This is a genomic window from Afipia sp. GW821-FHT04G03, assembly GCF_059419985.1.
Map to the genome: position 1 here is coordinate 167,990 of NZ_JBWKSV010000001.1, position 52,873 is coordinate 220,862.

The 52,873-nt window shown below is 62.6% G+C and carries 63 protein-coding genes, 2 tRNA genes and 1 other RNA gene (2 of these 66 cut by a window edge); 35 read left to right on the plus strand and 31 right to left on the minus strand.

What is annotated here, in order from left to right:
• Window positions 1–548 carry the 3' portion of an NADPH-dependent curcumin/dihydrocurcumin reductase gene (curA, locus tag AC07UB_RS00845; RefSeq protein WP_494652504.1) on the plus strand. Its footprint begins 487 nt before the window's first position, so the window shows 548 of its 1,035 coding nt (coding positions 488–1,035); its start codon lies beyond the left edge, outside the window; its stop codon occupies window positions 546–548.
• Window positions 549–696: 148 nt separating this feature from the next.
• Here the strand turns inward: curA and AC07UB_RS00850 are convergent, their stop codons facing one another.
• Entirely contained in the window at window positions 697–1,386 is a 690-nt protein-coding gene (locus AC07UB_RS00850; RefSeq protein WP_492789517.1) for a hypothetical protein, read from the minus strand.
• A 162-nt stretch (window positions 1,387–1,548) separates the two neighbouring features.
• Here AC07UB_RS00850 and AC07UB_RS00855 point away from each other — a divergent pair, with 162 nt between their 5' ends.
• Together AC07UB_RS00855 and AC07UB_RS00860 are read left to right on the plus strand one after the other, a co-directional pair.
• Entirely contained in the window at window positions 1,549–1,971 is a 423-nt protein-coding gene (locus AC07UB_RS00855; RefSeq protein WP_494652501.1) for an MAPEG family protein, read from the plus strand.
• 26 nt (window positions 1,972–1,997) lie between these two features.
• On the plus strand, window positions 1,998–3,299 hold the full coding sequence (locus tag AC07UB_RS00860) for an RsmB/NOP family class I SAM-dependent RNA methyltransferase (RefSeq protein ID WP_494652499.1): 1,302 nt from the start codon (window positions 1,998–2,000) through the stop codon (window positions 3,297–3,299).
• Window positions 3,300–3,305: 6 nt separating this feature from the next.
• Here the strand turns inward: AC07UB_RS00860 and AC07UB_RS00865 are convergent, their stop codons facing one another.
• The gene (locus AC07UB_RS00865) at window positions 3,306–3,680 is read right to left on the minus strand and encodes a nuclear transport factor 2 family protein (RefSeq protein ID WP_494652497.1); all 375 of its coding nucleotides are present in this window, start codon (window positions 3,678–3,680) and stop codon (window positions 3,306–3,308) included.
• 143 nt (window positions 3,681–3,823) lie between these two features.
• Between AC07UB_RS00865 and guaA the strand changes: the two genes are divergently transcribed.
• Together guaA and AC07UB_RS00875 are read left to right on the plus strand one after the other, a co-directional pair.
• Complete coding sequence (guaA, locus tag AC07UB_RS00870) at window positions 3,824–5,419, plus strand: glutamine-hydrolyzing GMP synthase (protein WP_494652495.1); 1,596 nt, start codon at window positions 3,824–3,826, stop codon at window positions 5,417–5,419.
• A 9-nt stretch (window positions 5,420–5,428) separates the two neighbouring features.
• Complete coding sequence (locus tag AC07UB_RS00875) at window positions 5,429–6,028, plus strand: YdeI/OmpD-associated family protein (protein WP_494652493.1); 600 nt, start codon at window positions 5,429–5,431, stop codon at window positions 6,026–6,028.
• A gap of 38 nt (window positions 6,029–6,066) precedes the next feature.
• Here AC07UB_RS00875 and AC07UB_RS00880 read toward each other — a convergent pair whose 3' ends face one another.
• Together AC07UB_RS00880 and AC07UB_RS00885 are read right to left on the minus strand one after the other, a co-directional pair.
• The gene (locus AC07UB_RS00880) at window positions 6,067–6,717 is read right to left on the minus strand and encodes a Vgb family protein (RefSeq protein ID WP_492789507.1); all 651 of its coding nucleotides are present in this window, start codon (window positions 6,715–6,717) and stop codon (window positions 6,067–6,069) included.
• Between the two features lie 30 nt (window positions 6,718–6,747).
• A complete protein-coding gene (locus AC07UB_RS00885) occupies window positions 6,748–7,968 on the minus strand; it encodes a helix-turn-helix domain-containing protein (protein WP_494652490.1) in 1,221 nt (406 codons plus the stop codon).
• Window positions 7,969–8,094: 126 nt separating this feature from the next.
• Between AC07UB_RS00885 and AC07UB_RS00890 the strand changes: the two genes are divergently transcribed.
• Window positions 8,095–8,877, plus strand: coding sequence for a DUF899 domain-containing protein (locus AC07UB_RS00890; protein WP_494652488.1), 783 nt, complete (start codon window positions 8,095–8,097; stop codon window positions 8,875–8,877).
• Window positions 8,874–9,164, plus strand: coding sequence for a hypothetical protein (locus AC07UB_RS00895; protein ID WP_494652486.1), 291 nt, complete (start codon window positions 8,874–8,876; stop codon window positions 9,162–9,164). The genes AC07UB_RS00890 and AC07UB_RS00895 overlap by 4 nt, the downstream gene beginning before the upstream one ends.
• Here AC07UB_RS00895 and AC07UB_RS00900 read toward each other — a convergent pair.
• From AC07UB_RS00900 to AC07UB_RS00915, 4 genes are all read right to left on the minus strand, one after another.
• Entirely contained in the window at window positions 9,154–9,705 is a 552-nt protein-coding gene (locus AC07UB_RS00900; RefSeq protein ID WP_494652484.1) for a disulfide bond formation protein B, read from the minus strand. The two genes, AC07UB_RS00895 and AC07UB_RS00900, sit on opposite strands and share 11 nt — an antisense overlap.
• Window positions 9,706–9,713: 8 nt before the next feature.
• The gene (locus tag AC07UB_RS00905) at window positions 9,714–9,872 is read right to left on the minus strand and encodes a DUF5993 family protein (protein WP_494652482.1); all 159 of its coding nucleotides are present in this window, start codon (window positions 9,870–9,872) and stop codon (window positions 9,714–9,716) included.
• A 125-nt stretch (window positions 9,873–9,997) separates the two neighbouring features.
• A complete protein-coding gene (locus AC07UB_RS00910; RefSeq protein WP_492789501.1) occupies window positions 9,998–10,480 on the minus strand; it encodes an SRPBCC family protein in 483 nt (160 codons plus the stop codon).
• Window positions 10,477–10,815, minus strand: a complete 339-nt coding sequence (locus tag AC07UB_RS00915) for an ArsR/SmtB family transcription factor (protein ID WP_492789500.1) — start codon at window positions 10,813–10,815, stop codon at window positions 10,477–10,479. The genes AC07UB_RS00910 and AC07UB_RS00915 overlap by 4 nt, the downstream gene beginning before the upstream one ends.
• 148 nt (window positions 10,816–10,963) lie before the next feature.
• Here AC07UB_RS00915 and AC07UB_RS00920 point away from each other — a divergent pair, with 148 nt between their 5' ends.
• The 3 genes from AC07UB_RS00920 (at window position 10,964) to AC07UB_RS00930 (ending at window position 13,425) form a co-directional block, all read left to right on the plus strand.
• On the plus strand, window positions 10,964–11,548 hold the full coding sequence (locus AC07UB_RS00920) for a 2'-5' RNA ligase family protein (protein ID WP_494652479.1): 585 nt from the start codon (window positions 10,964–10,966) through the stop codon (window positions 11,546–11,548).
• A gap of 33 nt (window positions 11,549–11,581) precedes the next feature.
• Window positions 11,582–11,932, plus strand: coding sequence for an ArsC family reductase (locus AC07UB_RS00925; RefSeq protein ID WP_494652477.1), 351 nt, complete (start codon window positions 11,582–11,584; stop codon window positions 11,930–11,932).
• A 161-nt stretch (window positions 11,933–12,093) separates the two neighbouring features.
• On the plus strand, window positions 12,094–13,425 hold the full coding sequence (locus tag AC07UB_RS00930) for a dicarboxylate/amino acid:cation symporter (protein WP_494652475.1): 1,332 nt from the start codon (window positions 12,094–12,096) through the stop codon (window positions 13,423–13,425).
• 24 nt (window positions 13,426–13,449) lie between these two features.
• Here the strand turns inward: AC07UB_RS00930 and AC07UB_RS00935 are convergent, their stop codons facing one another.
• Complete coding sequence (locus tag AC07UB_RS00935; protein ID WP_494652473.1) at window positions 13,450–14,052, minus strand: PAS domain-containing protein; 603 nt, start codon at window positions 14,050–14,052, stop codon at window positions 13,450–13,452.
• A gap of 350 nt (window positions 14,053–14,402) precedes the next feature.
• On the opposite strand from AC07UB_RS00935, the gene AC07UB_RS00940 reads away from it, so the two are divergent.
• From AC07UB_RS00940 to AC07UB_RS00970, 7 genes are all read left to right on the plus strand, one after another.
• On the plus strand, window positions 14,403–15,158 hold the full coding sequence (locus AC07UB_RS00940) for an ABC transporter ATP-binding protein (protein ID WP_492789495.1): 756 nt from the start codon (window positions 14,403–14,405) through the stop codon (window positions 15,156–15,158).
• A 28-nt stretch (window positions 15,159–15,186) separates the two neighbouring features.
• Window positions 15,187–15,903, plus strand: a complete 717-nt coding sequence (locus AC07UB_RS00945) for an ABC transporter ATP-binding protein (protein ID WP_494652713.1) — start codon at window positions 15,187–15,189, stop codon at window positions 15,901–15,903.
• Window positions 15,904–15,971: 68 nt separating this feature from the next.
• Window positions 15,972–17,192 (plus strand): ABC transporter substrate-binding protein, encoded by a 1,221-nt coding sequence (locus AC07UB_RS00950; RefSeq protein WP_494652471.1) that lies wholly within the window; start codon window positions 15,972–15,974, stop codon window positions 17,190–17,192.
• A 71-nt stretch (window positions 17,193–17,263) separates the two neighbouring features.
• Entirely contained in the window at window positions 17,264–18,127 is an 864-nt protein-coding gene (locus tag AC07UB_RS00955) for a branched-chain amino acid ABC transporter permease (protein WP_492789491.1), read from the plus strand.
• Window position 18,128: 1 nt separating this feature from the next.
• Window positions 18,129–19,094, plus strand: a complete 966-nt coding sequence (locus tag AC07UB_RS00960; RefSeq protein WP_492789489.1) for a branched-chain amino acid ABC transporter permease — start codon at window positions 18,129–18,131, stop codon at window positions 19,092–19,094.
• A gap of 135 nt (window positions 19,095–19,229) precedes the next feature.
• Window positions 19,230–19,874: a DUF47 domain-containing protein gene (locus AC07UB_RS00965; RefSeq protein ID WP_494652468.1), complete on the plus strand. Its 645-nt coding sequence runs from the start codon at window positions 19,230–19,232 to the stop codon at window positions 19,872–19,874.
• A 15-nt stretch (window positions 19,875–19,889) separates the two neighbouring features.
• Complete coding sequence (locus AC07UB_RS00970) at window positions 19,890–20,900, plus strand: inorganic phosphate transporter (protein WP_494652466.1); 1,011 nt, start codon at window positions 19,890–19,892, stop codon at window positions 20,898–20,900.
• A gap of 13 nt (window positions 20,901–20,913) precedes the next feature.
• Here the strand turns inward: AC07UB_RS00970 and sugE are convergent, their stop codons facing one another.
• Entirely contained in the window at window positions 20,914–21,228 is a 315-nt protein-coding gene (sugE, locus tag AC07UB_RS00975; protein ID WP_494652464.1) for a quaternary ammonium compound efflux SMR transporter SugE, read from the minus strand.
• A 160-nt stretch (window positions 21,229–21,388) separates the two neighbouring features.
• On the opposite strand from sugE, the gene AC07UB_RS00980 reads away from it, so the two are divergent.
• The gene (locus AC07UB_RS00980) at window positions 21,389–23,008 is read left to right on the plus strand and encodes a peptide chain release factor 3 (RefSeq protein WP_494652462.1); all 1,620 of its coding nucleotides are present in this window, start codon (window positions 21,389–21,391) and stop codon (window positions 23,006–23,008) included.
• A gap of 241 nt (window positions 23,009–23,249) precedes the next feature.
• The gene (locus AC07UB_RS00985) at window positions 23,250–23,651 is read left to right on the plus strand and encodes a UCP034077 family protein (protein ID WP_494652460.1); all 402 of its coding nucleotides are present in this window, start codon (window positions 23,250–23,252) and stop codon (window positions 23,649–23,651) included.
• 55 nt (window positions 23,652–23,706) lie between these two features.
• Here the strand turns inward: AC07UB_RS00985 and AC07UB_RS00990 are convergent, their stop codons facing one another.
• Complete coding sequence (locus AC07UB_RS00990; RefSeq protein ID WP_494652459.1) at window positions 23,707–24,180, minus strand: SRPBCC family protein; 474 nt, start codon at window positions 24,178–24,180, stop codon at window positions 23,707–23,709.
• A gap of 22 nt (window positions 24,181–24,202) precedes the next feature.
• Window positions 24,203–25,180, minus strand: a complete 978-nt coding sequence (locus AC07UB_RS00995; RefSeq protein ID WP_494652457.1) for a Bug family tripartite tricarboxylate transporter substrate binding protein — start codon at window positions 25,178–25,180, stop codon at window positions 24,203–24,205.
• A 167-nt stretch (window positions 25,181–25,347) separates the two neighbouring features.
• Here AC07UB_RS00995 and AC07UB_RS01000 point away from each other — a divergent pair, with 167 nt between their 5' ends.
• Both AC07UB_RS01000 and panB read left to right on the plus strand, forming a co-directional pair.
• Window positions 25,348–25,932 (plus strand): NnrU family protein, encoded by a 585-nt coding sequence (locus AC07UB_RS01000; protein WP_494652455.1) that lies wholly within the window; start codon window positions 25,348–25,350, stop codon window positions 25,930–25,932.
• 3 nt (window positions 25,933–25,935) lie between these two features.
• Complete coding sequence (gene panB / locus AC07UB_RS01005; protein ID WP_492789470.1) at window positions 25,936–26,784, plus strand: 3-methyl-2-oxobutanoate hydroxymethyltransferase; 849 nt, start codon at window positions 25,936–25,938, stop codon at window positions 26,782–26,784.
• An 84-nt stretch (window positions 26,785–26,868) separates the two neighbouring features.
• Here panB and AC07UB_RS01010 read toward each other — a convergent pair whose 3' ends face one another.
• Window positions 26,869–27,135, minus strand: coding sequence for a hypothetical protein (locus AC07UB_RS01010; RefSeq protein WP_492789468.1), 267 nt, complete (start codon window positions 27,133–27,135; stop codon window positions 26,869–26,871).
• A 200-nt stretch (window positions 27,136–27,335) separates the two neighbouring features.
• Here AC07UB_RS01010 and AC07UB_RS01015 point away from each other — a divergent pair, with 200 nt between their 5' ends.
• The 4 genes from AC07UB_RS01015 to der all read left to right on the plus strand — a co-directional run bounded on the left by AC07UB_RS01015 (window position 27,336) and on the right by der (window position 30,539).
• Entirely contained in the window at window positions 27,336–27,779 is a 444-nt protein-coding gene (locus AC07UB_RS01015; protein WP_494652453.1) for a helix-turn-helix transcriptional regulator, read from the plus strand.
• Window positions 27,780–27,916: 137 nt separating this feature from the next.
• Window positions 27,917–28,570 (plus strand): tetratricopeptide repeat protein, encoded by a 654-nt coding sequence (locus tag AC07UB_RS01020; protein WP_494652451.1) that lies wholly within the window; start codon window positions 27,917–27,919, stop codon window positions 28,568–28,570.
• An 11-nt stretch (window positions 28,571–28,581) separates the two neighbouring features.
• Window positions 28,582–29,124, plus strand: a complete 543-nt coding sequence (locus AC07UB_RS01025; protein ID WP_494652449.1) for a hypothetical protein — start codon at window positions 28,582–28,584, stop codon at window positions 29,122–29,124.
• 17 nt (window positions 29,125–29,141) lie between these two features.
• Window positions 29,142–30,539, plus strand: a complete 1,398-nt coding sequence (gene der / locus AC07UB_RS01030; protein ID WP_494652447.1) for a ribosome biogenesis GTPase Der — start codon at window positions 29,142–29,144, stop codon at window positions 30,537–30,539.
• A gap of 178 nt (window positions 30,540–30,717) precedes the next feature.
• Here the strand turns inward: der and AC07UB_RS01035 are convergent, their stop codons facing one another.
• Together AC07UB_RS01035 and AC07UB_RS01040 are read right to left on the minus strand one after the other, a co-directional pair.
• On the minus strand, window positions 30,718–31,116 hold the full coding sequence (locus AC07UB_RS01035) for a DUF2147 domain-containing protein (RefSeq protein WP_492789459.1): 399 nt from the start codon (window positions 31,114–31,116) through the stop codon (window positions 30,718–30,720).
• 260 nt (window positions 31,117–31,376) lie between these two features.
• Complete coding sequence (locus tag AC07UB_RS01040) at window positions 31,377–32,120, minus strand: SDR family NAD(P)-dependent oxidoreductase (protein WP_494652445.1); 744 nt, start codon at window positions 32,118–32,120, stop codon at window positions 31,377–31,379.
• A gap of 332 nt (window positions 32,121–32,452) precedes the next feature.
• Here AC07UB_RS01040 and AC07UB_RS01045 point away from each other — a divergent pair, with 332 nt between their 5' ends.
• A complete protein-coding gene (locus AC07UB_RS01045) occupies window positions 32,453–33,103 on the plus strand; it encodes a PilZ domain-containing protein (RefSeq protein WP_492789455.1) in 651 nt (216 codons plus the stop codon).
• A 149-nt stretch (window positions 33,104–33,252) separates the two neighbouring features.
• Window positions 33,253–33,765: a GNAT family N-acetyltransferase gene (locus tag AC07UB_RS01050; protein WP_492789454.1), complete on the plus strand. Its 513-nt coding sequence runs from the start codon at window positions 33,253–33,255 to the stop codon at window positions 33,763–33,765.
• 113 nt (window positions 33,766–33,878) lie between these two features.
• Here the strand turns inward: AC07UB_RS01050 and purF are convergent, their stop codons facing one another.
• The 3 genes from purF to radA form a co-directional block, all read right to left on the minus strand.
• A complete protein-coding gene (gene purF, locus AC07UB_RS01055) occupies window positions 33,879–35,396 on the minus strand; it encodes an amidophosphoribosyltransferase (protein WP_492789453.1) in 1,518 nt (505 codons plus the stop codon).
• 43 nt (window positions 35,397–35,439) lie between these two features.
• The gene (locus AC07UB_RS01060; protein WP_492789452.1) at window positions 35,440–36,084 is read right to left on the minus strand and encodes a CvpA family protein; all 645 of its coding nucleotides are present in this window, start codon (window positions 36,082–36,084) and stop codon (window positions 35,440–35,442) included.
• 254 nt (window positions 36,085–36,338) lie between these two features.
• Window positions 36,339–37,784 carry a DNA repair protein RadA gene (gene radA, locus AC07UB_RS01065; protein ID WP_492789451.1) on the minus strand — a complete coding sequence of 482 codons (1,446 nt, stop codon included), beginning with the start codon at window positions 37,782–37,784 and terminating at the stop codon, window positions 36,339–36,341.
• Between the two features lie 238 nt (window positions 37,785–38,022).
• Between radA and AC07UB_RS01070 the strand changes: the two genes are divergently transcribed.
• Window positions 38,023–39,129: an NHL repeat-containing protein gene (locus tag AC07UB_RS01070; RefSeq protein WP_492789450.1), complete on the plus strand. Its 1,107-nt coding sequence runs from the start codon at window positions 38,023–38,025 to the stop codon at window positions 39,127–39,129.
• Window positions 39,130–39,180: 51 nt separating this feature from the next.
• Here AC07UB_RS01070 and cnbZ read toward each other — a convergent pair whose 3' ends face one another.
• The 5 genes from cnbZ to AC07UB_RS01095 all read right to left on the minus strand — a co-directional run bounded on the left by cnbZ (window position 39,181) and on the right by AC07UB_RS01095 (window position 43,245).
• Window positions 39,181–39,924 (minus strand): 2-amino-5-chloromuconate deaminase CnbZ, encoded by a 744-nt coding sequence (gene cnbZ / locus AC07UB_RS01075; protein ID WP_492789449.1) that lies wholly within the window; start codon window positions 39,922–39,924, stop codon window positions 39,181–39,183.
• A gap of 45 nt (window positions 39,925–39,969) precedes the next feature.
• Window positions 39,970–41,130, minus strand: coding sequence for an alanine racemase (alr, locus tag AC07UB_RS01080; protein WP_494652440.1), 1,161 nt, complete (start codon window positions 41,128–41,130; stop codon window positions 39,970–39,972).
• A gap of 147 nt (window positions 41,131–41,277) precedes the next feature.
• Window positions 41,278–42,780 (minus strand): replicative DNA helicase, encoded by a 1,503-nt coding sequence (locus AC07UB_RS01085; protein ID WP_494652438.1) that lies wholly within the window; start codon window positions 42,778–42,780, stop codon window positions 41,278–41,280.
• A gap of 289 nt (window positions 42,781–43,069) precedes the next feature.
• Window positions 43,070–43,155: transfer RNA gene (locus AC07UB_RS01090), tRNA-OTHER, on the minus strand.
• A gap of 15 nt (window positions 43,156–43,170) precedes the next feature.
• Window positions 43,171–43,245 (minus strand) — tRNA-Cys (locus AC07UB_RS01095).
• A 182-nt stretch (window positions 43,246–43,427) separates the two neighbouring features.
• Between AC07UB_RS01095 and AC07UB_RS01100 the strand changes: the two genes are divergently transcribed.
• Window positions 43,428–43,811 (plus strand): rhodanese-like domain-containing protein, encoded by a 384-nt coding sequence (locus AC07UB_RS01100; RefSeq protein WP_492789446.1) that lies wholly within the window; start codon window positions 43,428–43,430, stop codon window positions 43,809–43,811.
• 79 nt (window positions 43,812–43,890) lie between these two features.
• On the opposite strand, the gene AC07UB_RS01105 is transcribed toward AC07UB_RS01100, so the two are convergent.
• A complete protein-coding gene (locus AC07UB_RS01105) occupies window positions 43,891–45,150 on the minus strand; it encodes a cyclopropane fatty acid synthase (RefSeq protein ID WP_494652435.1) in 1,260 nt (419 codons plus the stop codon).
• 288 nt (window positions 45,151–45,438) lie between these two features.
• On the opposite strand from AC07UB_RS01105, the gene AC07UB_RS01110 reads away from it, so the two are divergent.
• The 3 genes from AC07UB_RS01110 to AC07UB_RS01120 all read left to right on the plus strand — a co-directional run bounded on the left by AC07UB_RS01110 (window position 45,439) and on the right by AC07UB_RS01120 (window position 47,534).
• Complete coding sequence (locus tag AC07UB_RS01110) at window positions 45,439–46,377, plus strand: hypothetical protein (RefSeq protein WP_494652434.1); 939 nt, start codon at window positions 45,439–45,441, stop codon at window positions 46,375–46,377.
• Between the two features lie 117 nt (window positions 46,378–46,494).
• Window positions 46,495–47,079 (plus strand): TetR/AcrR family transcriptional regulator, encoded by a 585-nt coding sequence (locus tag AC07UB_RS01115; RefSeq protein ID WP_492789443.1) that lies wholly within the window; start codon window positions 46,495–46,497, stop codon window positions 47,077–47,079.
• Window positions 47,076–47,534: a PaaI family thioesterase gene (locus AC07UB_RS01120; protein WP_492789442.1), complete on the plus strand. Its 459-nt coding sequence runs from the start codon at window positions 47,076–47,078 to the stop codon at window positions 47,532–47,534. Before AC07UB_RS01115 ends, AC07UB_RS01120 begins: the two co-directional genes overlap by 4 nt.
• A gap of 59 nt (window positions 47,535–47,593) precedes the next feature.
• Here the strand turns inward: AC07UB_RS01120 and rplI are convergent, their stop codons facing one another.
• The 6 genes from rplI to AC07UB_RS01150 form a co-directional block, all read right to left on the minus strand.
• A complete protein-coding gene (gene rplI, locus AC07UB_RS01125) occupies window positions 47,594–48,196 on the minus strand; it encodes a 50S ribosomal protein L9 (RefSeq protein ID WP_492789441.1) in 603 nt (200 codons plus the stop codon).
• A gap of 57 nt (window positions 48,197–48,253) precedes the next feature.
• Window positions 48,254–49,222 carry a DUF2232 domain-containing protein gene (locus AC07UB_RS01130; protein WP_494652431.1) on the minus strand — a complete coding sequence of 323 codons (969 nt, stop codon included), beginning with the start codon at window positions 49,220–49,222 and terminating at the stop codon, window positions 48,254–48,256.
• 121 nt (window positions 49,223–49,343) lie between these two features.
• Complete coding sequence (gene rpsR, locus AC07UB_RS01135; RefSeq protein ID WP_492789439.1) at window positions 49,344–49,583, minus strand: 30S ribosomal protein S18; 240 nt, start codon at window positions 49,581–49,583, stop codon at window positions 49,344–49,346.
• Between the two features lie 5 nt (window positions 49,584–49,588).
• Window positions 49,589–50,065: a 30S ribosomal protein S6 gene (gene rpsF / locus AC07UB_RS01140; protein WP_492789438.1), complete on the minus strand. Its 477-nt coding sequence runs from the start codon at window positions 50,063–50,065 to the stop codon at window positions 49,589–49,591.
• A 291-nt stretch (window positions 50,066–50,356) separates the two neighbouring features.
• A complete protein-coding gene (locus tag AC07UB_RS01145) occupies window positions 50,357–50,551 on the minus strand; it encodes a hypothetical protein (protein WP_494652429.1) in 195 nt (64 codons plus the stop codon).
• A gap of 2 nt (window positions 50,552–50,553) precedes the next feature.
• On the minus strand, window positions 50,554–50,751 hold the full coding sequence (locus AC07UB_RS01150; RefSeq protein WP_492789436.1) for a hypothetical protein: 198 nt from the start codon (window positions 50,749–50,751) through the stop codon (window positions 50,554–50,556).
• A 194-nt stretch (window positions 50,752–50,945) separates the two neighbouring features.
• On the opposite strand from AC07UB_RS01150, the gene fabD reads away from it, so the two are divergent.
• The 3 genes from fabD to AC07UB_RS01165 all read left to right on the plus strand — a co-directional run bounded on the left by fabD (window position 50,946) and on the right by AC07UB_RS01165 (window position 52,639).
• Complete coding sequence (gene fabD, locus AC07UB_RS01155) at window positions 50,946–51,899, plus strand: ACP S-malonyltransferase (RefSeq protein ID WP_492789435.1); 954 nt, start codon at window positions 50,946–50,948, stop codon at window positions 51,897–51,899.
• 50 nt (window positions 51,900–51,949) lie between these two features.
• Window positions 51,950–52,271, plus strand: a transfer-messenger RNA (tmRNA) gene (ssrA, locus tag AC07UB_RS01160).
• Between the two features lie 125 nt (window positions 52,272–52,396).
• A complete protein-coding gene (locus AC07UB_RS01165; protein WP_492789434.1) occupies window positions 52,397–52,639 on the plus strand; it encodes a toxin-antitoxin system YwqK family antitoxin in 243 nt (80 codons plus the stop codon).
• A gap of 6 nt (window positions 52,640–52,645) precedes the next feature.
• On the opposite strand, the gene eutC is transcribed toward AC07UB_RS01165, so the two are convergent.
• A protein-coding gene (gene eutC / locus AC07UB_RS01170) for an ethanolamine ammonia-lyase subunit EutC (RefSeq protein WP_494652427.1) crosses the window boundary here: on the minus strand, window positions 52,646–52,873 show its final stretch. The gene runs 567 nt beyond the window's last position; the window shows 228 of its 795 coding nt (coding positions 568–795); the start codon falls outside the window, past its right edge; the stop codon is at window positions 52,646–52,648.

A 52,873-nucleotide genomic window follows, 5' to 3' on the forward strand; every position in this document is an offset into this window, starting at 1 on the left:
TCGGACAGATCGCGAAGATCAAGGGCGCGCGCGCCGTGGGCATCGCGGGCGGCAGGGACAAGTGCGATTACGTCAAGAAAGAACTCGGCTTCGACGAGTGTCTCGACCATCGCGATCCGAACCTCGCGGCCAAGCTCAAGGACGCGTGTCCGAAGGGCATCGATGTTTATTTCGAGAACGTCGGCGGCAAGGTGTTCGACGCGGTGTTTCCGCTGCTCAATCCGTTCGCGCGGATTCCGGTGTGCGGTCTGATCGCCGACTACAACACGATCTTCGGCAAGGACACGCCGACACCGCCCTGGGCCAATTCGATCATGCGCGCGATCCTTGTGAAGCGTCTGAACTTCCGCGGCTTCATCGTCAGCGATTTCGCGGACAAGTTTTCCGACTTCATTCGCGACATGCCGCAGTGGGTCCGCGAGGGCAAGGTCAAGCACCGCGAGTTCGTCACCGAGGGTATCGAGAGTGCGCCGGAGGCGTTCATGGGCCTGCTCAAGGGCGCGAACTTCGGCAAGCAGCTTGTGCGCGTTGCGCCGGACAAGGCGTAAGTTTTACGGCGGGCCTGCCGTCGCGTGATTTGCAGGATGACGACCGCGCAATTGCGGCCGCCATCCTGCAACACCAGATGAAAATTGTTTGGTGATTTAAATCAGTCGCAGACAAATGGTTCGGTCATGAAATTCCTGGACGCGTGCTTCACAGCACGCGGTAACGGATGGCGAAGCTGTCGTCCGGCGCGCCGCGTGAGGTCCCGGTGCGTCCGTTGGGGACAACGCGATCGACCATGTGCCACGGCCCGAAGTCGTCGGACGGGCTTGGGTTGGGCGGCAGGCGCAATTTGAAGGCGCGCTGCGCCTGACCCGGCAGGCTAAGAACCACCATACGATCCGATGTCCTGAACTTCAGCGGTACGGAACCGCGCAGCACCGTGCGGCCGTCTTCCGTCGCGGCCAGATGGTCGTCGAGTTGCGCCAGCGTCTGATTGAGGTCGGTGAGCAGTTCGACCTGCGCTTCGCGCTTCAGGTCGCTGATGGCCGCCGCCTGCGGCAGCCGGATTTCAAACGCGACGGCGGGTGCCTTGGTCATGAGGCCGAGATGCGCGAGCGCCGCGCTGCGCAGGCTGTAAGCGCCCGCCGCCAATGCGCCGGTCATGAGAACGACGCCGAGGCTGCGAACAGCAAGGCCGCGCACCGTCCTGACGTCGCCCTTGATAGTCAGTGTGAGCACCACGGCCGTCAAGAATCCGGCGACCGCAGCGAGCGGGCCGATGACAATGAATGCATCGAGGTTCTCCGGACCGCCAAGGGATGCTGCGATTGTCGCGGCAGCGGCCGCGCTTCCGAGGGCTCCCAGCACGCCGGACAAAATCGAGACGATATAAAGCATCGCGGCACCCGTTGCGGCCCAGCCAACGGCCGGACGCTTATCCTTTCCATGCGTTGGTCGCGCCAGTCTGTGAGGAGGTTCACAGTTCTCCTGAGCCGATTGTCAGGGCGGGAGGGGGCGGCTATAGCGGAACGGCGTATATTCTGGCATTGGGGGGCTCAAATGACACTTCAGATGGTTCTGTTGCCGGTCTTCGTTCTCGTGCTGCTGACATTCATTCTGATGTTCAGGATGTTCTCGGTGCGCACCGGCGCGCTCAAAAACCGCGAAGTCCGAATGTCCGACATCGCCGTCGGCCAGAAGGCATGGCCAACCAAGGCGGCTCAGGTCAGCAATGCCTATTCCAACCAGTTCGAACTGCCGGTGCTGTTTTTTGTGCTGATCGCCATTGCATTGCCGCTGCGGCAGGCCGATCTCATCACCGTGCTGTTGTCATGGGTGTTCGTGGTGACGCGCTACGTTCATGCGGGCATTTACGCCACCTCGAACAACCTGAAACTGCGTTTCTCGGCTTTCGCGGCCGGAGCGCTTGTTCTTCTCATCATGTGGGTCTACTTCGCGCTCAAGATATTGCTCGCGATCTGACGACCGGCCACTTCTGAAAGACCATCATGACGCCTGCCGCGCGGCTGTCCGCAGCCATCGAGATTCTTGGAGCCATCGACGCGCAGCGCGTTCCCGCGCCGAATGCGTTGAAGGACTGGGGCACCGCGCATCGCTTTGCCGGATCCGGCGACCGTGCCGCGATCGCGGGGCTGGTGTTCGACGTGCTGCGCCGCCGGGCGTCGTCGGCGTGGCTGATGGACGCGGATACGCCGCGCGCGCGGTTGCTCGGGATGCTCAAGCTCGAACGCGGGCTGGATGCTGACGCGGTCGCGGCCTTGTGCGACGGCGGACGTTTCGCGCCCGAGCCGCTGACCGATGCCGAGCGCGCGGCTCTGACCTCAAGGACACTCATTGATGCCCCCGCGCATATCGCGGGCGATTATCCCGAATGGCTCGATCCGCAGCTTGCCGCCGTGTTCGGCGATGCGCGGGTGGCGGAGGCCACTGCGATGGCCAGCCGCGCGCCGCTCGACCTGCGCGTCAATACGCTGAAGGCGAAGCGCGAGAAGGTGCTGGGTTCGATGAAGCATCTGGGCGCGAAGGCCACGCCGTGGTCGCCGATCGGATTGCGGATCGATCTCGGCGCCGACGCGCGCAATCCCGGTATCCATTCGGAGGAAGACTTCATCAAGGGCGGCGTCGAGGTGCAGGACGAAGGTTCGCAACTCGCCGCCCTTCTCAGCGGCGCGAAGCCCGGCGAGCAGGTGATCGACATGTGCGCCGGCGCGGGCGGCAAGACGCTGGCGCTCGCCGCGATGATGCAGGGCAAAGGAAGACTGATCGCGACCGACCACGACAAGCGCCAGCTTGCACCGATCCACGAGCGGCTGTCGCGCGCGGGCGTTCACAATGCCGATGTGCGCACCCCGAAGGGGCCGGACGATACATTGAGCGACATCAAGGCGTCGGCCGATCTTGTGGTGATCGACGCGCCCTGTACCGGCACCGGGACATGGCGTCGCAACCCGGACGCGAAATGGCGGATGCGCCCCGGCGCGCTCGAGGTTCGCGTCAAGGACCAGATCGCGGTGCTGGATCGCGCGGCGTCGCTCGCCAAGCCCGGCGGGCGGATCGCCTACATTACGTGTTCGGTGCTGCCGCAGGAGAACAACGAGCAGGTCCGCGGTTTTGTGAGCCGTCATCCTGAATTCGCGGTGGTGCCGCCGTCGCAGGTGGCTTCGGTGCTGTGGGACAAGGCGGACGATTTCACCGCCGCCACGCTGCAATCGGACGAGGGGCTGCTGATGACCCCGCGCCGGACCGGCACCGACGGGTTTTTTGTGTCGGTTCTGACGCGCCGGATCTAAAATGTATCAGCCGTGAATATGGTTGGCTGATCCCTGTACGATCTTGCCGTCGGCATTTAAGCGCAGATACTCGCAGATCTCGTGTCCGAGTTCATCGCGATAGAACACCACAAGGCTGTCCGGACTGACGAAGGCATTGATCAACGTGAAATGGAGCTTCGGGCGCAGGGGCAGGGCGCGGCCCCAATAGGCGCGAAGGTTGTCCTTGCCGCGCAGCCGTCCGTTCGGATCGAAACCCAGCTTGATGATCTTGTCCGAGACCATTTCGCTGTCGTCGGCATAGAGCGCCAGGACCCCGTCGAGATCGCGTCTGTTCCAGGCGCCAATCCAGGTGTCCGCGAAGGCGGTCCTTTGTTCGAGCGTCCTCTCCAGAGCTTGCATGTTTCTCTCCTATCTTATAATTAGGTCAGTATTATTGACCTAATTTAAGGCAAGTCAACCGGGAGCTCTTTGATGGGTGGATTGCGTCGGCGTGCATGCTTTGCCGGGTTGCGACTCCGCCCCCCGTCGCGTATTTCCTCTCCATGACAGCACACAGCCAGACTGCCTCCGCGACGCCCGATGTGGCGGCCGCGCACGAGAAGATTCTCATCGTCGATTTCGGCTCCCAGGTGACGCAGCTCATCGCGCGGCGCGTCCGCGAGGAGGGTGTTTATTCGGAGATCGTTCCGTTCCAGAAGGCCGAAGCGGCCTTCCGCGAGATGAAGCCGAAAGCGGTCATCCTCTCCGGCGGGCCGGCCTCGGTGCTCGATGCCGATGCGCCGTCCGCGCCGATGTCGATCCTGACCGCAGGCGTGCCGGTGCTCGGCATCTGCTACGGCGAGCAGACCATGGCGCAGCAACTCGGCGGGACCGTCGAGGCCGGGCACCATCGCGAATTCGGCCGCGCGCTGATCGAAGTGACCGATAACTGCGCGTTGTTTGAGGATGTCTGGAAGGTCGGCGAGAAGCATTACGTCTGGATGAGCCACGGCGACCGCGTCACCAAGCTGCCCGACGGATTTCGCGGTGTGGCGAAAGCGCCGGGCTCGCCGATCTCCGTGATCGCCGACGACAAGCGCAAGTTCTATGCGATGCAGTTTCACCCCGAGGTGGTGCACACCCCGGACGGCGCGAAGCTGATCAAGAATTTCGTCCGCAAGGTCGCGGGGCTGACCGGCGACTGGACAATGCGCGCCTTCCGCGAGGAAGCGGTCGAGAAGATCCGCGCGCAGGTAGGCAAGGGCAGGGTGATCTGCGGCCTGTCGGGCGGCGTCGATTCATCTGTCGCGGCGATCCTGATTCACGAAGCCATCGGTGAGCAGCTGACCTGCGTGTTCGTCGATCACGGCATGTTGCGCAAGGATGAAGCCAAGACCGTCGTCGACTTGTTCCGGCACCACTACAACATCCCGCTGGTGCATGTTGACGCGTCGAAGACATTCCTCGGTGAGCTTGAAGGCGTCACCGATCCGGAAGTGAAGCGCAAGACCATCGGGCGATTGTTCATCGATGTGTTCGATGACGAAGCCAAGAAGATCGGTGGCGCGGATTTTCTGGCGCAAGGCACGCTCTATCCCGACGTGATCGAAAGCGTGTCGTTTACCGGCGGTCCGTCCGTCACGATCAAGTCGCATCACAATGTCGGCGGCTTGCCCGCGCGCATGAACATGAAGCTGGTCGAACCCTTACGCGAACTCTTCAAGGACGAGGTGCGCGCGTTGGGTCGCGAACTCGGCCTGCCGGATGTGTTCGTTGGCCGGCATCCGTTTCCGGGACCGGGGCTTGCGATCCGCTGTCCGGGCGAGATCACCCGCGAGAAGCTCGACATCCTGCGCGAAGCGGACGCGGTCTATATCGACCAGATCCGCAAGGCGGGTCTCTACGACACCATCTGGCAGGCCTTCGCCGTGCTGCTGCCGGTGAAGACCGTGGGCGTGATGGGCGATGGCCGGACCTATGAGTACGTCGTCGGCCTGCGCGCGGTGACGTCCACCGACGGCATGACCGCGGACTTCTATCCGTTCGACATGAAGTTTCTCGGCGAGACCGCGACGCGCATCATCAACGAGGTGAAGGGCGTCAACCGCGTGGTCTACGACGTGACGTCGAAGCCGCCGGGAACGATCGAGTGGGAGTGAGACGGCGAGATGGCGCCAGTCATCGTCGATCCCGAAAAAATTCGCGCGTTCAAGGACGCCGCGAGCTTTTACAAGTGGCTCGCCAAGAACCACGATAAAGCCGGCGAAGTCTGGATCAAGATCCACAAAGTGGATTCGGGCCTCAAGTCGATCACGCCCAAGGAAGCCATCGATGTCGTGCTGTGCTGGGGCTGGATCGACGGCCAGCGCAAGGGGTTCGACGACCGGAGCTTCCTGCAGCGCTATTCGCCGCGCACCAGGAAAGGTACCTGGAGCCAGATCAACGTCGATAACGTCGCGCGGCTCGTTAAAGAAGGCAGGATGACCGTGCACGGCCTGACGCATGTCGATGCCGCCAAGGCCGACGGGCGCTGGGACCGCGCCTACAAGAGCGGCAAGGACATGAAAATCCCCGCCGATCTGCAAGCGGCCATCGACGCCGAGCCAAAAGCCAAGGCCATGCTTGCGAAACTCAGCGCGCAGAATCGTTTCGCGCTGGCATTCCGTACCCACAACATGAAGACGGAAGCCGGGCGGTCGAAGAAGATCGAGACCTTCGTCGCCATGCTCAAGCGTGGCGAAACGATCTATCCGCAACGCAAGAAATGAGCGCAGCGCGATCTGCTCGCGGGAGTTTGCATAAGCGCTTAGACAGTCTTGGAGGCTCGCTTCGGCCGGCGCACGGCTCTTATTTTTCCGCTCGGCCCGCCGCCGCAAAAAAGCCGATCGCCGCCGTCGGACTCGAGTCCCGAAATGCCCATTCCCGGAGGCATGGCGAGTTCCTCGATGACGTCGCCGGTTTGAGGATCGATGCGCCGCAATTCGCTGTTGTCGCCCTCCCATGTGCCGTGCCAGAGCTCGCCATCGACCCAGGTGACGCCGGTGACAAAACGGCTCGATTCAATGGTGCGCAGGATCGCTCCCGTCTCGGGATCGACCTGATGGATTTTCTTGTCCCGATACTGCCCGACCCAGAGCGAGCCTTCGGCCCACGCCATGCCTGAATCGCCGCCGTTGCCGGGCGCCGGGATCGTCGCAAGCACGCGGCCGGATTTCGGATCGACCTTCTGGATGTTCTTTTCAAAAAGCTGAAACACATAGCGTCCGTCGAACGCCGTTCCGGCATGCGCGGGGACGTCGAGCGTCCGCACCGTTTTGCCGCTTTCGGGATCGAGGACATTCAGCCGGTCGCCGGACGCAAACCAGATGCTCTGGCCGTCAAACGTGACGCCATGCACGGCCTCGACGCCGGGAAACGGTCCGTACTCGCGAAGAATTTCGGCTGCTGCTCGTTTCATGTTTCCGTCTCCATTGTTGATGGCTCCAGCCTAGCCACCCGGCAGAGCAGCCGGGAGTAACAATGCCGTCGTGAATCCCGCCACGGGCGGTGTCATCCAGCGGCGCGCGCGTGCACGGCCGAACGATTGGACCTTGCCTGCATCGCCAAGCTCATCGAGCGCCCGCTGCACGGTCCGCTGGCTGGCGCCGAGCGCCAGGGCGAGCGCCGAACTCGACCACGACTCGCCGTCGGCGAGGAATGCGAGCACCGACGCGTGCTCTTCTTCGACGGGCGTTGCCAATACGACGACATCGCGCGCGCGAAGCGGCGCAAGCGCGAACCCGTCTTTGGTCGCGGTCACGTCGACCACCGGCCGCAACGCCTTGCGAAGCCGTCCGATCTCGACGCGCAGCCGCGCGCGATGCGATTCATCGGCGTGCTTTGCGCGGAATGTTCGCGCGAGCAGCGCGCTCCGCGACACATCTTTCGGCCACGCTTCGGCGAGCGCGCGGGCAAGCGTGAACAACACCGGCCGCCGTGCGAGCGAGATCGTCGTGCCCGCGTAACGCACGGCATAACGGCACGCATCCACCACCAGCGCTTTCGATGCCAGCAATGCTTCGACCTCTTCAAGCAGGAGCGTGCGCTCCTCGCCGTGTGCAATGAGCCGTGCCGCGGGCGTGCTCAGGACACGTGAGGCGCTTTCGACCTCCGCCAGAAGCGACGGGATACGGGCGTCGCGCGCCGCGCGTCCGGCGCGTGCGAGCGAGGCGTACGCGTCCTTGGTCCGAAGTCGCCGCATCGCGATCCCGGCCACGACCAGTTCGTGCGCGGCCCGCCATGCGGGCGGAAAGGGCGCCGGATCGAGCTTGGCGAGCGCGCGCTCCGCCTCGTCGAGGCGTCCGATCAGGAGAAGGCGCCTGACTTCAAGATGCCGCGCATGGGCGGCATTCACCCAGTCGTTGTGTTTCTCGAGGGCCATGCGGGCCGCTTCGAGCGGCTTGGTGGGCCAGCCGAGATCCCGCGAGACCAGCGCAATCTCTGCCTCGGCGACGACGCACCTCGCGCGGGCCACGGCTTCCTTTGGCCCGAAGGCACGCGCGGCCTTTTGCAGGAGGGTTCGTGCCCGGACGAGATCGCCGAGTTGCGCCATCGCGATGCCGCGAAGCGCGAGGGCAGGCGGGTCGTCGCGCAGTGCAACCCTGTTCAATGCGCCGAGAGGATCACCCGACGCGAGCGCGTGGGCCGCTGCCGTGATTAGCGAGTCCATCTGAATCCCGACACACTTGTCACTCCCACTGTCCGGCGGCCCGGCCCTAATCTAACCCACGACCGCCAGCCAGCAAGCCGTATTGGGATCGAACGGCGGGGCGATGACGCCGATGGAGAACAGATCATGACGACAGGCAAGAACGGCAAGAACGAAATGAACACACCACCAATCGTGTCGCCGCAGGAGTGGGAGGCCGCGCGTCAGCAGCTTCTCGTCAAGGAGAAGGCTCAAATGCGCGCGCGTGATGCGCTGGCGGCCGAGCGCCGGCGGATGCCGTGGATGGCGGTGGAAAAGACCTACACGTTCGATGGCCCGAACGGCAAAGTGAGCCTGCTCGATCTGTTTAATGGCCGCCGCCAACTCATCGTCTACCGCGCCTTCTTCGAGCCCGGCGTGCACGGCTGGCCGGAACATGCCTGCATCGGCTGTTCACTGGGGGCCGACCAGGTTTCCAACCCCGTCCATCTGAACGCGCGCGACACGACCCTCGTGTATGCCTCGCGCGCACCGCAGGCCGACATCAAGCGCCTGAAGGCGCGGATGGGCTGGGAGAAAATCCCATGGGTCACCATCACCGACAGTTTCGACGCCGACTTCGGTGTGGACGAGTGGCACGGTCACAACGCCTTCATCCGCGACGGCGAGCGCATTTTCCGCACCTACCTCATCAACAGCCGCGGCGATGAGGCGATGGGCACCGTCTGGAGCTACCTCGACATGACCGCGCTCGGACGTCAGGAGGTGTGGGAGGACTCACCGAAGGGCTATCCGCAGGAGCGGCCATACAAGTGGTGGAACTGGAACGACAGTTACGTCGCCGGCGCGGCGCCTGATCCGAAGTGGGTCGCGGTGTCGGATGCCGGAGAGGAGGCGTTCCGGAAAAAAGACGGGGGTGCGCAGACATGAGCGCCGCCTGTTCAGGCGCACCGGACGGCGGGCCGGTGCCCGGCAACGCAGGCGCGTTCCGCGCGGCCGAGTGGCTGAGTCTCGCGGCAGCGCCGACCTTCGCCATCATGGCGCTGCTGACAGGTGTTCTCGGTGAAGGGATGCCAGCGATGCTGTGCTCGAGCGGACAAGGCGCGTCGCCGCTCGGCGGCATGGCCGCGATGTATGTGCTGATGAGCGCGTTCCATGTGACGCCCTGGCTGAAACTGATCTCGGCCCGGCGGAACGGGGGCCGCGTCAGCGCTTGAGCAACTCATACACAACGGGGTTATCGGCGCACGCGCCGAAGCCGCATTCCAGCAGCGTCGATATCACGTTCAATGCGACAAGCCCGATGACGAGCCAGACTGCGACGCGCGCAAACGCTCCCGCTGAAGCCGCAGGCTCGCTATTGTTTTTGTCGAACTGGCTGTCGAACAGCAGAATGGCTGACAGCATCACGATGGCGGCGATAAATCCCAGCAAGGCCCACGTATAGTAGTGATAGCCGAATATCGCGGAGCCGTAGCCGGAATCCCCCGGCATGATGTGAAGCAGAACCTGTCGGGTCGATACCACCGCGCCGATGACGGCAGCGAACAGCGACAGCGCATAGTGGCTGGGCCGCGGCCCGAAGCGGATGTTCAGGATCGGCCCGATGGCGAGTGCCGCGAACATGACGCGCTGGAGGAGGCACAGCGGGCAGGGCAGTTCATTCAGCAGCAACTGTGCTGCGAATGCCGCCGCAAGGAGGCCCGCCACGGCGTAGAGGCTGAGTGCGTTGAGGCTGATCGCGCGCGCTGGGGTCATGATGTGCCTCAGAACGACAGCTTCAAGGCATCGGTCGCGTGATGCAGAAAGGTGGCCGCGCACGCGATGAGCACGGCGGCGGACAAGGCCAGCGCGAGGGATCGCGAACCGCGCCATGCGACGAGCATCACGATCGCGATCGTCAGAAACAATGCGGTAAATTCCATCCTCACCCCCGGGCAGCCGACCACTTACCCTATGACAGATTCGGTGGTCGGCGAGCGGCGGTTCAGGCAATGACGGCCATTAGCCGGGCGGTGAGCAAGGAGCGCCCACGATTCCGTCGCCAAAACTATCCCTTCACATAGGCCGCCAGCTTTTCGAGCGTTTGCATGCCGAGTTCGACCGCGCCGAATTTCGTAACCGCATTGCGCGCTTCGACCGATGGGAAAATCGAGCGCATCGTCAGGAGCGTCCGGCTTGTGCCCAAAGCCTCAAAAGTGACAGTGACGTCGAAGGCGCGAGGATCGTCGTCGATGTCCGAGTCGTGGCGATAGGCGAGGCGCTCTGCCGGTTTGATCTCACGGTAGGCGATGCGGTTCGGATAGTCCGTGCCGTCCGGTCCGTGCATGGTGAAGCGAAACAGGCCGCCGACGCGAAGGTCCATCGCGTGCACCGTGATGGTGAAGCCGTTCGGGCCGTACCACGTCTTCAAAGCTTCGGTGTCGGTGAAGGCACGGAACAGCGCCGCCGGAGCGGCGTCGAATTCGCGTTCCATCGTGATGGTGGGCTGGTCTTCCGGCGCGCTCGCCTTGACCTTGAGAGTTGTCGTCATGTGTCCGTTTCCTTTGGCTGGATGTCTTTCAGATACAGATCGAGCTTGCCGAAGCTCTCCTCCCAGAACCGCCGATACTGATCGAGCCATTCCGTGACGTCCTTCAGCGCCTTGGGCTCCAGCCGGCAGGGCCGCCACTGGGCGTCGCGGCTGCGCGCGACAAGGCCTGCGCTCTCCAGAACTTTCAGGTGCTGGGAGACGGCCGGGAGGCTCATGGCGAATGGCTTTGCCAGTTCCAGAACCGAGGTTTCGCCGAGCGCAAGACGCGCAAGGATCGCGCGCCGCGTGGGGTCGGCGAGAGCCTTGAAAGTGCCGCTCAGAGCATCGCTGGGCATGGTCATCTCTTATTTAAGTAGATGCTTAAATACAGCCGGGCAGGCCGGCCGTCAAGCCGGAAACGGCCTCTGAGGCACCGACGCGGCCCGCCGCTTTACAGGCCGAAATGTTCATGATTTGTTCCCATATGAAATCGGAGTGCGTATCATGTCCGAACAGCTTGTATTGCCGGGATTTGAAAGTCCGCCGGAGCCGACCGACAATCTGTTCCTGGCGTTCGTCCCGCCTATCACGAGCGTCCCCGCGATCGATGAGCGGATTCAGCAATGTCGCAGGGATCACGGACTGAGCGGCAAGGCGCTTGCGTCGTCATGTCTTCATGTCTCGTTGCACAGTCTCGGCAAGTACAACGGTGTGCCGCCCGGACTTGTGGATACGACGCATGCGGCGGCGGCTGCCGTGTCCATACCGCCGTTCGAGGTGTGTTTCGATCATGCGTTGAGTTTCCATAACAGGAGAGCAAGGAGGCCGTTCGTGTTGCGCGCGTGCGGAGACATGGCCGCGTTGACCGCATTTCACCGGAGCTTGGGTGAGGTCATGACAAAAGCCGGGCTGGGACGCTGGGTGACGCGGCATTTCACGCCGCACATGACCTTGCTTTACGATCAGCGCATTGTTGAAGAGCGCGCGATCGAAACATTGGGGTGGACCGTGACGGAGTTCGTGCTCGTGCACAGCCTTGTGGGGCAGGGCAGGCACATACACCTCGCGCGCTGGCCGTTGCGTGGCTAAAGTTCGGTTCGTGAATTTACCTGAGGATACGCCTTGCCCATCACAATCTACGGCATCAAGAACTGCGACACGATGAAGAAGGCCCGCGCGTGGCTGGACAAGCATCGCATCGACTACAGCTTTCACGATTACAAGACGGCGGGCATCGACAAGGAGCGTCTTGAGAAGTGGAGCGCGAAGGTCGGTTGGGAGACGCTGCTGAACAAGGCCGGCACCACGTTCCGGAAACTTCCCGACGCCGAGAAAGAAAATCTCACCGAGAGGAAGGCGATGGCGCTGATGCTGGCCCAGCCGTCGATGATCAAGCGTCCCGTTCTCGAGACCGGCGGCAAGCTGCTGGTCGGCTTCAAGCCGGACATTTACGAGACGTCGATCAAGCGGTGAGTTGATGCGTCGGAGCGGGTTTGAACTCCGCGGAGGGGTTCCGCATCACGAGAGCGTGGAAGGAGGTCTGCGGAGTATGGATTTTGCTTGAGGGGTGCGGCATTCTGGCGCACGTTCCGCGGACGCACGTTTTTACCGCCGCCCCTCGCAGGATACCTCCAATGACCGTGACCACCGCCTCGTCAGCACCGGCCTCAACGCGATCGCCCTGGTACAGCATACTCTATATTCAGGTGCTGATCGCCATCGCGCTCGGCGTCCTGATCGGTCATTTCTATCCGAACACCGGCAAGGCGCTGAAGCCGCTCGGGGACGGCTTCATCTCGCTGATCAAGATGATGATTGCACCGGTCATCTTCTGCACGGTCGTGCACGGCATTTCCTCGATGGGCGATCTCAAGCGTGTTGGCCGCGTGGGACTCAAGGCGCTGCTGTATTTCGAAGTCGTGTCGACCATCGCGCTGCTGGTCGGTCTGCTCGTCGGTGAGATCATCCAGCCCGGCAGCGGCTTCAACATCGATCCTGCGACGCTCGATCCGAAAGCGGTCGCGACCTACGTCCACAAGGCGAGTGAAGACGGCATCGTCGCGCACCTGATGGCGATCATTCCGGAAAGCTTCATCGGCGCGCTCGCCAAGGGCGATCTGTTGCAGGTGCTGCTGGTGTCGATCCTGTCCGGTTTCGCGATTGCCTTTCTGGGACCGGCCGGCGAGCCCATCGCACACGCCATCGATATGGCTGCGAAGGTTTTCTTCGGCGTGATCCGTATCATCGTGCGCGCCGCGCCGATCGGTGCTTTCGGTGCGATGGCTTTTACGGTGGGCGCTTACGGTCTCGGCGCGTTGTGGAATCTGGCAGCGCTGATCGGCACGTTCTACTTCACCAGCGTTCTTTTCGTCCTGCTGGTGCTGGGCGGCATCGCGCGGTTCTCGGGATTCTCCATCCTGCGATTCATCGCCTATATCAAGGATGAGCTTTTGATCGTGCTCGGCACCAGTTCATCCGAAACGGTGCTGCCCAACATGATCAAGAAGATGGAGCGGCTCGGCGCGTCGCGCGGTGTCGTCGGCCTCGTGATCCCGACCGGCTACAGCTTCAATCTCGACGGCACCAACATCTACATGACGCTGGCGACGCTGTTCCTTGCACAGGCCACCAATACGCATCTCACGATCTGGCAGGAGCTTGGCATTCTCGGTGTCGCGATCGTCACGTCGAAAGGCGCATCGGGCGTCACCGGCGCAGGCTTCATCACGCTGGCGGCGACGCTTGCGATCGTGCCGGATATTCCGATCGCGTCGCTGGCGATCCTGGTCGGCATCGACAAGTTCATGAGCGAGTGCCGCGCCCTGACCAACCTGATCGGAAACGGCGTCGCCACCGTCGTCATTAGCCGATGGGAAGGTGAACTCGACAAGGACAAGCTGCACGAGGCGATGGCGCATCCCATCGAGATCGGCGAGGAGATGGAGCATACCCGCGCGGCGGCCTGAACCGCTTCGCGGGCTCACGCTGCCCTAGACGAACTCGATCGCATCGCCGGGCGCGATGCGGCCGGGGGGCTTGTGGAACAGATCCTGATTGATGACGGCGCGAAGTTTGTAGCTCGGCTCCACGTCGTTCGCGCGCATCAGGTTGCGGATTTCAAAGCCGCCGTCATCGCTGATCGTCTTCAGTGAAGCGATGATCCAGTCGACGCCTGCTCCGTTCGAGAAGGGCATCAGGAGGCGCTCGTAATCCACCTTGCGGCCGTACAGGTCGTTGACCTGCGAGATGCTGAAGACGGGAAGTCGCTGCCGGACACATTCCTGGTAGATAGGCATGACCGCGGGAGCGAGTTTGGCGCCGAGATATTCATCGAGATAACGGCCTTTGCCGGTCGTCCCGTAAGCATTCGACATGCGCGTGCCGTCGCTGTCGATCACAAAGCGGAGTGCATCGCCGGCGCCCTTGACGACGATGTAGACGAGATCGTCGCGTTCGTCGGCAAGACGGTCGGGTTGATAGGCGTCGAACGTCGGCAGACGTTCGTGCCTGGCATAAAGCCGCAGCCAGTAATTCAGGAGCTCGCGCTGCTTGATAGATTTTACGATCGCCGGGGCTGCGCTTAAAAAATCCATCGCTGAAATCCCAAAATGAAATAGCTAAAAATTCATTGCCAGCAATCTTCCGTCTTGGGTTGAAATTTTCAGTGAAAGCCGAATCAAGCCCGGAAACAGGCTTAACGGATCGTTTCCGGAGCGGCGCAAAGCGGCTGGCGCGAGCTTGGGCAGTGGCGTCTATTATACTTTTTGCAGATTACGCACGTTCCGCTGGGCAGCATTGCACCTTGCGCAACGCTTACAATTCGCTGCATATTCTCGCCCGAGCTGTCGGTCCTTGCGAGGTTTTCCCTGAAAATCTTGAGGGTACGGCTGCCAAAAACGGTCACACGCGAGCGCTCGCGTGAAGGCTGACAGGGGGAATTCGCTTGTCTGATGAGTTTATTCTTGAAACCCACGGATTGACGAAAGAATTCGCGGGTTTTGTGGCCGTGAGTGACGTCAATCTACGGGTGCGGCGGGGGAGTATTCACGCTCTGATCGGCCCGAACGGTGCCGGGAAGACCACGTGCTTCAACCTGTTGACCAAGTTCCTGAAGCCGACGCGCGGCCAGATTCTCTATAAGGGGCAGGATATTACGGCAATGGCGCCGGCCGATGTGGCCCGGCTTGGCCTGGTCCGGTCGTTCCAGATTTCAGCGGTGTTTCCGCACCTCACGGCGCTGGAGAACGTGCGCGTCGCCTTGCAGCGTCAGCACGGCAACTCGTTTGACTTCTGGCGCTCGAAGTCCGTGCTGGATCGTTTCAACGACCGCGCGCGGGATCTGCTCGACGATGTCGGGCTGAGCGAATTTGCCAATACGCCTGCGGTGGAAATGCCCTACGGGCGCAAGCGCGCGCTGGAAATCGCGACCACGCTGGCGCTCGATCCCGAAATGATGCTGCTGGATGAGCCGATGGCGGGCATGGGCCATGAGGACATCGACAAGGTCGCGGCGCTGATCAAGCGGATTTCGCAGAAGTATACGATCCTGATGGTCGAGCATAACCTGAACGTCGTCGCCAACCTGTCCGACACCATTACTGTCCTGACGCGCGGCAAGGTCCTCGCGGAAGGTGACTACGCCACGCTCTCGAAGCATCCGCAGGTCAAGGAAGCCTATCTGGGAGCGGGCCATGAATAATCCCGCCATGACCATGAATAATTCCGCCATGAACAGCGTCGCAGGCTCTCCGGTTCTCGCTGTCAAGAATCTGGAAGCGTGGTACGGCGAATCCCACATCCTTCACGGCATCAATTTCGATGTGCGCCCCGGTGAGGTCGTCACGCTGCTCGGCCGCAACGGCGCCGGCAAGACCTCGACGCTCAAGTCGGTGATGGGAATCATTGGCAAGCGCACCGGCTCGGTATCGTTCGAAGGCCAGGAAATCATCCGCATGTCGTCGGACAGGATCGCACGCCTCGGCGTGGCGTTCTGTCCGGAAGAGCGCGGCATTTTCGCAAGCCTCGACGTCAAGGAAAACCTGTTGTTGCCGCCGATCATTCGCGGCGGCGGCATGTCGCTCGACCAGATCTTCGATCTGTTCCCGAATCTCAAGGAACGCCTCGGCAGCCAGGGCACGAAATTGTCCGGCGGCGAACAGCAGATGCTGGCCATCGCACGCATCCTGCGCACCGGCGCGCGGTTCCTGATGCTGGACGAACCGACCGAAGGTCTTGCCCCGGTCATCATTCAGCAGATCGGCAAGATGATCGCGCGGCTGAAAGCGGAAGGCTTCACGATCCTGCTGGTCGAGCAGAACTTCCGTTTCGCCGCGACCGTTGCCGATCGCTTCTACATCGTCGAGCACGGCAAGATCATCGACACGTTCGCAAACTCGGAACTCCAGGCCAACATGGAGAAACTGCACACCTATCTCGGTGTGTGAGCCGCTATCAAGACCAGTTATCGAGTAACAACAAACGCCGCTAACAGGCGGCATCCAGGAGGAAGACAATGAAGAAAACGATTTCAACGCTGATGCTGGGCACCGCGCTGGTGTTTGGTGCGGCCACCGGCGCTTTCGCGCAGGACAAGAACGTCAAGATCGGCGTGTTGAGCGATCAGTCAGGTCTTTATGCGGACATCGGCGGCCCGGGCTCGGTCCTGGCAGCCCAGATGGCTGTTGAAGATTCCGGCCTGAACAAGAAGGGCTGGAAAATCGAAGTCGTCGCCGGCGATCACCAGAACAAGCCGGACATCGGCGTCAGCGTCGCGCGTCAGTGGATTGACGTAGACAAGGTCGACGTCATTTCCGACGTTCCCACATCGTCGGTCGCGCTCGCAGTCAACAATCTGGTGAAAGAGAAGAACATCATCTTCCTGAATTCGGGTGCAGGCACCTCGGATCTGTCGAACGCTCAGTGCTCGCCGAACACCATTCACTGGACCTACGACACCTACATGCTCGCCCACGGAACGGGTTCGGCGCTGACAAAGGCCGGCGGCGATACGTGGTTTTTCCTGACGGCAGACTATGCATTCGGCTCCGCGCTCGAGCGTGACACGACTGCGGCAGTGACGGCGCTGGGCGGCAAGGTGGTTGGCGGCGTTCGTCACCCGCTGAACTCGTCTGACTTCTCGTCGTTCCTGCTTCAGGCACAGTCGTCGAAAGCCAAGGTGATCGGCCTTGCCAACGCGGGCGGTGATACCATCAACGCCATCAAGCAGGCGTCCGAGTTCGGCATCGTCAAGGGAGGGCAGAAGCTCGCCGGGCTGTTGATGTTCATCTCCGACGTGCATGCTCTCGGTCTGAACGTCGCGCAGGGTCTGAACATGACCGAAACCTTTTATTGGGATTTGAATGACGGAACGCGCGCGTTCTCGAAGCGCTTTGCCGAGCGCATGAAGAACAAGGCAATGCCGACCATGGTGCAGGCCGGCGTGTATTCTTCCATCATCCACTATCTGAAGGTCCTGGAGAAGGAAGGCGGCAATTCGCATGACGGCGCAAAGATCGTCGCTGCGATGAAGGGAATGCCGGTCGACGATCCGCTGTTCGGCAAGGGCTCGATCCAGCCGAACGGCCGCAATCTGCACCCGGCCTACCTGTTCGAGGTGAAGTCGCCTGCCGAATCCAAGGGACCTTGGGATTACTACAAGACGGTCGCCACGATTCCCGCCGATCAGGCGTTCACGCCGCTCGACAAGAGCACCTGTGCGCTTCTGAAGAAGTAATCGCGATCGCCCGGCGGCTTCACGCCGCCGGGCATCCATTCAACACGGTTTAGTGCGCGCGAGAGAATACGATGCAAGCCCTGTACGCCCAGCTTCTGGTCGGATTGATCAACGGCTCGTTCTACGCGCTGCTCAGCCTTGGGTTGGCCGTGATCTTCGGCATGCTCAACATCATCAACTTCGCGCACGGCGCGCTCTACATGATGGGCGCGTTCGTCGCGTACTTCCTGCTGAACCTTGCGGGCATCAACTACTGGTGGGCGCTGATCCTGGCGCCGATCATTGTCGGCGGTTTCGGCATCCTGCTCGAGCGCACGATGCTGCAATGGCTGACCGGCCTCGATCATCTGTACGGTTTGCTGCTGACGTTCGGCATGGCGCTGGTCATTCAGGGCGTGTTCCAGAATTATTTCGGATCGTCCGGGTTGCCCTATGCCATTCCCGATCTTCTCAAGGGCGGCGTCAATCTCGGCTTCATGTACCTGCCGATCTATCGCGGCTGGGTCGTGATCTTCTCGCTGATCGTCTGCATCGCGACCTGGTACATGATCGAGCGGACGCGGCTTGGCGCATACCTGCGCGCCGCGACGGAAAATCCGACGCTGGTGCGCGCCTTCGGCATCAACGTGCCGCGCATGATCACGCTGACCTACGGCCTCGGCGTCGGCCTTGCGGCGCTGGCCGGTGTGCTGTCCGCGCCGATCAACCAGGTGCGCCCGCTGATGGGCGCGGATCTCATCATCGTCGTGTTCGCGGTCGTCGTGATCGGCGGCATGGGATCGATCATGGGCTCGATCATCACTGGCTTCACGCTCGGGGTGATCGAGGGTCTGACCAAGTATTTCTATCCCGAGGCATCCAACACCGTGGTCTTCGTGCTGATGGTGCTGGTGCTGCTTGTGAAGCCAACGGGACTGACGGGACGGGCGAACTGACATGGCAACAATCACCGACAACGCCGTTCCCGTGAAGGGCCGCACCGCCGACGAGATGATCGCCTTCGTCATCATGGCGGGGTTGCTGGCCATCGTGCCGCTGACGGGCATCTATCCTTACTTCGTGATGCAGGCATTGTGCTTTGCGCTGTTCGCCTGCGCTTTCAATCTTCTGATCGGTTACAGCGGCCTGCTGTCGTTCGGTCACGCCATGTTCCTCGGCACGGCGGGCTACGTGACCGCGCATGCGCTGAAGGTCTGGGGCGTGTCGCCCGAGATCGGTATCATTCTGGGTGTCGTTGCTTCATGCGCGCTGAGCGTCATCACCGGACTGATCGCCATCCGCCGGCAGGGCATCTACTTCGCGATGATCACGCTGGCGTTGTCGCAGTTGCTGTTCTTCATCTACCTTCAGACGCCCTTCACCCACGGCGAAGACGGCATCCAGGGCATTCCGCAGGGCATGATGTTCGGCATCTTCGACCTGTCGAAGGCGACGACGCTCTATTACGTGGTCCTCGTGATCTTCCTGCTCGGCTTCCTGCTGATCTACCGGGCCATCAACTCGCCGTTCGGCGAAGTCCTCAAATCGATCCGCGAGAACGAGCAGCGCGCCATCTCGCTCGGCTACAAGACCGACCAGTACAAGTTCCTGGCTTATGTCCTGTCCGGCAGCCTGGCGGGTCTTGCCGGTGCGGTGAAGGTGTTCGTGGCGCAGAACGCATCGCTGACCGACGTGCACTGGACCATGTCCGGCGAAGTCGTGCTGATGACGCTGGTCGGCGGGCTCGGCACCGTCTTCGGTCCCGTGGTCGGGGCCTTCGTGATCATCGCCATGCAGCAGTATCTGGCGGGCTTCGGGCAGTGGGTCACCGTGATCCAGGGCGCGATCTTCGTGATCTGCGTGCTGACCTTCCGCCGCGGCGTCATCGGCGAAATCGCTCATTTCTTCAAGCGATCGCTGTAACCCCAAGATCTTCCTGACCTTCTTCCCCGGATAAACCAGTGGATGACCGGCGCTTTGACGCTGGTCTTCCACTGTTGGCCCGCGAAACGGTTTATGACAGATAAGTGACATCTGCTGTCATGCCGGAGAACGATGATGCTTGGCTGGTTTCGTAGGTTGCTACCGAGGGAGGAACGGTTCTTCGATCTGTTCGCCCGGCACTCCCAATCGGTCGTGCTGGGTGCGGAGGCGCTCGAAGGGATGTTGCGCGGCGGCGAGGAAACGCCGGTCTATTGCCAGCGCGTCAATCAGTTCGAGAACGACGCCGATCAGGTCACCCGTGAAGTGCTCACGGCGGTACGGCGGACTTTCATCACGCCGTTCGATCGCGGCGACATCAAGAACCTGATCACCGCGATGGACGACGCGATCGACCAGATGCAGCAGACGGCGAAGGCCGTCATGCTATTCGAGGTGCGGATTTTCGAGCCGCCGATGCGCGAGATCGGCAGCATCCTCGTCCAGTGCGCGAACCTCGTCGGCCGCGCGTTGCCGCTGATGCAGGCGATGGGCGAGAACGTCACGACGCTGACGGCGCTGACCGAGGAAATCACGCGGCTCGAAGGCCGCGTCGACGACCTGAACGACATCGGTCTCAAGGAATTGTTCATCAAGCACCGCGACGGCAACACGATGGACTTCGTGGTCGGCGCTGAAATCTACAAGCATCTGGAAAAGGTCGCCGATCGCTTCGACGACGTGGCGAACGAAATCAACAGCATCGTGATCGAACAAGTTTAAGGTCAGGATCGCACAGTGGACGCCTCGCTCGCTTTCCCAATCCTGGTCGGGTTGATCATCGTCGCGCTGCTGTTCGATTTTCTGAACGGATTGCACGACGCCGCCAACTCCATCGCGACAATCGTGTCGACCCGTGTGCTGCGTCCGCAATACGCGGTGGCGTGGGCGGCGTTTTTCAACTTCATTGCGTTCGCGGTATTCGGACTTCACGTCGCGCAGACTATCGGCACCGGCATCATTCACCCCGAGGTGATCGACGCGCAGGTGATTTTTGCCGCGCTGATCGGTGCGATCGTCTGGAATCTGGTGACCTGGGGGCTCGGCATGCCCTCCAGCAGTTCGCACGCGCTGATCGGCGGATTGCTCGGCGCGGGCATGGCCAAGGCCGGACTTTCGGTCGCCGTGTGGGGCGGCCTGTCGAAGACGCTGCTTGCCATCGTGCTGTCGCCGCTGGTCGGCTTCCTGCTGGCGCTGGCGTTGACGGCCATCGTGTCATGGGCCTCGGTGCGGTCGACGCCGTTCGCCGTCGATCGCGCGTTCCGGATTCTGCAGTTCGTTTCGGCTTCGATGTATTCGCTCGGTCACGGCGGCAACGACGCGCAGAAGACCATGGGGATCATCGCGGTGCTGCTGTACTCGCAGGGCCATCTCGGCTCCGAATTCAGTGTGCCGTTCTGGGTGGTGCTGTCGTGTCAGGCGGCGATGGCGCTAGGCACACTGATGGGCGGCTGGCGCATCGTACGCACCATGGGGCTGCGCATCACCAAGCTCAATCCGATGCAGGGATTCTGTGCGGAGACCGGCGGAGCGGTGACGCTGTTCATGGCGACATGGCTCGGCGTGCCGGTGTCCACCACGCACACCATCACCGGAGCCATCGTCGGCGTCGGCACGGCTCGCCGCGCCTCCGCCGTACGCTGGAACGTGGCGAGCTCCATTGTGTGGGCGTGGATCTTCACGATCCCGGCCGCGGCGCTGGTCGCCGCCGCGACCTACTATGCGGTGACGCTGGCTGGCTGGCGCTGACGCGCGTTGGGCGTTACGCGACGACCTTGAGGCCGATGATTCCCGCGACCATCAGTCCGATGCAGACGAGCCTTACAACGGCGGCCGGTTCGCCCAGCAGCCAGATGCCGAGCAGGGCGGTTCCCACCGTGCCGATGCCGGTCCAGACCGCGTAAGCGGTGCCGACAGGCAAGGTCTTGAGCGAGAGGCCGAGCAGGGCGACGCTCGCGATCATGCTGCCGACGGTCAGAACGGTCGGCATCAGTTTCGTGAAACCATCGGTGTATTTCAGGCCGATGGCCCAGCCAATTTCAAGCAAACCCGCAACGAACAGCATTGTCCAAGCCATGGCTTAGAACCTCCATAGCAGGGCCGTCCCTGCGGATATGTCTGTGAAACGAGGCCGTCCTCGCGATTTGAATATGGCTCAAGTCATCGAAGGATGCAAGTGCATGGACTTCTGAATCTCCCTTGATCCTGCCGCGTTTCCCTGCCACACGCTCGCCATCATGTCCGACACCGCCATCGCCGCCGAGTCGCCGCCGCTCACGCCGCTTGCCGAAGAAGTGGCGCGTCGTCGCACGTTCGCGATCATCTCCCATCCCGACGCCGGCAAGACCACGCTGACCGAAAAGCTGCTGCTGTTCGGCGGCGCGATCAATCTCGCGGGTCAGGTCAAGGCCAAGGGCGAACGGCGCAACACGCGCTCCGACTGGATGAAGATCGAGCGCGACCGCGGCATCTCCGTCGTCACGTCCGTGATGACCTTCGAGTTTCAGAACCTCGTGTTCAACCTGCTCGACACGCCGGGCCATGAGGACTTCTCGGAAGACACCTATCGCACGCTGACCGCGGTCGATTCCGCCGTCATGGTGATCGATGCGGCGAAAGGCATCGAGGCGCGCACGCTGAAGCTGATCGAGGTTTGCCGTCTGCGCGACATCCCGATCATCACCTTCGTCAACAAGATGGACCGCGAGAGCCGCGACGTGTTCGATCTGCTCGACGAGATCGAGAAGACGCTGGCGCTCGATACCACGCCGATCAACTGGCCGGTGGGCCGCGGCCGCGACTTCATGGGCACCTATGACATCGAAACCGGTGGCATCCGTCTGCTGGAGGGCGGCGGCGCCAAGACCGGTGCGGCCGAGAAGATCGAGATTTCCGATTTGGCCGGACGCAATGCCAATCTCGATGCCGGCGAGATCGCCGACGAACTCGAACTGGTGAAGGAAGCCTCGAAGCCGTTCGACCTGCAGTCGTTCCGCGAGGGCCACATGACACCGGTCTATTTCGGCAGCGCGCTGCGCAATTTCGGCGTCGGCGATCTCCTGGAAGGCCTCGGCCGTTTCGCGCCGTCGCCGCGCGCGCAGGACGCCGACAAGCGCAAGGTCGAAGCCGACGATCCGAAGATGAGCGCCTTTGTCTTCAAGATTCAGGCGAACATGGACCCGAACCATCGCGACCGCATCGCGTTCGCGCGGCTGTGCTCGGGCAAGCTGACGCGCGGCATGAAGGCCAAGCTGGTGCGCACCGGCAAAAACATGAGCCTGTCGTCGCCGCAGTTCTTCTTCGCGCAGGACCGCGCTATCGCGGACGAAGCCTATGCCGGCGACGTGGTCGGCATTCCCAATCACGGCACGCTGCGGATCGGCGACACGCTGACCGAAGGCGAGGACCTCAATTTCGTCGGCGTGCCGTCGTTCGCGCCGGAAATCCTGCGCCGCGTGCGGCTGACAGACGCGATGAAGGCCAAGAAGCTGAAGGAAGCCTTGCAGCAGATGTCGGAGGAGGGCGTCGTGCAGGTGTTCCGTCCGCGCGACGGCGCGCCCGCGCTGGTCGGCGTGGTCGGATCGTTGCAGCTCGACGTGCTGAAGGCGCGGCTCGACGCGGAATACTCGTTGCCGGTGGATTTCGAGGTCAGCGAATTCCAGCTCGCGCGCTGGATTTCGTCGGAGGATCGCAAGAAGCTCGAGACATTCGTCTCAGCCAACGGCTCCGGCGTCGCCGACGACGTCGACGGCGATCCGGTATTCCTCGCCAAGAACCAGTTCTATCTCGATTACACCCGCGAGCGCGCCGAGGGCATCGTGTTCTCGAGCATCAAGGACGTGAAGAAGAAGGCTTGAAGTCGCAATTGCCGTTGAGGCCTGCATGTCACGATGCACATGGATTGCGTTCATGTTTGCGGCGGCCATGTTCCGGGCAGAGGCAAGCCTTGCTTTGGACAATCAGCGCAGCGGCGCTTCGCAGATTTCACGTCCATTGAGCGGCATAAGACCGAGCGGACTGCGTGAATCGCGCTCCTTCTGCAATTCGATCCGTTACGGCCCATGCGTCCCCAGGGCGGGTTACTTTCTCGGCGATACGTTGCAACTCACGGTCCTCAGCAAGCCGGGCCAAAAGGACGCCGCAAACTACATCAAGCCTGATCGCGACCTGAACACCATCGAGGATTTGTTCACGGCCCTTCGTGCCTGCTGGACGTCGCCGTCGTCGGACGAGGCGCGCGAAGGAACGGAGATGTCGGTCAGGTTCTCCCTCAAGCGGGATGGGCGCCTGATTGGGCCGCCTCGCATGACGTATGTAACAGGCGGAGTGTCGGCGCATACACGCGATGTCTATTTCAGTTCGATCACCGCGTCGCTCGATGCTTGCGTCCCATTTGCGCTGACAAAGGGATTCAGCAATGCCATTGTCGGGCAGCCGATCATGATCCGTTACATCGACAATCGCCCGCTCAAGCCGGACAGCCCGCCGCAGCAGCCTTGAACCTTTTGCGGAGCCTTGCGACCCACACTCCTTTGCTTAACATCCTGCTGCGTTGTTACGCGTGAGGCGTTGAGCCCGTCCGCTTCTCCACATGAGCCTTGATATTTCCCAAGCCCACCGCGGCCTCCGCGTCCATTGCCGCGATCTGCTCGTCGGTCGGAAGCTTCTTGCGCGCCGGGTTGCGCAGGGTGCGGGTAAACTTCGTGCCGCCACTCACGTCCTCGCAGGTGTACTGCACGACGATCGGGCCGATGAAGTCGGTTTCCGCCTGCACGATCCAGAGCTTCGGAGAAACGGAGGCGCGCACGATCCAGTTCAGCGAGACCTCGCCGGAACGGATGTGCCATTTCTCGTGAAACAGCTCGCCGGTCTCGAGCGGGCGATTGGCGCTGTCGATATGATGCGACGCCGCCAGCCATTCCGGCCAGGATTGCGGATTGGTGACGTAATCGAACACCGCCTTCGCGGGGGCTGCGATGACGATGTTGTGGCTGCGCTCGAAGGCGACGGTGGTTTTTTCTTCTGTCATTGCGCGTTGCTCCCGTCGCTGTCTAGTTGATCCGGATGTCGCCGCGCTTGATGACATCGGACCACAACTTGATCTCGGCGTCCATGCGCGCGCGCAGGGCTGCCGGAGTCGAGGGCGTTGGCTCAATCATCTGCGTCTCAAGCCGTTCGCGCACGCTCGGCCGGGTCAGCGCGTCATGCACCTCATCGTTGATCTGCGCGATAATCGCGGGCGGCGTGCCGGCCGGCGCGATCAGCGCATTCCATGCGTCGGACTCCACATCGATGCCGGACTCTTTCAGTGTTGGAACGTTCGGCAGGAAGCGTGAGCGCTGTGCGGTCGCGACCGCGAGAATTTTGACCTGACCGCTCGCGAGCTGCGGCGTCACCGCGATGGCGGGCAGGCACGCAGCCTGCACGTCGCCGCGGATCACGGCAGTGACAGCCTGCGGCGATCCGCCGTAGGGAATATGAATCATGGACGCGCCTGCGCGCTGCGCGACGGCTTCCATCGTGAGATGCGACAGCGAACCGGCCCCGATCGAACCGAACGCGAGTTTTGCGCCGTCGCGTTTCAATGCGGCGATAAACTCCGCGACTGTGCTGACATTCAGGCTCGCAGGCACCACCAGCACGCTCGGCAACGATGTCAGCATCGTCACCGGTGCGATGTCCCTGGCCGGATCGTAGGGCAGCTTCGAGAACAGCAGCGTGTTAATGGCGAGCGGGCCGCCGAGGCTGACGCCGAATGTCGCGCCGTCGGGGGCTGACTTGGCGACAGCGTCCGTTCCGATGTTGCCGCCGGCGCCGGGCTTGTTCTCGACGATGAAACTCGCGCCGGGATGGCGGGCCTGAAGATCGTCGGCGACGATCCGGCCCACCAGATCGGGCGTCGAACCGGGCGCATAGGGCACCACGATTTTCACGACTTTGGGCGGCCAGACCGGGTCCGCGGCCTGGACGTTCGCGGGCATGGCTGCCGCGAGGGACAGCGTCAATCCGGCAATTGCAAGAGATTTCATGAGGCTGGGAAGGATTGGAGCGGGGTTGCAATGCGGAAGCGGCATTGCGCGCCGCACCCTAAAAATGATACCCGGGCACAGCGCGGACGAACCCTAGCAGGACCGGCGCGCGGTTGGAAACGCTTCGAAAAAGCCGTTACCTGCGGGACAGCGGGGAGAGTGGCACCATGGGCTTGTTGATCCTGATCGCGGGACTGGCGCTGTTTCTAGGCGTCCATACGCTGACCACGTTGCGCGGTCCGCGCGCGGCCGTGATCGCGCGGTTGGGCGAGAGCGGTTACAAGATTTTCTACACGCTGGTCTCGTTCGCGGGGCTTGCGTTGATCGTCTGGGGCTTTAGCGCCTATCGCGCGACGGGCTGGATCAATGTCTGGCATCCGCCGGTTGCCATGCGGCACATCGCGCTGGCGCTGATGCTGCCCGCGGTCATCATGGTGGTGGCGTCCTACATTCGCGGGCGCATCTACACCACGCTGAAACATCCGATGCTGGCCGGCGTGAAGCTCTGGGCGCTGCTGCACCTTCTGGCGAACGGCGACCTCGGCTCGATCATCCTGTTCGGGTCCGTTCTTGCATGGGCCGTGTACGACCGCATTTCCCTGAAGCGACGTGAGGATCCCGGCGCGCCGCCGATTCCTGTCGGCGGGGTCGGCAACGATCTGATCGCGATCGCGGTCGGCGTCGTGGTCTACGCCGCGCTGGCGTTCGCATTCCATCCTCTCGTGATCGGCGTCCCTGTGATTGGAGTTTAAGACATGTCCGTACAGACAGCGGTGAAACGCAAAACCGCGCCAGACATTTTCAAACGCAAGGGCGGCGAGCCTATCGTGATGCTGACGTCGTATCACGCGCATACGGCGGCGCTGGTGGATCAGTATTGCGACATCATTCTTGTGGGCGACTCGCTTGGCAACGTGATGCACGGTTTCGAGACCACCGTTCCGGTCACCCTCGACATGATGATCCTGCAAGGCCACGCGGTGATGCGCGGGTCGAAGCAGGCGCTGGTCGTGGTCGATATGCCGTTCGGGTCCTATGAGGCCTCGAAGGAGCAGGCGTTTCATTCCGCCGCGCGCGTGATGAAGGAAACCCATTGCGGCGCCGTGAAAATGGAAGGCGGCGTGCGCATGGCGGAGACCATCGAGTTTCTGACCACGCGCGGTATTCCGGTGATGGGCCACATCGGTCTCACGCCGCAGTCGATCAACACGCTCGGCAGCTTCAAGTCGCAGGGCAGGGACGAAGCCATCAAGATCGCTGCGGGCGAAAACGGCAGCGGTCCGTTTCAGGACGACGCGAAGGCGGTGGCGCAGGCCGGTGCGTTCTCGATGGTGGTGGAAGCGGTGGCTGAACCGCTGGCGCGCCGCATCACCGAAATTGTCTCCGTCCCGACAATCGGCATCGGCGCAAGTGCCGCGTGCGATGGCCAGGTGCTGGTGCTCGAAGACATGCTCGGCCTGTCGCCGTGGGTGCCGAAATTCGTCAAACGCTTCGGCAATCTCGGGCCGGGCATCGAGCAGGCTATTCAGGAGTACGCGAAGGACGTTCGGTCCCGCGCGTTTCCGGGGCCGGAGCATGTCTACGGCATCAAGCCGAAAGCCTGAGACGGCGCAGGACAGATGCAGACGGCATAAAGCCCGGCGCGAGGGCCGGGCTTTATGCGTGATTTCGAATTGAGAAAGGCGAGCTTACGAAGGGCGGCTGAGCTGCTCTTCAGTCACGATCCGCTCGATATTCTCTGTCTTGCTTCGGATGCGGTATCGCAGACGCCCGTCGGCCTCGATCGGCATGCGGCCGATGATGGTATAGACGTCGGACCGGACCTTGTCGGCGCGGCCTTGCGGTCCCTGGCTTTGGTGATGAACGTCGTCGTTGATCGAGAAGTTGTGGGCCATGGTGTCTCCAATGAGCGTCTTGTAGTGAGTGGGCGCTCGCGAAGCAACAAAATACGTCATCGCGGGATCTTTTTTTCGCCGGAAGCGATTGAAAAGACAGTGCTATATTCAACCACCGCATGGGAGCCTTTGCCCCGTCGCGAAGGCCCCGCGGGCAATTTAATCCAGCCACCCGTATGAGTTGATTTGAACCGGTTCTGACCGCCCGGCGACCTACCTTTGGGGGGCGGATTGCGCCCCGTTGCGGGGATGGGTGTCGCATGGACGGCTATTTTTCGATCGATCGGGCTCCAAGAATAAACGCGATCAAGTCCTATATTCTCGACCAGATCGCCAATCCGGATTTGTGTCTCGCCGACATCGCTGCCCAGCAGGGCATCTCCTCAAGCTATGTCCGGAAGCTCTTCGCGGCCGAAGGGACCAAATTCACCGCCTACGTTCTGGAAACTCGCCTCCAGAACGTCTGCCGGATGCTGACCGACCCTGACGCTCGCATTCATTCCGTCAGCGCCATCGCGGCGACATGCGGCTTCAACGATGTCTCGTATTTCAATCGGGCGTTCCGCAAACGCTATGGCTGCACGCCGTCCGATCTGCGGTCCGGGCGTGGACCTTTATCGGCGACAACCGGTGTGCCACCCCAACGGCACGGCCTTGATGCCGGGCTGGCTGCTGCCGCCAAAACCGGGACCGATCAGTGTTAACGCTCTGATCCGGCTGGCTTTGCCTTGCGGTCGCCATACCGGTACTGTATCGCCGCCATCATATCGGGGACGCCGCGCAGGCTGCGCGGCTGATGGCGCTTCACAGATTTTCAAAAACTGCCGGGCGGGACGTATAAGTGTCTGAAATATTTAATGAAATCGATGAGGACCTGCGCCGCGAAAAGCTCAAGCAGCTTTGGGAGCGTTATTCGTTCCTGATCGTGGGCGCCGCGATTCTGATCGTCGCCGCCGTCGGCGGCTGGCGCGGCTACCAGTATCTCGAGGCGAAGAAAGCCGCCGAGGCCGGGTCGGCGTTCGAGGCTGCGGTCGCATTGTCCGAGCAAGGCAAGAGCGCCGAAGCCGAGGCTGCCTTTGCCAAAATCGCCGTCGATGGATCGAGGGGCTATCGCGGGCTGGCGCGGCTGCGCGCCGCTGCGCAGGCCGCCACACGCGATCCGCAGGCCGCCGCGAAGCTCTATGACGCCATTGTCGCCGACGCCAGCGTTTCGGCGACGGAGCAGGATCTCGCGCGTATTCGCGCGGCGGGACTGCTGATGGAGACCGAGCCCTACGCGGCCATGCTCAAGCGCCTTGAGCCGGCCGCCGGCGAGGGGCGGACCTATCGCCACACCGCGCGCGAACTTCTCGCGCTGTCGGCCTATCGCACCAACGACGCGCCCGCTGCGCGGCAGTGGCTGGACATGATCGGCAACGATGCGCGCACGCCGCCCAGCATGCGCAGCCGCGCCGAGGCGCTGCAGGCCTTGCTGCCACCCGCAGCGAAAAGCTGAGCGAGACACCGATGCGCCGCCCGCAACGCCTGATTGCCGCCACCGTTCTCGCAGCGATTTCACTCGCGCTTGTGGGCTGCTCCAGCAGCAGCTTCGACCCGACCGACATGATGGATTGGTTCGATACCAAGAAGAAGCTGCCCGGCGACCGCAAGCCCGTTTTCCCCGAAGGCGTTCCCGGCGTCGAGCAGGGCGTGCCGAAGGATCTCTACCGAGGCGCGCAGCAGCAGCCGGATCAGCCCCCGGTCGCCGAAACTCCGCCGCCGGCGCCTGAGCCGAAAGCAAGATCGCGAAAGTCGAGCCCGAAATCCGCTGCGCGTTCCGCCCCGGCGGCAGCACCAGCCGAACCGGACGCCGCACCGGAGTCCGATGAAGGCGTCGCCGCCGCCCCTCCGGCGCCACCGCCAGCCAAACGCAAGCGGACGAGCATCACCGCGCCGCCGCCGGATTCGCAGCCGCAGCAGGCTCAGCCTCGCCAGCCTGCGCCGCCACCGCAGCAGCAATCCTCATCTCCGTTCCCGGCTCCGCTGCCGAGCGGGGGCTTTGCCCGCTAAGGGCGAACGGATCAGACATGCCTTTCACTATCGCGATCATTGGCCGGCCGAACGTCGGCAAATCGACGCTGTTCAACCGCCTGGTTGGGCAGAAGCTCGCGCTTGTCGATGATCAGCCGGGCGTGACGCGCGACCGGCGTGAAGGCGACGGACGTCTCGGCGACCTCGAATTCACCCTCATCGATACCGCAGGCCTTGATGAAGGCCCGAAGGGCTCGCTGACCGCGCGGATGCAGGAGCAGACCGAGACGGCCATCGCGTTGGCCGATGCGCTGATGTTCGTGATCGACGCGCGCGCAGGCCTGACGCCGAACGATCGCGCCTTTGCCGATTTCGCGCGGCGCGCCAACAAGCCGGTGGTGCTCGTCGCCAACAAGAGCGAAGGCAAGGCCGGCGAGGCCGGAGCGATGGAGGCTTATGCGCTCGGGCTCGGCGATCCGATTCCGATTTCCGCAGAGCATGGTGAAGGCCTCAGCGATCTCTACGACGCGCTGCGCGTTCTGATGCCGGAGCCGGTCGATACGGACGATGAAGAAGACGATCCGGACACGTTCGAGAACGTCGATGGCGACGATGAAACCCTGTCCACCCGTCCGATCCGGGTCGCGGTTCTCGGACGACCCAACGCGGGCAAGTCGACGCTGATCAACTATTTGCTTGGCGAAGAACGTCTGCTGACAAGCGCTGAGGCCGGGACGACGCGGGATTCGATTGCCGTCGATGTCACATGGAACGGCCGCGAGTTTCGTGTGTTCGATACCGCCGGTCTGCGCCGCCGCTCGCGCATCGAGGACAAGCTGGAAAAGCTGTCCGTCTCCGATGCGCTGCGCGCCGTGCGGTTCGCCGAAGTCGTCGTGCTGATGATGGATTCGCAGAACAAGTTCGAGGAGCAGGATCTGCGGCTCGCGGACCTGATCGAGCGCGAAGGCCGTGCCATCGTGATCGCCGTCAACAAATGGGATTTGATGGACCGCGCGCCGAGCCAGATCGCGAAGCTGCGCGAAGATGCCGATCACTTGCTGCCGCAGGTGAAGGGGATGCCGGTGGTGGCGGTCTCGGGCATGATGGGCGAGGGCATCGACCGGCTGATGACCGCGATCCAGGACGCTTATGCGGTCTGGAACAGGCGCGCCTCGACGGCGTCGCTCAACCGCTGGTTCGAGCAGGCCATCGAGAACAATCCGCCGCCGGCGGTGTCGGGGCGGCGGCTCAAGCTCAACTACATCACACAGACCAAGGCGCGGCCGCCAAGCTTCGTGGTGTTCTGTTCGCGCGCCGACGCCGTTCCGGAATCCTATCTGCGCTATCTCGTCAACAGCCTGCGCGGGTTCTTCGAATTGCCCGGTACGCCGATCCGCATCACGCTGCGCGAGAAGGTCAATCCGTTCGCGCACAAGCGCAGGCGTCCGTCGTAGGCGCGGACGCACACAACCCTGTTCCAGCGGGTCAAAAGCAAAAGCCCGGCGCGAAGCCGGGCTTTAAGTTTTTTGCAGTCGCGCGAGAAATCAGAACGCGCTGAAGTGACGGTTCAGGCCGGCGCGAATGATGTGACCGGTATTCCTGTAGCTGAAAACGCCGGCTTCATGCGGAGGATCAGTTCGCCCGCGTCCACGTGGTCGACTTGCAGATCATTCCGCCCATGGCGCATCCCGCTGTCGTCAGCGTGCTGCCCGAGAGAGACATCTTGCCGGAATAGGTCTTGCCGTCTTCCGGATTGAACGCGGAGCCTTTCCACGCATCCGTGCCGTCCGGTTTCATGTCGTAGAAAATGCGCTGACCGACTTTTGCGGGTGTCTCGACACCGGGCTTGAGCCAGACGAGCGATCCGCAATATGCGCCGCCGCCGCACGGTCCGATCTTGACGCGCGAAGCGCCGGTGTCACGCAGCCATGTCCCGCTCGGGTCGCCTGCAAATGCCGACGACGTTGCCAGCGCGAATCCGGCCACGGTCAGTCCTGCAAGCAAACCCGATTTTATAAATCCTGATTTCATTGTGTCCCCTCCATTGCCCGCCTCTTCGTGCTGGCTTTCGCAAAGGGAGCAGGACGACAATTATGTGTCAATCGGCCCGTCGCGGGCGCGCTGTTGTGCGACCTTCTCACCGGTTGCGTTGGCGCGAATATTGCTGATGATTACGCGCCGTCCATTTACTCCAGTTTTTGGACGGTGACCCCATTCGGCTGGGGGTCTGGCCGCCAGTTTCGCTTTGTGAAACTGGCGGCTTTTGATTGCCGCAAACGGAGTGCTGCCGTTCAGGTCAACGGTGACTGAAATTGCATCAGCTTCTTCGAGGGGTAGTCAAAACACTTGCCCGTCTCGGTCCATGACGGCGCGCACATCGGCACGATGAGTTCGGCGACCTGTTCGGGCGTATCGAGGATCATCGGGTCCTCACCCGGCATCACGGTGGCGCGCATACGGGTGCGGATCGGTCCCGGACTGAACAGATTGACGCGAAGCGGCGTCGTCGCGGTCTCATTAGCCCACACCCGCACCAGCGCATCGAGCGCCGCCTTGGAGGCAGCATAAGGCCCCATGTAGGCGGTCGCCTTGTGAGCGATGCCGGAGGTGATGAACACCGCGCGTCCGGCGTCGGATTTTTGCAGCAGCGGCTCCATGCAGCGGATCAACTGGAAATTCGCGGTCACGTTGACCGCCATCGCAGTGTCCCAGAGTTTGGGATCGAGGTGACCGAGCGGCGTCGATGTGCCCGCGACGCCGGCGTTGCCGATGAGGATGTCGAGCTTGCCGTGGCGTTCGTGCAGCGCCGCAACAAGACGGGCGATGCCGTCGCTATCCGTGATGCTCAGCGGCACCAGCGTTGCGGTGCCGCCGTCCTTGCGGATGGCGTCGTCGAGTTCTTCGAGGCCGCCCTGGGTCCGCGCCACGGCCACGACATGCGCGCCGGCCCGCGCCAGCGCCCGCGCCGTGGCGTAGCCGATGCCGCGCGATGCGCCGGTGACGAGAGCGATGCGGGAGGTGAGGGATTTGGTCATGGAAAACGGCCTGAGTTTTCCTCACTCCGCTTGCGGAAAGAGGGTGGTCTGGCGCGACAACGGCGCGCCGGGTGAGGGGCTGCTATCGCATAATGATGCGTATGAATAAACCCGTGCGGGCTGCCTATTGCCAAGGCCTGCGGGGCGATCCGCCTCTCTCAACAGGCGGGCATGGGCGCCTGAGCCGTCAGCTTGTTCGCAATTTATCTCAAATTGAGCGCAAATTCCCAAACCCTTGATAACCGCAGGAAAAGACGCGCCCCACGCGTTATTCCTTCGTAAAACAACGCATACTAAGGCGTAGGGATTACCGTCATTCGAGGGATCCCATCGTGTCGGTCAAAGAATTTCTCCAGCAGCGCACCGTCAAGATTGCAGTCGGCGGAAATTATACGCTTGCAAACTGGTTCGATCCGCAGGGGCAGCCCCGCACCTTCGCGTGCCGGACAACCCGCATTTCACCCTTCCGGATGATGGTCGAGGTGCCGGTGGTCGGCAAGGTAGGCGATCGCCTCACGTCATACTTCCGCGATTTTGGCAGGTTCGATGGCCGGATCAGCGACACCATTACCGGCGGCTTTCTGGTCGAACTGGAGATGATCCAGTCGATGCGCGAGAAGCTCGCGGACAAGCTCACGTGGCTGGAAAAGAAGCAGAAAGATCCCAGCATTCCCGACGACAGGAAGGGTGCGCGCATCATCCCGGAAAGTCCGCATTCGACGTTGACACTGGCCGACGGCAACATTCATGAGTGCTTTGTCATCGACATGTCGGTCTCTGGTGCGGCGATCTCCGCTCAGCTGCAGCCCGAGATCGGAACGCCGCTGGCCGTTGGCGCCTGCGTTGGCCGCGTGGTCAGGCTTTTGCCCGATGGCTTCGCAGTCAAGTTTGTCGAACCGCAAAACCGCAACGATCTCGATCGGCTCGTCATTCGGCCCATGCTGCCGCCTGTAGCCGGCCGTTTGAAAGTTGCACGACGCTGACGCGGACATCCACCAACGTTGCCGGGTCGATACTTCAGGTTGCTGTGTCTGCTTGAACGAAATAGCCAGGACAAGCTGGCCATGACGGGCACGGCTCATCACCAGTAGCGTGCTGGCGACGAGCGGGGTCTTCATGATAAACGGCGGCCATGAGCCCGGACGATCCATCCGCCGGACAATGGCGTCACATGAAAGACCGCGACCTCGCGGCGGTCGGCGCCGTCGCCGCGCGCGTTCATCCGGCCTATCCGGAGGATGCCGCAGTCTTCGCCGAACGCTTGGCGTTGTATCCCGACGGCTGCCGGGTATTCGAACAGGGCGCGCGCATCGCGGCCTATGTGGTCAGTCATCCCTGGCGGTATCGCGAGCCGCCTGCGCTGAACATGCTGCTCGGCGGGCTGCCGCCGAAACCTTCGACCTTCTATATCCACGATCTCGCGCTTGCACCTGACCTCAGGGGAGCGGGTGCGGGGGCTGACGTGGTTGCAGCGCTGGCGACCTGTGCCCGCGCTGCGGGATTGCCGACCATGTCGCTGATCGCCGTGAATGGATCGATCGGGTTCTGGCAGCGTCAGGGCTTCAGCGTGATCGCAGAGCCGTCGCTGGCGGAGAAATTGCGCAGCTATAGCGACGACGCGCAGTTCATGGCGCGGGATTTGTAGCGAGGGACTGCTGTGGCCTCGAGGCCATCAGGTTGGTGCGCTCTACGAGCGCCACGGTGTGACTCGCGCGAACGCTTCCGTTGCAACCGGCGTATCCGCGAGAGTTTCCGGATTTAGCTCGCTTCCGCCAGCAGCGACAATTGCCTTGGCTGCGGTTCGACCTGGGTCTGATCGGTGAGATGCGTGGGGTAGGCGCCGGTGAAGCAGTGATCCGAGAACTTCGGATTGGCCGGGTCGCGCGCCGGCTCGCCCATGGCGCGGTACATGCCGTCGATCGACAGGAACGCCAGCGAATCCGCGCCGATGATGTCGCGCATTTCTTCCAGCGTATGGGTCGCAGCGAGAAGCCCGCCGCGGTCCGGCAGGTCGATGCCATAGTAATCGGGATGCACGATCGGTGGCGAGGCGAGGCGGAAATGCACTTCCTTCGCGCCGGCATCGCGCATCATGCGCACGATCTTCTTGGAGGTGGTGCCGCGCACCAGTGAATCGTCGATCAGGATAATCCGCTTGCCTTCGATGGCGGCGCGGTTCGCCGAATGCTTCATGCGCACGCCGAGTTCGCGCACGCTCTGCGTCGGCTGGATGAAGGTGCGGCCGACATAGTGATTGCGGATGATGCCGAGTTCGAACGGCACGCCGGAGTGCTGGCTGTAACCGACCGCGGCGGGAACGCCGGAATCCGGTACCGGCACCACGACATCCACATCGACGTGGCTCTCGCGCGCAAGCTGTGCGCCGAACGCCTTGCGGACTTCATAAACCGAGCGGCCGCCGACGATGGAATCGGGTCGTGCGAAATAGATGTATTCGAAGATGCAGGGGCGGGGCGGCTGCGGCGGGAACGGCTTGTGGCTTTCCTTGCCTTGTTCGTCGAACACGATGACTTCGCCGGGCTCGATGTCGCGCAGGTACCGCGCGCCGATGATGTCGAGCGCGCAGGTTTCCGACGCGAGAATGGGACAGCCGTCGAGTTCACCCAGCACCAGCGGGCGGATGCCGAGCGGATCGCGCGCGCCGATCAGCTTCTTGTTGGTGAGCGAGACCAGCGCATAGGCGCCCTCGATGGCGCGCAGGGCTTCGATGTAGCGCTCGATGAAACGGCCGCGCTTGGACTGCGCGACCAGATGCAGGATCACCTCGGTGTCGGTGGTCGACTGCATCATCGCGCCGTGGCGGACGAGTTCACGCCGAAGGGTGAGACCGTTGGTGAGGTTACCGTTGTGGGCGACGGCGAATCCGCCGGCGTTCAGTTCGGCGAACAGCGGCTGCACGTTGCGCAAAATGGTTCCGCCGGTGGTGGAGTAGCGGACGTGGCCGACGGCGGTATTGCCGGGGAGGCGCGCGATGACTTCAGCGCGGGAGAAGGTGTCGCCGACGAGGCCGAGCCGTCGTTCGGAATGGAAGCGGCCGCCGTCGAAGGAGACGATGCCTGCGGCTTCCTGGCCGCGATGCTGGAGGGCGTGAAGACCGAGCGCGGTGATGGCGGCGGCGTCGGGATGACCGAAGATGCCGAACACGCCGCATTCCTCGCGGAGCGTGTCGCCGTTCAGATCCTTGTCGAGATCCCAATCCAGGTCGTAGTCGGGTTTTTGGGGCGGGGTGCTCGCATCGCCAGAGGGGTTTTTCATATGTCCACCGCGCCCTTGTGTGAGACAGGATACTAGACGGAGCCTAGCGGCCTGCGGCTTTGCCTTCGATCAGCTGCTTCAGCCCGTCACGGGCCGATTTTCCATACCCGCCGTCGTTCCCCACCGTTGCCGTCGTGCGCGGTTCGGGAGCAGCATCGGTCTGCTCCTCGTCGCCCTTTTTCTTGAACCTCTTCAAGATGGTGTTCTCGGGGTCATCCGGCAAGAGTGACATCAGCCAATCGCCGGTTCCCTGCAACATCACCCGCGACTTGGCGTTACGTACCCATTCGGGCTGTTGTTTGTCCGGGACCAGCCAGGCGAAGAAAAGAAACGCCACAACCATGATCAGCAAGCCGCGGGCGAGCCCGAACAGGAAGCCGAGCGTGCGGTCGAGCGCGCCGATCCGCGAATCCAGGATCATGTCGGAGATGCGCACCGTGATGATCGAGACCACGATCAGCGTGAGGATGAACACACCGGCCACCACGGCGATGGCCGCGACGGTGTCGTTGTTGAAGTAGGTTTTCGCGGTCGGCAGCAGCTTGTTGTAGGCGTAGAGCGTGGTGAGGGCGGCGGCACCCCATGCGGCGATCGACAGGATTTCGCGCATGAAGCCGCGGATCATCGCCAGAAGGCCCGACAACAGCATCACGGCAAGAACGATAATGTCGAGAAGCGTTATCGGCATCGGCTGGTCGGGTCCGCTTTCAGTTTCAAAACCGCGAATCGGGTCGTCGTGCGCCCGGATAGCTGACGGCCATATGGCACGTCCCGCAAGGGCCGGGAACCCGCAAACCCCCGGACATCAACGCCAAAAGAGCATGGCTCCCGATGATCGCCCGTTGCAGTTAACGGACCCTATCGCCGGGGCTGAAACGTCTTGCGAACTGTTGGCCGGGCGCGGGTTATATAGCGTCCGGTCATGCGAGCGTCACGTCGCGTTTAGTCGTCTTCGGGCTTGAATCGGCCCTCTGCGGCAGATTTCCCCGACGCTGTGGCTTTGCGGCCCCTTGCGGCAATGTCTGCGACCAGCGAAGTGAGCGAACCGACGCTGGAGAGGGACATGCCAGCATCACTGCCGCCGCTTTCGCCCCGCGCGGCCTCGGGCAGCATGGCACGGCCGAAGCCGAGCTTGGCGGCTTCCTTGAGCCGGGCGGAGGTCTGCGCCACCGGACGCACCGCGCCTGACAGCGAGATTTCGCCGAAATAGACCGCATCGACCGGCAGCGGCGCGTTGACCAGCGACGACACCAATGCGGCTGCGGCGGCGACATCGGCGGCTGGCTCGTTGATGCGCAGTCCGCCGGCGACATTGAAGTAGACGTCGTAGCCCGACAGCTTGACGCCGCAATGGGCTTCCAGCACTGCCAGCACCATCGAAAGGCGGCTCGAATCCCAACCGACCACCGCGCGCCGCGGCGTGCCGAGCGTGGTCGGGACGACCAGCGCCTGCAGTTCCACCAGCACCGGACGCGTTCCCTCGATGCCGGCGAACACGGCGGTGCCGGGACTGCCGAGATCGCGCTCCGACAGGAACAGTTCGGACGGATTCGACACTTCGCGCAGGCCAAGACCCGTCATCTCGAACACGCCGATCTCGTCGGTGGGGCCGAAACGGTTCTTTACCGCGCGCAGGATTCTGAATTGCTGCGAGCCTTCGCCCTCAAAGCTCAGCACCGCGTCGACCATGTGCTCGACCACGCGCGGGCCAGCAATCTGGCCGTCTTTGGTGACGTGACCGACCAGAATGAGCGCCGCGCCGGACTTCTTGGCGAATCGAATAAGTGCCTGCGCCGAGGCGCGAACCTGCGTCACGGTGCCGGGCGCGGATTCGACGGTGTCGGTCCACATGGTTTGAATCGAGTCGATCACCACGAGGCGGGGAGGCGCGCCTTCGGACAGCGTGGCGATGATGTCCTCGACCGAGGTTTCGGCCGCGAGTTGCACGGCGGCGTCCGCAAGACCGAGACGTTCCGCGCGCAGCCGCACCTGGCCGACGGCTTCTTCGCCGGAGATATAAACCGCGCGATGTCCTGCGCGTGCGAGAAGGCTGGTGGCCTGCGTGAGTAATGTCGATTTGCCGATGCCGGGGTCGCCGGCCATCAGCAGCACCGAGCCGCGCACGAAGCCGCCGCCGGTGACACGATCGAATTCCGCCATGCCCGATGGCAGGCGCGGTGGCGAGGGGCTGGCCCCGGTCAGTGTCTCGAGTTTGAACAGACGGCCCTTGCGCTTGGCGCGCAGGTTGGCGGGAACGGAGATCGCGCCGGTCGGGTCTTCTTCCGACAGCGAGTTCCACTCGCTGCAAGACTCGCACTTGCCCTGCCACTTGTTATGGGCAGCCCCGCAATTCTGGCAGACGAACGAGAGAACTGCGGCGCGGGCCATTGAGGGGTCCTGAGAATCTGGCGGATTTTGTTCTTCTTTTGTTCGATATTTCGGTCGAAAAGTCAATCAAAAATTCCGGTCGCCTTTCGATAGCGGGATACCACCGGATGCGCCTATCCTCCGCCGGTCATCAGAACTGAAGGGAGGCATCGGCTCGTCGTCTGCACCACTCGATAAATCAAACAACGACCGCGCATGACCGGCTCAGCGGCATGACGCGGCAAAAGGGAGTGACGCCATGAAATGGATTGCTGTACTGGCCGGCCTTGTTGTTGCGAGCGCGGTTCATGCCGCCGACGCGCCGAAATTTCAGGTCGACGCGCAATGGCCGAAGCCGCTGCCGAACAACTGGATCATGGGGCAGGCGGCGGGTGTCGCCGTCGATGCACAGGATCATGTGTGGGTGGTGCAGCGTCCGCGCACGCTGACCGACGACGAGAAGGCGGCAAGCTTCACGCCGCCGCGCTCGAAGTGCTGCGTGGCAGCACCTCCGGTGATGGAGTTCGATTCCGACGGCACGCTGATCAAGGCGTGGGGCGGCAAGGGCGACGGCTACGACTGGCCGTTGAACGAGCACGGCATCTATGTGGATGCGAAGGGCTTCGTCTGGCTTGCGGGTAACGGCGAAACCGACGGACAGATTCTGAAATTCACCAGGGACGGCAAGTTCGTCATGCAGATCGGCAAGTCCGGTCCGCAGACCGACAGCAAGGACACGTCGCGGCTCGGGCGCCCGGCCAACATGACGGTCGATGCCGCCGCCAACGAACTCTATGTCGCGGACGGCTACTACAATCACCGCATCATTGTGTTCGACTCGGAGACCGGCGCGTTCAAGCGGATGTGGGGCGCTTACGGCAAGCCGCCGTCCGACGAGAAGGTCGGCCCTTTCGATCCCGCAGCAGCGCCTTCGCAGCAGTTCGCCAATCCGGTGCATTGCGTGCGGATCGCGCAGGACGGGCTGGTGTATGTGTGCGACCGGCAGAACAACCGCATTCAGGTGTTCAAGAAGGACGGCAGTTTCGTCAAGGAGATGTTCGTCGAGAAGGCGACACTGGCGAACGGTTCGGTGTGGGATCTCGAAATCTGGCCGGACGCCGACGAGACTTTCCTCATCAATGCGGACGGCGCCAACAACGAGGTCCGCACGCTGGTGCGCGACAGCGGCGAGATCGTCGGACGCTTTGGCCGCAACGGCCGCATGGCCGGCGACTTCCACTGGATTCACAATCTCGCGCTGGATTCCAAGGGCAACATCTACACGACAGAAGTGGACAACGGGAAACGCGCGCAGAAATTCCTGCTGATCGGCAACATGGTGCTGAAAAAGCGAAGTGTGCAGTAGCTGCGGTCTATCTCTGGAGGCGCATGCGAGAGCGTGTGCCTTCGGATGACGCTATCGCGCGTCGATCACGAGTTCGGTCCGCACGCAGCGGACATCGACCTCGAACTCCATGCCGATCACCGGCGGCCATGCCGGATACCAGGCAAGGCCGAGCTGGCTCACCTTGTATTCGGCGAGCACGCCTTCCAGCAGCGGCCGGATATCGTGGACGGTATAGGCCTGCGCGGCGGTCACGTTCGACCAGTCGCAGCCCAGCGCATCGACACGTTCGCGCAGCGTCTGCATGACGAAGCGTGCTTTCAGATCGAGCCCTTTCAACGACACGTCGCGTCCGCCGAGGACTGCGCCGTCCTTAATCTCCGGAAAGCCGGAGATCACGAAGTCGCCAGACGCGCCGGAGTCCGGAACAGTGTAGGTAAACGCAAAGAACATGGTCTCGGCGGACACCTCGGTGATCGGCGCGAGGTTGCTGCGCGCCAACGGATTGATGTCGCCGGCCTTGCATCCCCATTGATGCAGCGTCTTCAGGTATTCGGCGTTGAAGATCTGAAACTGCTCCCTGGTCACGGCGGCGGGCGAGCGCAGTTCACACGCGGCCAGCGCGGTGACGGGCCGGCCTTCGCGTTCGAGATGTTTCTTGATGAAGGCAAAGCCGTCCGCCATCGGGACCGGACGCAGGAAGCGCACCCGGCGCAACGCGAAGCCCGGCATAGGCGTGACGCCACTTGAAAATGGTCCGCCGGGCGCAACGATGAATCTGTAGTCGCCGGGTTTGAAATCCATCACGTCGGACATCGGTTTATTTCCTGGAGTTGGGCATGATCGTGTCATGCCGCTTGCTTATTCGCCGCCCTTGTAGACGCGCGCGTAGCGCCGCCCAAGGCTGGTCAGCACCTCGTAGCCAATGGTGCCGAAGTGATGCGCGAGTTCGTCTACGGTGATGCCTTCGCCGATCAGCGTCACCATGCCGCCGCGGCGGATGGCATTGGGCGGCAGGCTCGTGACATCGATCGCCATCAGGTCCATCGAGATGCGCCCGGCGATCGGGCAGCGTTGGCCGGCCACGATCGCTTCTGCGCTGCGCACGTTGTCGACGCCGCCCGCCGCGCGGAAATATCCGTCCGCATAGCCGGCGGTGACGATTGCAAGCCGCGTCGGCTGTCGCGCGGTCCACGTGGCGCCGTAACCGACGCTCTCGCCTTTTTCGATGTTGCGAATTTGCGCCACGCGCACCTTGAGGTCGACCACCGGCAGCACCGGCGTGTCGGCTTCCGGCGTCGGATTGACGCCATAGAGCGCGGCACCCGGCCGCACCAGATCGAAATGGAATTGCGATCCGAGAAAGATGCCGGATGAATTGGACAGCGAAGCGGGCACGCCGGAAAACAGCGAGGCGATCTCGCGGAACGCCGCGACCTGCCGCCCGTTGATCGGGTCGCCGAGAACCTCGGCGCTGACGAGGTGGCTCATCACCAGCGCAAAGCCGTGGTTGCCATTCTTGATGCGCGACTCCAGCGCCTGCGCTTCGGTAACCCGGAATCCCAGACGGTTCATGCCAGTGTCGATGTGGATCGCGGCCGGACCCTCCCAGCCGCTGGTCAGGCGGAATGCATCCCATTCCGCGAGTTCGGTGGCGTCGCCGATCACCGGGCGGCAGTCGTACTTCGCATAGAGATCGCCGCAGCCCGGGAAAAACCCGTCGAGCACGTAGATGGCGGAGGTCGGCGTCACCTCGCGCGCGGCGCGGGCTTCATCGAGCGTGGCGACGAAGAATGTCCGGCACCCCGCCTTGACCAGCGCGCGGGTGACCCGCGCGATGCCGCAGCCATAGGCGTCGGCTTTTACAACGGCCGCGCAATCCGCGGGGATGGCCTGGCTGTTGAGCTTGCGCCAGTTGGCGACAATGGCGTCGAGGTCGATGGTCAGGATGCCGGTCGCACTCGCGGCGTTTGCAGCAGTGCTGTCGGCTGTGATGGATTTCGGATCGGAAACGGGAGTCATTGGCCTGCGTCAGGATATGCGGAGAGTGATTGGCGAAAGCGTTATCTGACTTTAGCACACTCTCTCGTGTGCCAGCGCGTATTCCGCCAAGGTGGCACCGGTTTTGCGACCAGAATACGCGCTATATTATCAGACGCCCGAAATCGCTTAGTTGCCAAATCGCTCGGGCACCTGTCCGTCGTGGGAGAGATCGCCGAACCGCGTGACGTTGGCGTCGAATTGCAGATTGATGGTGCCGGTGGGGCCGTGACGCTGCTTGCCGATGATGACCTCGGCCTTGCCGTGGACCAGCGACATATCGAGCTGCCACTTCTCGTGCTCGGGCGTGCCGATCCGCGGCTCCTTGCTCTGCAAATAGTATTCCTCGCGGTAGACGAACAGCACGACGTCGGCGTCCTGCTCGATCGATCCCGATTCACGCAGGTCGGACAGTTGCGGGCGCTTGTCGTCGCGGTTCTCCACCTGACGCGAAAGCTGCGACAGGGCGATGATGGGAACGTTCAATTCCTTGGCCAGCGCCTTCAGGCCGGTGGTGATTTCGGTGATTTCCTGCACACGGTTGTCCGACTTGCGGCCCGAGCCCGACAGAAGCTGGATGTAGTCGATAATGAGCAGGTCCAGACCTTTCTGCCGCTTCAGCCGCCGCGCGCGTGCGGTGAGCTGCGAGATCGACAGGCCGCCGCCGTCGTCGACATAGAACGGCAGGTTCTGCATCTCGATGGAATGGTCGCGGATTTTATCGAAATCCCGCTCGCTGATGCCGCCGCGGCGGATCAAGCTCGACGAGATGCCGGTGCGTTCGGACAGAATACGGGTGGCGAGCTGCTCCGCCGACATTTCGAGCGAGAAGAAGCCGACGATGCCGCCATTGACCGATTTCATCTGGCCATCGGCCTGCACTTCGCCGCGCCATGACCGCGCGACGTTGTAGGCGATGTTGGTCGCGAGCGCCGTCTTGCCCATGGCCGGACGGCCGGCAAGGATGATCAGATCGGACGATTGCAGGCCGCCCATCTTGACGTCCATTTCACGCAGACCGCTCGAGAGGCCCGACAGATTGCCGTCGCGGCTGTAGGCTGCAGCGGCCATATCGACCGCAACCGTCAGCGCCTGCGAGAATTTCTGGAAGCCGCCGTCGTAGCGGCCGGACTCCGCGAGATCGTAGAGCTTCTTTTCTGCGTCCTCGATCTGCGCGCGCGGCGCGAAATCCACGGGCGCGTCGAACGCGACGTTGACCATGTCCTCGCCGACGCGGATGAGATCGCGCCGGATCGACAGATCGTAAACGGTCCGTCCGTAGTCCTGCGCGTTGATGATGGTGGTGGCTTCGGCGGCGAGGCGGGCAAGGTACTGCGCGACCGTCATGCCGCCGATGTCGGTTTCCGCCGGAACGAAGGTCTTCAGCGTCACCGGGGTTGCGATCTTGCCAGCGCGGATGATGCTCGACGTGGTCTCGAAAATGAGCTGATGGATCGGCTCGTAGAAGTGTTTCGGCTCGAGGAAGTCCGAAACCCGGTAGAAGGCGTCGTTGTTGACCAGAATGGCGCCGAGAAGTCCCTGTTCGGCCTCGATATTATGGGGCGCGGTTCGGTAGGCCGGCGAGCCGGCTTCCGGCGCGAGCTTGATAATGTTCGAATCAGGAATGGCCATAGACGTCTATTGATCTTTTATTCGGATGAAAGTTGGGCAGGCGGACGCACGAAGCGGTCTGCTACCTAATACTTTCAGAGTCGCCAGCGAAATGCCCGACCCAAACTTTCCCCGTTGTTCACGGTGAAAAGAAAAGGCCGGGAAGGCTTGCTTTGCGTGGTGCGATCGTTTTGCGCACGTCCTCAATTTTCCCCGCCCATACCCGCGCGAGTTCCGTTGCGAAAAAGACGAGCCGCAAAGATCAACCGCCGCCTCCAATCAAGGAAGCGGCGGTTTCAATTCGACAATTTGGAGGAAAGGGACAGGATTCGAACCTTCGACACGGTCGCCCGTGTGCCGCGTTAGCGGTGCCTTAAGCCACTCAGCCACCTTTCCGTGGTTCGCGAATTTTGGAGGCCCAGCCTGGATTTGAACCAGGATGTGAAGCGTTTGCGGCGCCCCCGCGTAACTTTCCGCCACCGGGCCATGCACCGAACTTGCACCGGCAATGGATCGGTCGCAATCGATGATCGCTGCGGTGGTTAATGTGCGTCAGAGTGGAGGATTGAGCTACCGCTGGTTTCACCCTACGTTCCGGCCGCTTGCGGCGATCCTGACCTGCGAAGCCGGGTCTGGGGTGATCGTTTTCCTTCAACAAGAGGTGCGACATGACAACCAGTGTGAAGCAGTTGATGGGTGAGGCCAACGCGGCCGTGCCGAAGATCACGCCAGCCGAGGCGAGCGAGATGGTCGCAAAGGGCAACATCCTCGTGATCGATGTGCGCGATCCGAACGAAGTGGAAAAGAGCGGCAAGATCGCCGGCGCGGTCAACGTTTCGCGCGGCATGCTGGAATTCCGCGCCGATCCGGACTCGCCCTACCACGACAAGAATTTCGCCAAGGACAAGACCGTGATTGTCTATTGCGCTTCCGGCGGCCGTTCCGCGCTGAGCGGAAAGGTGCTGAAGGACATGGGTTACGGTCAGGTCTACAACGCCGGCGGCTTCAAGGATTGGGCTGACAGCGGCGCCGCGGTCGAGAAGGCCGGCTAACCTTGATATGATGCGAACGCGGTATCTGCGCTCGCATCGCAAGGCGACGGCGCGGGGAGGGAAGCAATCGTGAGTCCGCTTACTCGCCGGCCATCCGCAGCATCGGGCGTTTCGCGGCTTCGACCTCGCGCAGCCGCTGTTCCTCACGGCCGATGTAATCGCGGGTGATCGGGACCACGCCCTGCCGCTTGCTGAGCTGGATCTGGAACACCATGACGTTCTGCTTGCGGAACGACATCTCGGATGACGCCAGATAGAACTCCCACATCCGAACGAAGCGCTCGTCATAAAGTTTGGCAGCTTCTTCGCGCCGGGCGAGGAAGCGCTCGCGCCAGGCCTTCAGCGTTTCGGCATAATGCAGCCGCAGGATTTCGATGTCGTCGACCAGAAGCCCGGCGCGTTCGATCGCAGGCAGCACCTCTGACACCGCCGGGATATAGCCGCCGGGGAAAATGTATTTGGCGATCCACGGGTTGGTGATGCCGGGTCCTTCCGAGCGTCCGATCGAATGCAGCATCATCACGCCGTCGTCGCCGAGCAGTTCCGCGCAGCGCTTGAAGTAGGTGTCGTAATAGTCGATGCCGACATGCTCGAACATGCCCACCGAAATGATCCGGTCGAAGGAGCCGGGCGTGTTCCGATAGTCCTGCAGGCGGAATGTCGCGCGGTCGGTCAGGTTCAATTCGCCGGCGCGCGCGTTGGCCACTCCCAGCTGTTCCTCGGAAAGGGTGATGCCGGTGACATGCGCGCCAGTCATTTCCGCGAGATACAGCCCGAGGCCGCCCCAGCCGCAGCCGATGTCGAGCACACGGTGGCCCGGTTTGACCAGCAGCTTCGCGGCGAGGTGGCGCTTCTTGGCAAGCTGCGCGTCATCGAGGGTGGAGTCCGGCGTCTCGAAGTAGGCGCAGCTGTACTGCATGTCCGCGTCGAGGAAGAGGCGATAGAGTCGGCCGTCCAGATCGTAATGGCTGGCGACGTTGCGCTTGGAACGGGCGGGTGGATTGAACTGTTGCCAGTGCCGGATCAGGTAGCGAAGCCACCAGCGGACCCGCGACCAGCGCGGCACCATGTCGGGTTGATCGAGCGCGACCGCGAGAAGATCGGCAATCGAACCGTTTTCAATAATGAAGTCGCCGTCGGTGTAGATTTCGCCAATCGCGAGCTCGGGATCGAGCAGCAGGTGGCGCTGGGCTTCGGCGGTCAAAAATCTGACCGCGATCGGCTGCCCGGTGCCGTCGCCGCAGGTGAAGGTGGCCCCCGCAGCCGTCGTGAAGGTTATCGAACCACGCCGAATGAACTGGCTCAGGAAAAACCGCAAAAGACGATCCATCCAACGCATGTCCAACGATCCAATTATGGCGACCTTCCAAATCTTGGTATTTTCTGGCCCGGTTTCAATCGCAATTTGCCGTATGGCGCCCGTGCGAAAGGCAGGTCTGCGTTTTCGGCTGGGAAGCGGGCCGTGCTGAGCCGGAAAAGAGCACCTGCCGCGGCCCGAAACAGGCTCACGCACATGCGAAATCTCGGTACTTCCATTCGCAGTATAATCCGCTAAAGGTGACCGCGAGGCCGAGGGCGGGGTCGAACGTCTTTGACCCCTGACCGGCTGTATATCTGGAGACCTTGGATGTTGGGCCGAGCGCTCATTTTGGCGGCGGTGGCTTTTGTGTTGGGCTGTTTCGGGACGATCCCGGCGCGGGCGCAGAATCTCGAAGCCGGCAAGCCTCCATCCCAGATTTTTTCCAGCACCTGTTCGCTGTGCCACAAGAGCGCGCGCGGATTGCTGAAGGGTGTTTCACCGGGATCGCTGCCGGGTTTCCTCCGCCAGCACTACACCACGAGTTCAGACATGGCCGCGGCCATGAGCGCCTATGTCCTGTCCAATGGCGCGGCCAACGCAGCGCCGGGCGGGGGAAATCTGACCCGGCAAGGCCAGGAAGCCAAAGGCGGCGCGAAACCGTCCCAGGAGCCCGGTCCCGAACAAGCAAGCAAGGGCCGCAAGCCCACGCGCGAAGCCTCGAAGCCCGATGCTGACGGGCTGGAGGGCGCGACTCCTGAACATGCCCAGACCGCCCGCCAAAAGGCCGCCGCCGAGCGCAGAGCGGCGCGGCAGGCAGCCCGAAGCAAGGCTGGCAAGGACGGCGCACCGCCGAAGATCGAGGACCGGCACGAGGCCGCGAAGGATCAGCCCGGCAAGGATGAAGCGGCCAAATCCGCCTCAGGCGCGCCTGACGCGGGCAAGCCGGATTCAGCCAAATCTGATTCGGCCAATTCTGATTCAGCAAAGTCTGATGCGGCCAAGTCTGAAACTGCCAAGTCTGAAACCGCCAAGGTCGAAGGCACACGCCCGGATCCCGTTCCGGCTGTCACGCCTGCGCCGAAGGATGGCGAGAATCGGCCAAAGGAAGCGGAGAGGCCCGCCGAGGTGGCCGCTGCTCCGCCGAAGGTCGAGATTCCCTCCGGCCCGCTGACGATCGATATGGGTCCGCCGCCGGCTCCGAAAGCCGCTGCCCCCAGCGCGTCGGTTGTGCCCGCCGGCAAGCCAGAACCGCCGATCTCCCGTTAAATTCGAACCGAGCACCGAATGGTCCGTGGAAACGCGGTCGACGCCTTTGATTGCCTTGACTAGAGTATTACTCTAGAGCAATGATCTAGCGTCTCTCACGCTCGGAGTTGATCGGCCATGTCTGGTGCCCGCGACGATCTGCTGGATGCGGCGCTCGCTGTGTTCGAGCGCGACGGTTTCGAGGGTGCGACAGTGGCTGCGATCCGCCAGCGTGCGGGCGCATCGAACGGCAGCTTCTTTCACTTCTTCGGCTCCAAGCGCGAACTGGCCGGCACGTTGTTTCTCGAAGTGCTGCGGCGCTATCACATCGCCATGCTCGATGTGATTGATCCTCCGCCCGGCGCGGAGGAGGGCATCGCGCGCTTGATCCGCACGCATCTGGCATGGGTCGTCGACAACCGCCGCGAAGCCAATTTTTTGTTCGAGATTTCGCGCAGCGAGTGGGCGAAGGACGTGCGCGATGCGCGCAAGGCGCGGAATGCGACGGTCGCGGAAGGCGTCGAGGCCTGGCGCGCGCCGCTGGTCGCAAGCGGCGAATTGCTGCCGATGCAGGCCTCGCTGTTCTTCAGCCAGATCATCGGCCCGGCGCAGTTCGTCTGCCGGGCGTGGCTGTCAGGCCGCGATCCGTCCGATCCGCGCGACCATGCCGAGGTGCTGATCGCCTGCGCGGTTCGCGCGCTGACCACACACGGAGATCGATGATGCTTCAGGCCGATGCGGAATTCGCGCCGATTGCCGATCATATTCGCAGCAACGTCATGCGTCAGGGCTTCATGACTCATGTCGGCGCCGAAGTGAGCGATCTCACGCGCGGCGGCTGTGTGCTGTCCGTCGACCGCCGTCCGGAGTTGTTGCAACAGAATGGATTTTTCCACGGCGGTGTCACGGCGTTCCTGATCGACAATGCGACGACCATCGCCGCCGCCACGGTCAAGGGGCAGGCCGCGTTGACCGCCGAGTATAAACTGAACTTGCTGTCGCCGGCATCGGGCGAGCGATTGATCTGCCGCGCGCGCGTGATCAAGCCGGGACGTCAGGTCTCGGTGGTTGCGGCGGATGTGTTCTGTGTGATCGATGGCTCGGAAAAGCATACGGCCACCGCGCTGGCATCGATTGCGATGATCGATCAGGCCATCGCGCCGATGGTCGTCAGCTAAACAAAAAGCCCGGCCTCGATGAGGCCGGGCTTTTTTCGCAGATGGCTGGTGCCGGAGCCTTATTTCTCTTCGGCAGGAGCGGCCGGTTCGGCAACGTCGTCGTGCTGCGCTTCCGGATCGAAGAACTCGCCGGCGGCGGCGATCGCCTCGGCAGCCGCGTCGCGGTCTTCCTGACGGCTGTTGACGTCTTCGCCGCGGTTGATGCGTTCGGCTTCCACCTCGGAGCGCGCCACCGTCGTCGAAACATGCACTTCGACTTCCGGATGCACCGCGATGGTGATCTTGTGCTGGCCGATGGTCTTGATCGGCGCGTCGAGCAGAACCTGCGAGCGGTTCAGCGAGACGCCGTCCTTCTCCAGCGCCGCCATGATGTCGCGCACCGACACCGAGCCGTAAAGCTGGCCGGTTTCCGACGCCTGACGGATGATGACGACATTGCGTCCGTCGATCTTCTCGGCGACCTTGGTCGCTTCGCCCTTGGCCTGAATGTTCTTGGCCTCGAGGTCGGCCTTCATGCCGTCGTACTTCTCGCGGTTGTCCTTGGTCGCGCGCAGCGCCTTGTTGCGCTTGAGCAGGAAGTTACGGGCGAACCCGTCCTTCACTTTGACCACATCGCCCATCTGGCCGAGTTTCGCCACGCGCTCCAGCAGAATGACTTCCATTTTGAATTCTCCGTTCGATCTAAAGGTTGAGTTGGATTTCAGAGTGAGAGTTGAACTTCAGGTTGTCGGCATGGGCGGTGGCCCGCGCCGCGTCCAGTAGGCTTGTCGAATTCCAAAGACGGCGTCGGCGAGGCCGAGGCTGATCATTCCGAGCAGCGGCCAGCCGATGAACAGTGTCCCGGCATAGGCCGCGCCGAGCACGAAGCTGCGGCCCGAGAACGTCTGCGTCACGGTATGAAGCACAGCGAAGCCGGTGATGGCGTAGGCCATCAGCATTGCGCTGCTTGCGATCTGCGCCAGCATGGCCAGCAGTCCGCCGACGAAGCACAGCGCAACCGCAACCAGCAATGCGACAAGCATCATCCGCGGCAGCATGGTGGTGCGCAGGTCGGGCCACGGCCGCTTCATCCGGCCGGACGTCGCCGTGATTTTCGCGGCGAGCCACAGATTGAGCGTCAGCGTCATCATCGCGATGATGGTGGCGGCGCCGGGTGCGACCGCGACCAGCGCATCGACCACGCGGTCGGTCTCACCCGAAGGAACGGCCGTCCCGCGTCCGCCCATGATGCGTTGCAGGCCACGGCGCAGCGCGGCGTTGATCGTGGCGTCATCGGAGCCGAGAGTCAGCAGCGCGCTGACCGTGGTAATGACCGCAAACAGCGCCGCCCATGCCAGGATGCGCCCGGTCGGATACCAGTCGAGCACCGGCGCAAGATTGGCGAGCTGCGGATCGTTCGAGACCGGACGCGCGAGCAGCGCCAAGTGTCCGAGCCACCACGCCGGCAAGGCGATGGTGAGCGCGAAGGCGGCCATGTAGGGAATGCCGAAGATGAAGCCGAGGCCGAGTGCTGCAACGATACCGCCGATCAGTGCGGTCGCCGATCCCCAACCCAGCGCGGCCACCATCAAGGGCAGCGGCGCAAGGTAAAACAGCACGAGCGAAATCAGCGCGCCCGAAACGATGGACGCGAACATCGTCGCCGACGCGAGGCCGGCCGCCAGTGCAATGAGGATACCTGTCATCATCAGCTGTCCCGCTCCTTTCGAGCGGTTAGAGGTCTTTGGAACCCCAACCATCCACCGAGGCACGACGCCGTGGTGTTATGAGAAGAAGAACCGGCGGATTGATCCGCCGGTTCTGATTGTCTTAGCGGATCACGTAAGGCAGCAGACCGAGGAACCGCGAGCGCTTGATGGCGCGGGCGAGTTCACGCTGCTTGATGGCCGACACGGCCGTGATGCGGCTCGGCACGATCTTGCCGCGCTCGGACACGTAACGCATCAGCAACTTCGAATCCTTGTAGTCGATCTTCGGCGCGTTCGGTCCCGTGAACGGGCACGTCTTGCGGCGACGGAAGAACGGACGGCGTGCACCTGCTTCAGCCATGGTTCTTACTCCTCTACCGACGCGGTTGCGTCTTCATCACGCGGACGGCGCGGACCACGATCACCACGGAAGCCACCGCCTTCACGATCGCCGCCACGGAAACCGCCGCCTTCACGGTCGCCACGGAAGCCGCCGCCACCGCGCTCGTCGCGGTCACGCTCGGACTTGCGCATCATGGCGGAGGGGCCTTCCTCCAGCTCGTCGACGCGAACGGTGATGTAACGGATGATGTCTTCGCTGATGCGTTCCTGCCGCTCGATCTCGGCGACCACCGCTGCGGGGCCGTCGATGTTCAGCAGCATGAAATGCGCCTTGCGGTTCTTGTTCATGCGATAGGTGAGGGAGCGCACGCCCCAGTTCTCGGTCTTGGTGACCTTGCCGCCGAGACCTTCGATCACGCCGGTAATCTGCGTGGTGAATTCCTCGACCTGCTGGGCGCTCGCATCCTGACGCGCGAGAAAAACATGCTCATAAAGAGGCATGGGAGTCCTTTCCAATGTTAGCGCGGTTCCTGGCGGCAAGCCCTTCGAGACCTTCGGAAAGGACTCGATATTGCTCAGAAGGCGGAAGCACGGGACGACGGACCGACTGGCCCTGTCACATCAAATTCGCCAAAGGTGAAATTGCTGAGACCGTCCGTTCAGCTCCCGGCCGGGATCCACGGATAGGCGCGTTATAAGGGTTTCGGCGCTGGGTGCAAGGCAAAACAGGGTCGATTTGGCCCTGAAAGCCCATCTGTAGCTGTTTCCGGTGCGTCTGGCCGACAGTCGCGCCTATTTAGCATCCGCCGATTTTGACGCCCCGGCATTGTCGGGAGGCCCGACAATCGGAAATACCTTGCCGACGTCCATGCGCTGGCTGGAATAGGTCAGCGCCCCGCCCAGAATGACGACGCCGATGAGCGCGCCCCACAGGAACTTGTGATAGGCGCGCTTGCCGCCGACGGCGTCATCCAGGTTGTTATTCATAATCAGCGCCGCTCTGTTGTCGGTCGATACTTTGCCAGTCCCGTTGTGCCTGGCGGCGGGTTGTCCACGGCGGTGACAACGACCGGGTTGCGGTCGAAGGCCGTCACCAGCGCCGCCCCGAATACGGCGACCAGCACCAGCGCGAAAATCAGGACCGGGGCGAGAGCTAGCGTCTGTGGCTTGCGCGGATCATTTTCCATGGTGCGCACTCCGGTTGGGTGCCCCGTATTGAAAACGCGCAGCGGTGGATACTGTTCCAATTGGGTCGTTCAATGGCCTGCCGGGTCAGTGGGCGAGCAAGCCGGTGGCCGATTCTTCGTCGCGCCGCGGCACCACAGCTTGACACTGGCCGCCCCGGCGGTGTCTTACGGCCTATCGTTTTGAGGGGACTTCCATGACTGCAGCATTCACATTTCCGGGGCAGGGATCGCAGACCGTCGGTATGGGCAAGGCACTAGCCGACGCATTTCCGGCAGCCCGCGCCGTGTTCGACGAGGTGGATGCAGCGCTGGGTGAAAAGCTGACGGCCATCATCTGGGACGGTCCGGCAGAGACGCTGCAACTCACCGAAAACGCGCAGCCCGCGCTGATGGCGGTGTCGCTGGCGACGCTGCGCGTGCTGGAGACTGAAGCGGGTATCGACATCGCGCGCGATGCGGCCTTCGTCGCCGGTCATTCGCTTGGCGAATATTCGGCGCTGGCCGCCGCCGGCAGTTTCACCATCAGCGACACGGCGAAGCTGCTGCGCACGCGCGGCCTCGCCATGCAGAAAGCCGTGCCGGTTGGTGTCGGCGCGATGGCGGCATTGCTGGGCCTCGATTACGAGGCCGCGGTGGCGGTTGCGGAAGAAGCCGCGCAGGGGCAGGTTTGTCAGGCCGCCAACGACAATGGCGGCGGACAGGTTGTGGTGTCCGGCGACAAGGCCGCCGTCGAGCGCGCGCTCGAAATCGCCAAGACCAAGGGCGCCAAGCGCGCCATGCTGCTGCCGGTGTCCGCGCCGTTCCATTGCCGCCTGATGCAGCCCGCCGCCGATGCAATGGCGCAGGCGCTGGCTAGCGTCACCATCAACAAGCCGAAAGCGCCGCTGGTTTCCAACGTGCTGGCGACCGCGATCACCGATCCGGATGAAATCCGCAAGCGGCTGGTTGAGCAGGTCACCGGCACCGTGCGCTGGCGCGAGAGTGTTGCGTACATGGCGTCGCAAGGCGTGACGCATTTTCTCGAAATCGGCGCGGGCAAGGTTCTGTCGGGCTTGGTCAAGCGCATCGCAGACGGCGCCGTCGGGGTGTCGGTCGGTGGACCAGCCGACATCGAGGCTGCGAAGGCCGCGCTTGCTGCGGCGAAGTAGGTTCCGTTCCTCGCTGCTGCCTGTTGCCGCACCGGAGCGCGGGCTTTTTGCACCTTACAAAGCGCGAAATCTCGCATATATTGGTTCTGTCGCAAGACGATGGCGCTGAATCTCAAGGCGGACTACGGGCAGACCCGGGGGGCAGTACCCCGGCGCCTCCACCAGAAGCGGTTAGAGCTGGCAGGTTCAACCGTTTCTGATGGGGGCGAAATAGGTTCGATGGCCGTGAAGAAGCTTTGAAGTGTGCTCGGCATGATACCGCCGTTATCGGGTCAAAACCTAAATGCAAACGATAACGTTCGCATGAATGAAGTGCGCCTCGCGGCGTAACCATTCGGGGTAGGTCCACCTAGCAACAGAACGGCCATGGCCGCGTCACCTTCGGGTGGCGCGGCTTTTATTTTGCGAAAACGCGCGGCCTGTCTCGCGCCGACGCATAATCACCGCGCTGTGTGCGGCGGTCAGTTTGGGTAAGATGCCTTCGCGGAGGACGAGCCTTGAAGAAGAAAGCCAAACCGGAAACTCACATCCAGTATCACAAGGACGGCAGCGTCTGGGCGCGCGGTCAGACTATTGACGGAGTCATGACTGGTTACTGGGAGTGGTTCCGCAAAGACGGTGTGCGGATGCGCTCCGGTCATTTCGAGGACGGCGAGCAGACGGGCGAATGGACCACGTATGACAAGACCGGCAAGGTCTACAAAGTCACGACCATGAAGCCGAAAAAGAAACCAACATGACCTGATTTATTTCTTGTCCGACGCTGACAAGCGCGCTGCGTTTCGGTCCCCGAGTAGCGCCAGATCGCTTTCGTCCTTCAGGTCCACGCCGGTGAGTCCACGGCCCAGCGCCTCGCGCACCAGCCACGCCAGCTTGAATGCGGCAGCGGCATAACTCAGTCCTTCGGGCCGAACATTGGAAATGCAGTTGCGTCCGGCATCGTTGCGGCCCTTGAACGGCGCATGGGTGATGTA

What these genes read in the sequence shown, in the direction of transcription:
- AC07UB_RS00850 (WP_492789517.1), bottom strand. Translation starts at nt 1,386, where the DNA reads ATGCTTTATATCGTCTCGATTTTGTCCGGCGTGCTGGGAGCCCTCGGA.
- AC07UB_RS00855 (WP_494652501.1), top strand. Translation starts at nt 1,549, where the DNA reads ATGACACTTCAGATGGTTCTGTTGCCGGTCTTCGTTCTCGTGCTGCTG.
- AC07UB_RS00860 (WP_494652499.1), top strand. Translation starts at nt 1,998, where the DNA reads ATGACGCCTGCCGCGCGGCTGTCCGCAGCCATCGAGATTCTTGGAGCC.
- AC07UB_RS00865 (WP_494652497.1), bottom strand. Translation starts at nt 3,680, where the DNA reads ATGCAAGCTCTGGAGAGGACGCTCGAACAAAGGACCGCCTTCGCGGAC.
- guaA (WP_494652495.1), top strand. Translation starts at nt 3,824, where the DNA reads ATGACAGCACACAGCCAGACTGCCTCCGCGACGCCCGATGTGGCGGCC.
- AC07UB_RS00875 (WP_494652493.1), top strand. Translation starts at nt 5,429, where the DNA reads ATGGCGCCAGTCATCGTCGATCCCGAAAAAATTCGCGCGTTCAAGGAC.
- AC07UB_RS00880 (WP_492789507.1), bottom strand. Translation starts at nt 6,717, where the DNA reads ATGAAACGAGCAGCAGCCGAAATTCTTCGCGAGTACGGACCGTTTCCC.
- AC07UB_RS00885 (WP_494652490.1), bottom strand. Translation starts at nt 7,968, where the DNA reads ATGGACTCGCTAATCACGGCAGCGGCCCACGCGCTCGCGTCGGGTGAT.
- AC07UB_RS00890 (WP_494652488.1), top strand. Translation starts at nt 8,095, where the DNA reads ATGACGACAGGCAAGAACGGCAAGAACGAAATGAACACACCACCAATC.
- AC07UB_RS00895 (WP_494652486.1), top strand. Translation starts at nt 8,874, where the DNA reads ATGAGCGCCGCCTGTTCAGGCGCACCGGACGGCGGGCCGGTGCCCGGC.
- AC07UB_RS00900 (WP_494652484.1), bottom strand. Translation starts at nt 9,705, where the DNA reads ATGACCCCAGCGCGCGCGATCAGCCTCAACGCACTCAGCCTCTACGCC.
- AC07UB_RS00905 (WP_494652482.1), bottom strand. Translation starts at nt 9,872, where the DNA reads ATGGAATTTACCGCATTGTTTCTGACGATCGCGATCGTGATGCTCGTC.
- AC07UB_RS00910 (WP_492789501.1), bottom strand. Translation starts at nt 10,480, where the DNA reads ATGACGACAACTCTCAAGGTCAAGGCGAGCGCGCCGGAAGACCAGCCC.
- AC07UB_RS00915 (WP_492789500.1), bottom strand. Translation starts at nt 10,815, where the DNA reads ATGCCCAGCGATGCTCTGAGCGGCACTTTCAAGGCTCTCGCCGACCCC.
- AC07UB_RS00920 (WP_494652479.1), top strand. Translation starts at nt 10,964, where the DNA reads ATGTCCGAACAGCTTGTATTGCCGGGATTTGAAAGTCCGCCGGAGCCG.
- AC07UB_RS00930 (WP_494652475.1), top strand. Translation starts at nt 12,094, where the DNA reads ATGACCGTGACCACCGCCTCGTCAGCACCGGCCTCAACGCGATCGCCC.
- AC07UB_RS00935 (WP_494652473.1), bottom strand. Translation starts at nt 14,052, where the DNA reads ATGGATTTTTTAAGCGCAGCCCCGGCGATCGTAAAATCTATCAAGCAG.
- AC07UB_RS00945 (WP_494652713.1), top strand. Translation starts at nt 15,187, where the DNA reads ATGAACAGCGTCGCAGGCTCTCCGGTTCTCGCTGTCAAGAATCTGGAA.
- AC07UB_RS00950 (WP_494652471.1), top strand. Translation starts at nt 15,972, where the DNA reads ATGAAGAAAACGATTTCAACGCTGATGCTGGGCACCGCGCTGGTGTTT.
- AC07UB_RS00955 (WP_492789491.1), top strand. Translation starts at nt 17,264, where the DNA reads ATGCAAGCCCTGTACGCCCAGCTTCTGGTCGGATTGATCAACGGCTCG.
- AC07UB_RS00960 (WP_492789489.1), top strand. Translation starts at nt 18,129, where the DNA reads ATGGCAACAATCACCGACAACGCCGTTCCCGTGAAGGGCCGCACCGCC.
- AC07UB_RS00965 (WP_494652468.1), top strand. Translation starts at nt 19,230, where the DNA reads ATGCTTGGCTGGTTTCGTAGGTTGCTACCGAGGGAGGAACGGTTCTTC.
- sugE (WP_494652464.1), bottom strand. Translation starts at nt 21,228, where the DNA reads ATGGCTTGGACAATGCTGTTCGTTGCGGGTTTGCTTGAAATTGGCTGG.
- AC07UB_RS00980 (WP_494652462.1), top strand. Translation starts at nt 21,389, where the DNA reads ATGTCCGACACCGCCATCGCCGCCGAGTCGCCGCCGCTCACGCCGCTT.
- AC07UB_RS00990 (WP_494652459.1), bottom strand. Translation starts at nt 24,180, where the DNA reads ATGACAGAAGAAAAAACCACCGTCGCCTTCGAGCGCAGCCACAACATC.
- AC07UB_RS00995 (WP_494652457.1), bottom strand. Translation starts at nt 25,180, where the DNA reads ATGAAATCTCTTGCAATTGCCGGATTGACGCTGTCCCTCGCGGCAGCC.
- AC07UB_RS01000 (WP_494652455.1), top strand. Translation starts at nt 25,348, where the DNA reads ATGGGCTTGTTGATCCTGATCGCGGGACTGGCGCTGTTTCTAGGCGTC.
- panB (WP_492789470.1), top strand. Translation starts at nt 25,936, where the DNA reads ATGTCCGTACAGACAGCGGTGAAACGCAAAACCGCGCCAGACATTTTC.
- AC07UB_RS01010 (WP_492789468.1), bottom strand. Translation starts at nt 27,135, where the DNA reads ATGACGTATTTTGTTGCTTCGCGAGCGCCCACTCACTACAAGACGCTC.
- AC07UB_RS01015 (WP_494652453.1), top strand. Translation starts at nt 27,336, where the DNA reads ATGGACGGCTATTTTTCGATCGATCGGGCTCCAAGAATAAACGCGATC.
- AC07UB_RS01025 (WP_494652449.1), top strand. Translation starts at nt 28,582, where the DNA reads ATGCGCCGCCCGCAACGCCTGATTGCCGCCACCGTTCTCGCAGCGATT.
- der (WP_494652447.1), top strand. Translation starts at nt 29,142, where the DNA reads ATGCCTTTCACTATCGCGATCATTGGCCGGCCGAACGTCGGCAAATCG.
- AC07UB_RS01035 (WP_492789459.1), bottom strand. Translation starts at nt 31,116, where the DNA reads ATGAAATCAGGATTTATAAAATCGGGTTTGCTTGCAGGACTGACCGTG.
- AC07UB_RS01040 (WP_494652445.1), bottom strand. Translation starts at nt 32,120, where the DNA reads ATGACCAAATCCCTCACCTCCCGCATCGCTCTCGTCACCGGCGCATCG.
- AC07UB_RS01050 (WP_492789454.1), top strand. Translation starts at nt 33,253, where the DNA reads ATGAGCCCGGACGATCCATCCGCCGGACAATGGCGTCACATGAAAGAC.
- purF (WP_492789453.1), bottom strand. Translation starts at nt 35,396, where the DNA reads ATGAAAAACCCCTCTGGCGATGCGAGCACCCCGCCCCAAAAACCCGAC.
- AC07UB_RS01060 (WP_492789452.1), bottom strand. Translation starts at nt 36,084, where the DNA reads ATGCCGATAACGCTTCTCGACATTATCGTTCTTGCCGTGATGCTGTTG.
- radA (WP_492789451.1), bottom strand. Translation starts at nt 37,784, where the DNA reads ATGGCCCGCGCCGCAGTTCTCTCGTTCGTCTGCCAGAATTGCGGGGCT.
- AC07UB_RS01070 (WP_492789450.1), top strand. Translation starts at nt 38,023, where the DNA reads ATGAAATGGATTGCTGTACTGGCCGGCCTTGTTGTTGCGAGCGCGGTT.
- cnbZ (WP_492789449.1), bottom strand. Translation starts at nt 39,924, where the DNA reads ATGTCCGACGTGATGGATTTCAAACCCGGCGACTACAGATTCATCGTT.
- alr (WP_494652440.1), bottom strand. Translation starts at nt 41,130, where the DNA reads ATGACTCCCGTTTCCGATCCGAAATCCATCACAGCCGACAGCACTGCT.
- AC07UB_RS01085 (WP_494652438.1), bottom strand. Translation starts at nt 42,780, where the DNA reads ATGGCCATTCCTGATTCGAACATTATCAAGCTCGCGCCGGAAGCCGGC.
- AC07UB_RS01100 (WP_492789446.1), top strand. Translation starts at nt 43,428, where the DNA reads ATGACAACCAGTGTGAAGCAGTTGATGGGTGAGGCCAACGCGGCCGTG.
- AC07UB_RS01105 (WP_494652435.1), bottom strand. Translation starts at nt 45,150, where the DNA reads ATGCGTTGGATGGATCGTCTTTTGCGGTTTTTCCTGAGCCAGTTCATT.
- AC07UB_RS01110 (WP_494652434.1), top strand. Translation starts at nt 45,439, where the DNA reads ATGTTGGGCCGAGCGCTCATTTTGGCGGCGGTGGCTTTTGTGTTGGGC.
- AC07UB_RS01115 (WP_492789443.1), top strand. Translation starts at nt 46,495, where the DNA reads ATGTCTGGTGCCCGCGACGATCTGCTGGATGCGGCGCTCGCTGTGTTC.
- AC07UB_RS01120 (WP_492789442.1), top strand. Translation starts at nt 47,076, where the DNA reads ATGATGCTTCAGGCCGATGCGGAATTCGCGCCGATTGCCGATCATATT.
- rplI (WP_492789441.1), bottom strand. Translation starts at nt 48,196, where the DNA reads ATGGAAGTCATTCTGCTGGAGCGCGTGGCGAAACTCGGCCAGATGGGC.
- AC07UB_RS01130 (WP_494652431.1), bottom strand. Translation starts at nt 49,222, where the DNA reads ATGATGACAGGTATCCTCATTGCACTGGCGGCCGGCCTCGCGTCGGCG.
- rpsR (WP_492789439.1), bottom strand. Translation starts at nt 49,583, where the DNA reads ATGGCTGAAGCAGGTGCACGCCGTCCGTTCTTCCGTCGCCGCAAGACG.
- rpsF (WP_492789438.1), bottom strand. Translation starts at nt 50,065, where the DNA reads ATGCCTCTTTATGAGCATGTTTTTCTCGCGCGTCAGGATGCGAGCGCC.
- AC07UB_RS01145 (WP_494652429.1), bottom strand. Translation starts at nt 50,551, where the DNA reads ATGAATAACAACCTGGATGACGCCGTCGGCGGCAAGCGCGCCTATCAC.
- AC07UB_RS01150 (WP_492789436.1), bottom strand. Translation starts at nt 50,751, where the DNA reads ATGGAAAATGATCCGCGCAAGCCACAGACGCTAGCTCTCGCCCCGGTC.
- fabD (WP_492789435.1), top strand. Translation starts at nt 50,946, where the DNA reads ATGACTGCAGCATTCACATTTCCGGGGCAGGGATCGCAGACCGTCGGT.